53 protein-coding genes, 3 pseudogenes and 1 riboswitch (2 of these 57 only partly in view) are annotated in these 57,671 nt (G+C 43.8%); of the genes and pseudogenes, 21 read left to right on the top strand and 35 right to left on the bottom strand.

From position 1 onward, the window contains the following. The 21 genes from ung to NI389_RS13300 form a co-directional block, all read right to left on the bottom strand. Positions 1-527, bottom strand: the 5' portion of a protein-coding gene (gene ung, locus NI389_RS13400; RefSeq protein WP_308360368.1) for a uracil-DNA glycosylase. It extends 133 nt beyond the left edge of the window; 527 of the gene's 660 nt are visible here — the first part of the coding sequence; the start codon lies at positions 525-527; the stop codon falls past the left edge of the window. Position 528: 1 nt separating this feature from the next. Continuing rightward, complete coding sequence (locus tag NI389_RS13395) at positions 529-1,404, bottom strand: cobalamin-binding protein (protein WP_308360367.1); 876 nt, start codon at positions 1,402-1,404, stop codon at positions 529-531. Positions 1,405-1,419: 15 nt separating this feature from the next. Continuing rightward, positions 1,420-2,007, bottom strand: a complete 588-nt coding sequence (gene cobO / locus NI389_RS13390; RefSeq protein ID WP_308360366.1) for a cob(I)yrinic acid a,c-diamide adenosyltransferase — start codon at positions 2,005-2,007, stop codon at positions 1,420-1,422. Next, positions 2,000-3,490 carry a cobyric acid synthase gene (locus tag NI389_RS13385; RefSeq protein WP_308360365.1) on the bottom strand — a complete coding sequence of 497 codons (1,491 nt, stop codon included), beginning with the start codon at positions 3,488-3,490 and terminating at the stop codon, positions 2,000-2,002. The genes cobO and NI389_RS13385 overlap by 8 nt, the downstream gene beginning before the upstream one ends. A gap of 10 nt (positions 3,491-3,500) precedes the next feature. After that, positions 3,501-4,031: a bifunctional adenosylcobinamide kinase/adenosylcobinamide-phosphate guanylyltransferase gene (gene cobU / locus NI389_RS13380; RefSeq protein WP_308360364.1), complete on the bottom strand. Its 531-nt coding sequence runs from the start codon at positions 4,029-4,031 to the stop codon at positions 3,501-3,503. Beyond that, entirely contained in the window at positions 4,028-4,807 is a 780-nt protein-coding gene (gene cobS / locus NI389_RS13375; RefSeq protein WP_308360363.1) for an adenosylcobinamide-GDP ribazoletransferase, read from the bottom strand. Before cobS ends, cobU begins: the two co-directional genes overlap by 4 nt. Next, positions 4,804-5,865: a nicotinate-nucleotide--dimethylbenzimidazole phosphoribosyltransferase gene (gene cobT / locus NI389_RS13370; RefSeq protein WP_308360362.1), complete on the bottom strand. Its 1,062-nt coding sequence runs from the start codon at positions 5,863-5,865 to the stop codon at positions 4,804-4,806. The genes cobS and cobT overlap by 4 nt, the downstream gene beginning before the upstream one ends. Continuing rightward, on the bottom strand, positions 5,862-6,872 hold the full coding sequence (locus NI389_RS13365; protein ID WP_308360361.1) for a FecCD family ABC transporter permease: 1,011 nt from the start codon (positions 6,870-6,872) through the stop codon (positions 5,862-5,864). The genes cobT and NI389_RS13365 overlap by 4 nt, the downstream gene beginning before the upstream one ends. A 1-nt stretch (position 6,873) precedes the next feature. Then, on the bottom strand, positions 6,874-7,674 hold the full coding sequence (locus NI389_RS13360; RefSeq protein WP_308360360.1) for an ABC transporter ATP-binding protein: 801 nt from the start codon (positions 7,672-7,674) through the stop codon (positions 6,874-6,876). Positions 7,675-7,741: 67 nt separating this feature from the next. After that, a riboswitch (cobalamin riboswitch) is annotated at positions 7,742-7,938 on the bottom strand. 23 nt (positions 7,939-7,961) lie between these two features. After that, on the bottom strand, positions 7,962-8,546 hold the full coding sequence (locus tag NI389_RS13355; protein WP_308360359.1) for a histidine phosphatase family protein: 585 nt from the start codon (positions 8,544-8,546) through the stop codon (positions 7,962-7,964). A gap of 103 nt (positions 8,547-8,649) precedes the next feature. Continuing rightward, complete coding sequence (gene nqrM / locus NI389_RS13350; RefSeq protein ID WP_308360358.1) at positions 8,650-8,862, bottom strand: (Na+)-NQR maturation NqrM; 213 nt, start codon at positions 8,860-8,862, stop codon at positions 8,650-8,652. Between the two features lie 82 nt (positions 8,863-8,944). Next, on the bottom strand, positions 8,945-9,970 hold the full coding sequence (locus NI389_RS13345; RefSeq protein ID WP_308360357.1) for an FAD:protein FMN transferase: 1,026 nt from the start codon (positions 9,968-9,970) through the stop codon (positions 8,945-8,947). An 84-nt stretch (positions 9,971-10,054) separates the two neighbouring features. After that, on the bottom strand, positions 10,055-11,281 hold the full coding sequence (gene nqrF / locus NI389_RS13340; protein WP_308360356.1) for an NADH:ubiquinone reductase (Na(+)-transporting) subunit F: 1,227 nt from the start codon (positions 11,279-11,281) through the stop codon (positions 10,055-10,057). A gap of 17 nt (positions 11,282-11,298) precedes the next feature. After that, the gene (nqrE, locus tag NI389_RS13335) at positions 11,299-11,907 is read right to left on the bottom strand and encodes an NADH:ubiquinone reductase (Na(+)-transporting) subunit E (protein ID WP_208842449.1); all 609 of its coding nucleotides are present in this window, start codon (positions 11,905-11,907) and stop codon (positions 11,299-11,301) included. 10 nt (positions 11,908-11,917) lie between these two features. After that, positions 11,918-12,550, bottom strand: coding sequence for an NADH:ubiquinone reductase (Na(+)-transporting) subunit D (locus NI389_RS13330; RefSeq protein ID WP_308360355.1), 633 nt, complete (start codon positions 12,548-12,550; stop codon positions 11,918-11,920). Continuing rightward, complete coding sequence (locus NI389_RS13325; RefSeq protein WP_308360354.1) at positions 12,550-13,293, bottom strand: Na(+)-translocating NADH-quinone reductase subunit C; 744 nt, start codon at positions 13,291-13,293, stop codon at positions 12,550-12,552. The genes NI389_RS13330 and NI389_RS13325 overlap by 1 nt, the downstream gene beginning before the upstream one ends. Beyond that, entirely contained in the window at positions 13,286-14,485 is a 1,200-nt protein-coding gene (locus NI389_RS13320; protein WP_308360353.1) for an NADH:ubiquinone reductase (Na(+)-transporting) subunit B, read from the bottom strand. Before NI389_RS13320 ends, NI389_RS13325 begins: the two co-directional genes overlap by 8 nt. A 3-nt stretch (positions 14,486-14,488) precedes the next feature. After that, entirely contained in the window at positions 14,489-15,832 is a 1,344-nt protein-coding gene (locus NI389_RS13315) for a Na(+)-translocating NADH-quinone reductase subunit A (protein WP_308360352.1), read from the bottom strand. 349 nt (positions 15,833-16,181) lie between these two features. Continuing rightward, on the bottom strand, positions 16,182-17,372 hold the full coding sequence (fabV, locus tag NI389_RS13310; RefSeq protein WP_308360351.1) for an enoyl-ACP reductase FabV: 1,191 nt from the start codon (positions 17,370-17,372) through the stop codon (positions 16,182-16,184). A gap of 85 nt (positions 17,373-17,457) precedes the next feature. Then, positions 17,458-17,769 carry a BolA family protein gene (locus NI389_RS13305; RefSeq protein WP_308360350.1) on the bottom strand — a complete coding sequence of 104 codons (312 nt, stop codon included), beginning with the start codon at positions 17,767-17,769 and terminating at the stop codon, positions 17,458-17,460. A 55-nt stretch (positions 17,770-17,824) separates the two neighbouring features. Beyond that, the gene (locus NI389_RS13300) at positions 17,825-18,415 is read right to left on the bottom strand and encodes an alpha-ketoglutarate-dependent dioxygenase AlkB family protein (RefSeq protein ID WP_308360349.1); all 591 of its coding nucleotides are present in this window, start codon (positions 18,413-18,415) and stop codon (positions 17,825-17,827) included. Positions 18,416-18,454: 39 nt separating this feature from the next. On the opposite strand from NI389_RS13300, the gene NI389_RS13295 reads away from it, so the two are divergent. From NI389_RS13295 to NI389_RS13280, 4 genes and pseudogenes are all read left to right on the top strand, one after another. Continuing rightward, positions 18,455-19,603: a methyltransferase gene (locus NI389_RS13295; protein ID WP_308360348.1), complete on the top strand. Its 1,149-nt coding sequence runs from the start codon at positions 18,455-18,457 to the stop codon at positions 19,601-19,603. After that, positions 19,600-20,154, top strand: coding sequence for a YajG family lipoprotein (locus tag NI389_RS13290; RefSeq protein ID WP_308360347.1), 555 nt, complete (start codon positions 19,600-19,602; stop codon positions 20,152-20,154). Before NI389_RS13295 ends, NI389_RS13290 begins: the two co-directional genes overlap by 4 nt. Before the next feature lie 3 nt (positions 20,155-20,157). Next, on the top strand, positions 20,158-20,775 hold the full coding sequence (locus tag NI389_RS13285; RefSeq protein WP_308360346.1) for a peptidylprolyl isomerase: 618 nt from the start codon (positions 20,158-20,160) through the stop codon (positions 20,773-20,775). A 15-nt stretch (positions 20,776-20,790) separates the two neighbouring features. Beyond that, positions 20,791-22,175 (top strand): annotated as a pseudogene (locus tag NI389_RS13280) (AmpG family muropeptide MFS transporter). Between the two features lie 56 nt (positions 22,176-22,231). On the opposite strand, the gene NI389_RS13275 reads toward NI389_RS13280, so the two are convergent. Then, the gene (locus NI389_RS13275) at positions 22,232-22,474 is read right to left on the bottom strand and encodes a helix-turn-helix domain-containing protein (RefSeq protein WP_005490895.1); all 243 of its coding nucleotides are present in this window, start codon (positions 22,472-22,474) and stop codon (positions 22,232-22,234) included. A gap of 376 nt (positions 22,475-22,850) precedes the next feature. Between NI389_RS13275 and NI389_RS13270 the strand changes: the two genes are divergently transcribed. Beyond that, a complete protein-coding gene (locus tag NI389_RS13270; RefSeq protein ID WP_308360345.1) occupies positions 22,851-23,030 on the top strand; it encodes a hypothetical protein in 180 nt (59 codons plus the stop codon). Positions 23,031-23,104: 74 nt separating this feature from the next. Here NI389_RS13270 and NI389_RS13265 read toward each other — a convergent pair whose 3' ends face one another. The 3 genes from NI389_RS13265 to zntR form a co-directional block, all read right to left on the bottom strand. Continuing rightward, complete coding sequence (locus tag NI389_RS13265) at positions 23,105-24,205, bottom strand: lysophospholipid acyltransferase family protein (protein ID WP_308360344.1); 1,101 nt, start codon at positions 24,203-24,205, stop codon at positions 23,105-23,107. Between the two features lie 110 nt (positions 24,206-24,315). Then, complete coding sequence (locus NI389_RS13260) at positions 24,316-25,668, bottom strand: SO_0444 family Cu/Zn efflux transporter (RefSeq protein WP_308360343.1); 1,353 nt, start codon at positions 25,666-25,668, stop codon at positions 24,316-24,318. Then, the gene (gene zntR, locus NI389_RS13255; RefSeq protein WP_308360342.1) at positions 25,652-26,065 is read right to left on the bottom strand and encodes a Zn(2+)-responsive transcriptional regulator; all 414 of its coding nucleotides are present in this window, start codon (positions 26,063-26,065) and stop codon (positions 25,652-25,654) included. The genes NI389_RS13260 and zntR overlap by 17 nt, the downstream gene beginning before the upstream one ends. 91 nt (positions 26,066-26,156) lie before the next feature. On the opposite strand from zntR, the gene NI389_RS13250 reads away from it, so the two are divergent. After that, complete coding sequence (locus tag NI389_RS13250) at positions 26,157-27,104, top strand: D-2-hydroxyacid dehydrogenase (protein WP_308360341.1); 948 nt, start codon at positions 26,157-26,159, stop codon at positions 27,102-27,104. 158 nt (positions 27,105-27,262) lie between these two features. Continuing rightward, entirely contained in the window at positions 27,263-27,637 is a 375-nt protein-coding gene (locus tag NI389_RS13245) for a DUF3192 domain-containing protein (RefSeq protein ID WP_308360340.1), read from the top strand. A 96-nt stretch (positions 27,638-27,733) separates the two neighbouring features. On the opposite strand, the gene NI389_RS13240 is transcribed toward NI389_RS13245, so the two are convergent. The 4 genes from NI389_RS13240 to NI389_RS13225 form a co-directional block, all read right to left on the bottom strand. Then, the gene (locus NI389_RS13240) at positions 27,734-28,636 is read right to left on the bottom strand and encodes a diguanylate cyclase domain-containing protein (RefSeq protein ID WP_308360339.1); all 903 of its coding nucleotides are present in this window, start codon (positions 28,634-28,636) and stop codon (positions 27,734-27,736) included. Next, complete coding sequence (locus NI389_RS13235) at positions 28,629-29,693, bottom strand: response regulator (protein WP_308360338.1); 1,065 nt, start codon at positions 29,691-29,693, stop codon at positions 28,629-28,631. Before NI389_RS13235 ends, NI389_RS13240 begins: the two co-directional genes overlap by 8 nt. A 67-nt stretch (positions 29,694-29,760) precedes the next feature. Then, entirely contained in the window at positions 29,761-32,331 is a 2,571-nt protein-coding gene (locus NI389_RS13230) for a PAS domain-containing sensor histidine kinase (RefSeq protein WP_308360337.1), read from the bottom strand. Positions 32,332-32,397: 66 nt separating this feature from the next. Next, a complete protein-coding gene (locus tag NI389_RS13225) occupies positions 32,398-33,801 on the bottom strand; it encodes a PhoH family protein (RefSeq protein WP_308360336.1) in 1,404 nt (467 codons plus the stop codon). Positions 33,802-34,158: 357 nt separating this feature from the next. On the opposite strand from NI389_RS13225, the gene rapA reads away from it, so the two are divergent. Continuing rightward, a complete protein-coding gene (rapA, locus tag NI389_RS13220; RefSeq protein ID WP_308360335.1) occupies positions 34,159-37,056 on the top strand; it encodes an RNA polymerase-associated protein RapA in 2,898 nt (965 codons plus the stop codon). 46 nt (positions 37,057-37,102) lie between these two features. On the opposite strand, the gene NI389_RS13215 is transcribed toward rapA, so the two are convergent. Further along, a complete protein-coding gene (locus tag NI389_RS13215; RefSeq protein ID WP_308360334.1) occupies positions 37,103-37,570 on the bottom strand; it encodes a helix-turn-helix domain-containing protein in 468 nt (155 codons plus the stop codon). 387 nt (positions 37,571-37,957) lie between these two features. Here NI389_RS13215 and NI389_RS13210 point away from each other — a divergent pair, with 387 nt between their 5' ends. The 5 genes from NI389_RS13210 (at position 37,958) to NI389_RS13190 (ending at position 42,624) form a co-directional block, all read left to right on the top strand. Continuing rightward, positions 37,958-38,980 (top strand): hypothetical protein, encoded by a 1,023-nt coding sequence (locus NI389_RS13210; protein ID WP_308360333.1) that lies wholly within the window; start codon positions 37,958-37,960, stop codon positions 38,978-38,980. A gap of 190 nt (positions 38,981-39,170) precedes the next feature. Further along, on the top strand, positions 39,171-39,824 hold the full coding sequence (gene rluA / locus NI389_RS13205) for a bifunctional tRNA pseudouridine(32) synthase/23S rRNA pseudouridine(746) synthase RluA (protein WP_308360332.1): 654 nt from the start codon (positions 39,171-39,173) through the stop codon (positions 39,822-39,824). Between the two features lie 204 nt (positions 39,825-40,028). Next, positions 40,029-40,919: an ABC transporter ATP-binding protein gene (locus tag NI389_RS13200; protein WP_308360331.1), complete on the top strand. Its 891-nt coding sequence runs from the start codon at positions 40,029-40,031 to the stop codon at positions 40,917-40,919. Next, positions 40,916-41,659 carry an ABC transporter permease gene (locus NI389_RS13195; RefSeq protein ID WP_308360330.1) on the top strand — a complete coding sequence of 248 codons (744 nt, stop codon included), beginning with the start codon at positions 40,916-40,918 and terminating at the stop codon, positions 41,657-41,659. Before NI389_RS13200 ends, NI389_RS13195 begins: the two co-directional genes overlap by 4 nt. Before the next feature lie 59 nt (positions 41,660-41,718). Then, positions 41,719-42,624, top strand: a complete 906-nt coding sequence (locus tag NI389_RS13190) for a DUF3530 family protein (RefSeq protein ID WP_308360329.1) — start codon at positions 41,719-41,721, stop codon at positions 42,622-42,624. Here NI389_RS13190 and djlA read toward each other — a convergent pair. The 3 genes and pseudogenes from djlA to NI389_RS13175 all read right to left on the bottom strand — a co-directional run bounded on the left by djlA (position 42,621) and on the right by NI389_RS13175 (position 45,157). Beyond that, positions 42,621-43,492, bottom strand: a pseudogene (djlA, locus tag NI389_RS13185) (co-chaperone DjlA). The gene NI389_RS13190 and the pseudogene djlA sit on opposite strands and share 4 nt — an antisense overlap. 1 nt (position 43,493) lies before the next feature. Beyond that, positions 43,494-44,159, bottom strand: coding sequence for an N-acetylmuramate alpha-1-phosphate uridylyltransferase MurU (gene murU, locus NI389_RS13180; protein WP_308360328.1), 666 nt, complete (start codon positions 44,157-44,159; stop codon positions 43,494-43,496). Further along, on the bottom strand, positions 44,159-45,157 hold the full coding sequence (locus tag NI389_RS13175) for an aminoglycoside phosphotransferase family protein (protein ID WP_308360327.1): 999 nt from the start codon (positions 45,155-45,157) through the stop codon (positions 44,159-44,161). Before NI389_RS13175 ends, murU begins: the two co-directional genes overlap by 1 nt. Positions 45,158-45,257: 100 nt before the next feature. On the opposite strand from NI389_RS13175, the gene lptD reads away from it, so the two are divergent. The 7 genes and pseudogenes from lptD (at position 45,258) to NI389_RS13140 (ending at position 53,965) form a co-directional block, all read left to right on the top strand. Then, on the top strand, positions 45,258-47,552 hold the full coding sequence (gene lptD, locus NI389_RS13170; protein WP_308360326.1) for an LPS assembly protein LptD: 2,295 nt from the start codon (positions 45,258-45,260) through the stop codon (positions 47,550-47,552). A 12-nt stretch (positions 47,553-47,564) separates the two neighbouring features. Further along, positions 47,565-48,860 carry a peptidylprolyl isomerase SurA gene (gene surA / locus NI389_RS13165; RefSeq protein WP_308360325.1) on the top strand — a complete coding sequence of 432 codons (1,296 nt, stop codon included), beginning with the start codon at positions 47,565-47,567 and terminating at the stop codon, positions 48,858-48,860. Further along, positions 48,860-49,852, top strand: coding sequence for a 4-hydroxythreonine-4-phosphate dehydrogenase PdxA (gene pdxA, locus NI389_RS13160; RefSeq protein ID WP_308360324.1), 993 nt, complete (start codon positions 48,860-48,862; stop codon positions 49,850-49,852). The genes surA and pdxA overlap by 1 nt, the downstream gene beginning before the upstream one ends. Further along, positions 49,849-50,655, top strand: a complete 807-nt coding sequence (gene rsmA / locus NI389_RS13155; RefSeq protein WP_308360323.1) for a 16S rRNA (adenine(1518)-N(6)/adenine(1519)-N(6))-dimethyltransferase RsmA — start codon at positions 49,849-49,851, stop codon at positions 50,653-50,655. Before pdxA ends, rsmA begins: the two co-directional genes overlap by 4 nt. After that, the gene (apaG, locus tag NI389_RS13150) at positions 50,639-51,028 is read left to right on the top strand and encodes a Co2+/Mg2+ efflux protein ApaG (RefSeq protein ID WP_308360322.1); all 390 of its coding nucleotides are present in this window, start codon (positions 50,639-50,641) and stop codon (positions 51,026-51,028) included. The genes rsmA and apaG overlap by 17 nt, the downstream gene beginning before the upstream one ends. Before the next feature lie 3 nt (positions 51,029-51,031). Next, positions 51,032-51,840: pseudogene (locus tag NI389_RS13145) on the top strand (symmetrical bis(5'-nucleosyl)-tetraphosphatase). A gap of 103 nt (positions 51,841-51,943) precedes the next feature. After that, the gene (locus tag NI389_RS13140; protein ID WP_308360321.1) at positions 51,944-53,965 is read left to right on the top strand and encodes a methyl-accepting chemotaxis protein; all 2,022 of its coding nucleotides are present in this window, start codon (positions 51,944-51,946) and stop codon (positions 53,963-53,965) included. Between the two features lie 102 nt (positions 53,966-54,067). On the opposite strand, the gene tkt is transcribed toward NI389_RS13140, so the two are convergent. Beyond that, positions 54,068-56,059 carry a transketolase gene (gene tkt / locus NI389_RS13135; protein ID WP_308360320.1) on the bottom strand — a complete coding sequence of 664 codons (1,992 nt, stop codon included), beginning with the start codon at positions 56,057-56,059 and terminating at the stop codon, positions 54,068-54,070. A gap of 277 nt (positions 56,060-56,336) precedes the next feature. Between tkt and metK the strand changes: the two genes are divergently transcribed. Continuing rightward, a complete protein-coding gene (metK, locus tag NI389_RS13130) occupies positions 56,337-57,524 on the top strand; it encodes a methionine adenosyltransferase (RefSeq protein ID WP_308360319.1) in 1,188 nt (395 codons plus the stop codon). A 63-nt stretch (positions 57,525-57,587) separates the two neighbouring features. Here metK and NI389_RS13125 read toward each other — a convergent pair whose 3' ends face one another. Beyond that, positions 57,588-57,671, bottom strand: partial view of a hypothetical protein gene (locus NI389_RS13125; RefSeq protein WP_308360318.1) — the 3' end only. 438 nt of this gene lie beyond the right edge of the window; the window shows 84 of its 522 coding nt (coding positions 439-522); its start codon lies beyond the right edge, outside the window — the gene reads right to left on this strand; the stop codon is at positions 57,588-57,590.

Genomic DNA, 57,671 nt, shown 5'->3' with positions numbered 1-57,671 from the left:
CGATTTCTATCAATCGCTTTTCCTTTTTTCTGTGCATGAGAACCCCACAGCAAGAAAATAAGACCATCACGATGCGCATTGAGCTTTTCAATGACTACATCGGTAAATCGCTCCCAGCCTAAATGCTTATGTGAATGTGCTTGCCCTTGTTCAACCGTTAAAACGGTATTGAGAAGCAGCACGCCTTGCTCTGCCCACGGCAACAAATAGCCATGAGATGGCACTTGGAACCCAGCAATGCTTGCAGCGAGTTCCTTGTACATGTTTACCAATGATGGTGGTGGTTTGATACCAGGCAAAACGGAAAAACATAAACCATGGGCCTGATCTGGACCGTGATAAGGGTCTTGACCCAAGATCACTACTTTTACATCTTCAAAGGGTGTAACCTTGAATGCTTCAAATACGTTCTCTTGTGGCGGGTAAACAACCACGCCTTCAGCACGACGCTTTGTCACATAGTCTAACGTTTCTAGAAAGTAAGGCTGCTGCTTTTCATGCCCAAGTACATCGCTCCAAGTGGTCATGTTATTTCCTTTGTTGGTAAAACTCGCGAGAAGCGTTCAGTTTATCACACATCTCTTCAACACCATCAAGTACTCGAGTGGTATAGCGATGCAATAAATCCGCGTCGACATCGACCACTTGATCAAATTTACCTGCGGGTATTTCCGGCCAGACAGACCAATCAATGAAGTCGACCTGCTTTTTGGTTTTTTCATGCGGTACAATAATGACATCCGGTTTTGCATGTAACACGTTTTCAAGACTTATCTGGGGGTACTCGTTGCTCGCCTGCGCGAAGACGTTTTCGACATGGCACAAAGTCATAAGCTCATGGATCCAAGTTTTGCGATTAACGCTCATCATTGGATCTGGCCACAATTGATAAAACGCACGCAGGGATGAACTACTGCGGTAATGTGCTTTGAGTATCTTTAGTTTTTCGTCAAATTTCATGGCAACAAGGTTGGCGTTTTCAATGAGTCCGGTAAGTTGACCAAAGCGGCGTATTTCTTCTGATACTGCCTCGAGACTCGTTGCATTGCTATACATCACTGGAATGCCCAAAGATTCAATTTTTGCCAAATCGTCTTTTTTATTGCCCGTTTGCCACGCAATCACCAGATCCGGTTCCAACGCCAACAGTTTTTCAAGCTGAATACCGTGATACCCTCCAATTCTGGGAATGCCAAGCGCAGCCTCTGGGTAATCGGCATAGTCCACGGTTCCAACGATGCGATCGCCTGCGCCGATAACAAATAAGTTTTCAACAATGTGCGGGGCTAACGCCACTATTCGAGCCGCGGGTTTCATGGCGACTTCTTTTTCCAAGGCATTCGCGGTGGTAAACGCATTTATGCACCAAACCAACCCCAGCGTAACTATACATCGATTTTTCATTGCCGCTCCTAAGGTTTAAAAATCAAAACCTTTACGCGCTTTTACACCTGATTCAAAGGCATGTTTGATGTTTTGCACTTCACTTACAGTATCTGCTAAGTCTTTTAAACGACGATGCGCACCACGCCCGGTAATAATCACGGATTGCATTACAGGACGATGTTCAAGTGCTTCTATCACTTCATCTAAATCAAGATAATCGTACGACACCATGTAGGTAAGCTCGTCTAACAACACGAGGTCGATAGACTCATCTTTGAGCCATTCTTTAGCCACAGCCCAGGTTTCTTGTGCCGCCAACGTGTCGGTTTTACGGTTTTGCGTTTCCCACGTGAATCCCGTTTTCATCACCGCGAATGGCACCCCTGCCTTTTCGAGTAAATTCCGCTCACCACATTCCCACATACCTTTGATAAATTGCACGACCGCCGCATTCATTCCATGCCCAACACAACGCGCAACTGTACCAAACCCAGACGTTGATTTGCCTTTCCCATTACCCGTGATGACTTGTAAAATGCCTTTCTCGATTTGTGCTGCAGCAACTTTGGCATCGACTTGCTCTTTGACTTTTTGTTGACGCTCTTGATGCTTATCACTCATGTTTGTCCTCTTTGCTCGCCGCTTGCGAGAATAATGTCTCTAAATCCAAATACTGTTCACAAATGTCTGCTAAGCGATCCAATTGCGTTTCTCGATGCTCTGCTAAATTAAATGATTGACCTTGCCAATCTCCACCGCTCGCCCAACGAAGGATCTCATTACACGCTTCTTGACTATCGAACAGACCATGTAAGTAAGTCCCCGCCAACTGGTTATCATCAGAAATAAAACCGTCTGTTTGAAACCCCTCAGGATGATTTTCAAAACGTAAAAAGGGCTTTGTTAAAGCGCGCCCTTCGGTGCGCCCACAGTGAATTTCATACCCTTCAATCACCACTTCCTTATCGTTAAGTAAACAGCGACCTTTTGCCTGAGTCAGCACTTTTAGAGGTAAAAGTTGTGTGACAAAATCGACCAATTTCAAGCCTTCTGTACGTACAACCTGTGATTCTACGCCGTCTGGATCATTGATCTCATGCCCCAACATTTGTAGGCCACCGCAAATTCCCAACACTTTGCCACCGTAACGTAGGTGACGTCGAATCTCGGCTGGCCAGCGTTCATTTTGCATAAACACCAAATCGCTAGAGACATTCTTACTACCAGGCAAAATAATTAAGTCTACTTCACCAATGGATTCGGTGTGGCGTACATAACGTAAATCCACATCAGGGTTTAACCTTAAACTATCAAAGTCGGTATGGTTACTAATATGGGGGAACACAAGTACTGCTACGATGAGCTTTGCTGCATTTACGCGATTGTCGATATTGAGTGCGTCCTCAGCGTCCAAAGCTAAATCATGGAGATAAGGCAACACACCGAGTACAGGCTTGTTCGTATATGCCTCTAGCCAATCTAGCCCTCCCTGAAGTAATCCAATATCACCGCGAAAACGATTGATCACAAAACCTTTAACAAGCGCCTGCTCTTGTTCAGACAGCAGTGCCAATGTGCCGACTAAATGCGCAAAGACCCCTCCTTTGTCAATATCCGCAATGATGATCACCGGAGCATCCACTTCGCAAGCAAACCCCATGTTGGCAATGTCATTTTCACGTAAATTGATTTCCGCAGGGCTACCGGCCCCTTCAACAAGACACCACTGATATTGCTGCCCAAGCCTGTTATAGGAATCTAATACGGCTTGCATGGCGACTTTTTTATAGTCGTGATAACTCGCCGCTTCCATATTCGACAGCGCTTTGCCATGGACGATAACTTGCGCCCCTGTGTCACTATTCGGTTTCAGCAGAATGGGATTGAAATCCGTCGACAACGGCTGTTGTGCGGCGATGGCTTGTAATGCCTGTGCTCTACCAATTTCACCACCATCAGGCGTTACCGCGCTATTCAGGGCCATATTTTGTGGTTTAAAAGGGGCGACTTTAACGCCACGCCGAGCAAGCACTCGACAAAGACCTGCGACTAACGTGCTTTTACCTGCGTCAGAAGTCGTACCTTGTACCATTAACGTTTTCAATGCGTTATTCCTAACTCGGTTTCATCGTGAGCGGTAATCCCGCAATAATAAAATCAACACGTGACGCCACTTGGGCAAGCATCTGATGCAATCGACCTGATTCATCAACAAACTGACGACTTAATACCCCCATGGGCACAATGCCATGGCCTACTTCGTTGCTGACCATTAAAATGTGCGCGCGGCTTTGTGCCAATATGGCGAGTAATTTTGAACGTTCAACCAAATAAGCTTCTAGTCCTCTGTCGCATAGCCAATTTGTTAACCAAAGGGTGAGACAATCTACCAAAACCACATCCTTTTCAGTGAAGCGGCTCAGCGTTTGAGTTAACTCAAACGGTTCTTCCACAACCATCCAACGACCATCGCGTTGGGCTTGATGCTGCTTGATCCGCGCCTGCATCTCTTCATCGTTCGCCGTTGCGGTAGCAACATAGGTCAATCTGCACTCTAGATGTTTCGCAAATATTTGCAACGCACGCTCTTCGGCTAATCGGCTTTTGCCGGAGCGAGCGCCACCTAAAAAAAGTTCGATACTCATGCCAATATAGCCACCAAATAGAAGTATACGGTTAGCTCCAAGCATTGCTGAGCTGCGCCCAAACAATCTCCCGTATAGCCTTGAAGCTGTGCTTTGAACCACTGTTTACATAGGCTTTGCACCGCAAAAAGAACCACACACAAACCGCAAAGTCCATAAAAACTCAACGGGGTCAACATCCAAGTTAACAGCAACACGGCAGCACTTGTGAGCCACAATAACTGCGCGCTTTCAGGGTTTAAGTGTTTAGCAACCGGTTTTACTTTCGATTCGGCATCAGCCTGTACGTAGGGCAATTGCCCAATCACGGCTGTTGCAAATGCGCGACTCAACACATGCCCAAGCACGAGGGCTGTAACGACTTGCCAGGCACCAAATGCTAAGATATACAAGCTGATGTATTTTGATAGTAATAAAATCACTAACGCAGATGCGCCGTAGGTACCAAGCCTACTGTCTTTCATAATCTCTAGCTTCTGATTTTGCGTCCAGCCACCGCCAAATCCGTCCCAGACATCTGCAAAGCCATCTTCATGAAATGCCCCCGTAAGCAACAACGAGAAAGCCAAGAGAAGTAAAATAGCGAGTTCAGCGGGAAAAATAAGTCCAACAACAAGATATGCCACACTGAGCATCAGCGCGATAATCAGGCCAACCAACGCGAAGTAGCCCGACGCAAGATTAATGGATTCTTCTTCCACCTCCTGTTGAATCTTTATCGGTAAGCGCGTTAAAAACACTAAGGCTAATTTAAATTGCAACCCATTCAGGTTCATCCATTCACCTCTGTGACATTCGCATCGGAAAAACTCGCCATATCGTTGTAAAAGGCGGCAGCACTTTGTAGCAAAGGCAATGCAAGTGCGGCCCCAGTGCCTTCACCCAGCCGTAGCCCTATATTCAGCAACGGCGTTACCCCTAAATATTCCAGCATTTTTTTATGCCCTTGTTCGCCAGAGCAGTGGGCAAAAATCATGTAATCCTTTGCGTTCGGCGCTAGTTTAGTCGCTATTAATGCCGCTGCTGTGGCGATAAAGCCATCTACCACGACAACCTTTTGTGCTTTTGCAACAGTCAACATACTCGCCACCATTTGCACAATTTCATAGCCTCCGAGATGCTGTAGTACACCTATCGACGTATTTAGCTGCTCGTGATGAAGCGATAACGCTTCTGCAATGAGCTTTTGCTTTTTCGTTACAATCTCTTCGCTTACACCAGTCCCCTTACCGACCGTTTCTTTAGGTGAAAGCAACGATATCGCGGAAAATATTGCCGAAGCAGATGTCGTGTTGCCGATGCCCATTTCACCAAACGCAAAGACCTTCGTCCCTTTCTCAAGCATGTTATTGATAAGAGCGTTGGCCAAGTCAAAACCACGATCAAGCGTCTCGCGATCCATGGCAGGCGCACGATGAAAAGCATTTGTTGAAGTACCTAAACGTTGAGAAATTACATTTAGTTCAGACTCTGGCTTTACCAATATACCGCAATCCACAACGCTGAGTTGCCAGCCTAAGGTTTGGCACAATGCGTTGATTGCCGCACCACCGTTTGCAAAGTTAGCGACCATTTGACCCGTTACTTCACTTGGTGCAATCGACACTCCTTCGGCCGCGATACCATGATCCCCCGCAAAGATAAGCATTTGCGGTTTACCAAGTTCGATTTGATTGTACTCAGAACGCGTTAAAATAAGTGCTAACTGCAAAGCCAACGGTTCGAGCAGTCCAAGAGCGCCTAACGGTTTGGTTTTATTGTCGATCCGAGCCTGGCACACCCGTTTAAGCTTTGTGTTAAGTGGCGGGATATCAAAAAGTGTATTCAATGTCATAAAGCGCGAGTCCGGCTGCGGAGCAGCAAAAGGATAAGGAAGAATAAACTGCCAATGGAAGCGGTGATGACGCCAACAGGTAGCTCCTGATTGTCCAGAAGTGAACGCGCGACAATGTCGACCCAGAGCATAAACAAACCACCCGTTAAAAACGTCGCGAGTAGACCCGACACTTTGGCTTGCGAAATAAAAAATCGCACAATGTGTGGGATCATCAAACCGACAAAACCAACACCTCCGCAACTTGCTACAAGCACTGCGGTAATCAGTGAGCTGATTAATAACATCGCCACACGCAGTCGACCCGCATTTACACCAACCGTAGTAGCTGATTCATCACCGAGTAGCAATGCATTCAATGAACGACGATAAAGCAGCAAAATGGCACACGCACTCAGCACTACCGTAACTGGCAACCATAACCACTGCCAATCGGCTCGACCAAAGCTACCTAAGTTCCAAAAAAGAATCGCACTGATGGCTTCTGGATCAGTCCAATACAGCAATAGACTCGTGAGCGCACTGAATAAGAAGGACAATGCGACTCCCGCTAGTAGCAACACTTCAACTTGGGAACTTCTCACGCTTAATGCCAGTGCTATCAACAAACTGACCGCCAGCGTACTACCTAAAAAGGCCGCTCCCGCAATGACCAATCCAGCTTGAATGCCTGTAAGTGAAAAGAGCAAGACCACCCCAAACGAGGCGCCTGAAGAAATACCAAACAGATAGGGGTCAGCAAGTGGATTTCGAGTAACGGTTTGCAGTATGACTCCCGCCAGAGAAAGTCCAGCTCCCGCGGTAAACGCTAAAATGGCCCGAGGAAGTCTGAGCTCAATCACAATTTTTTGCATTAAATTACTTGGCTCAGCGTTAATCAACGCCTGTAATACATCAGCCAACGACACCGTTACCGCCCCTAACATCATCGATGTCATAAAACTGCCAAGCACCGCCAAGAACAAGATGCTCACGACCAAACTTTGTTTCATCGCATTATTCGGCATCTCAAATATACCCATAGTGATAACGAATATGAGGAATGGCTTTTGAACCGGAGTGAAGAATATCGACCTCTGCACAGACGCCAAAAACTGCGCTTAGAAGTTCATTTGTCAATACATCAATGGGACAACCGTTAGCAATTAACTCGCCTGATTTAAGCACCAAAATACGCTCACAAAGCGCACCGGCAAGGTTTAAGTCGTGGAATGAGGCTATCACGGTGACGTTCATTGCCTTTGCGAGCTCCATAATTTGAATCTGATATTTAACGTCCAAGTGACTTGTTGGCTCGTCCATTATCAGTAACTCAGGCTGCTGGACCATCGCTTTGGCTATCATCACTCGCTGTCGCTCTCCTCCTGATAAACTGGAATAGGACTGTGAGGCCTTGAGAGCCAAACCAACCGCATTCAGTGACTGCATGACCTTCGCTCTATCATCAGAGGTATAGTTTGAAAAAAGCGGTTTATGCGGTGTTAACCCCATTAAAATGACATCGACAACGGCGAGATTAAAGTCATTTCCGACTTCCTGTAGAACGACAGCAACTTGCTTCGCGTACTGCTTTAGAGACACCACTTCAATCGGTTTCCCTTGGAACAGCAAATTACCCGACGATGGTTGGAAATAACGATATAAGCAACGCAATAGCGTCGATTTACCAGCACCGTTAGGGCCAATCAATCCAACAAACTCTCCGCGAGAAATAGAAAAAGAGACGTCGTTGATAAGGGACTTATTCCCTTTTTCGACGCAAAGATGATCAATCTGAATGAGCGTGTCTGAACAAGCTAAATTTGCCATAGTGCCTCTGAATTTTGGGCACCGCAAAGCCACTCTATTGAGCGCTTTGACCTGAGTGCGCCCGCTCAAGTACTCGTATTAGCCTTGGTATCTGACTTATTCGCGGCAATGCTTAGCATCCTTTGCAACAACCTTGTGATATCGACAAGGTCATGTTGACTAGACGCAAAACTGATACCGCGTGAAGGCACGCCTTCAATTACAGTTGCGGGGACAGTGAAGGATTCGCACCTTCTTCCCAATATCTGCTAATACGCAATAATTCCGCTATTATGAAGTCTAGACGTCTAAAATACAACTTTTGGCCAACGTACACCTTGATCGTCAATAAACACGTCTAGACTAAATCCAGTTAAGTAATTAAATTCAATCGCTGCCAGCTGTGTCCCTGAGGGTTCTTCAATTCCAAGCACATGAAAATAAACGAACTTTAAAACGCCTGCATGACTAATTACCAGCACGTTTTCCTCGGCCTTGCTCGTATTCAAAAGTCGTTTTAAAAATCCATGACAGCGTGTCGCAAAGTCTGTCATCGTTTCGCCGTCAGGCGGCGTTACAGACCAAGGATCAGACCAAAATTGTCCAATCTGGGCGGCGTGCCTCCAAAGCCATTCGTATGTTTTCCCATCCCAATGACCAAAATCACATTCAACAATCGCACTGTCGAGCACCACATCACCAGATACATTGAGCGCATCCAACGTTTGCTGAGTACGCTCCAAAGGCGAAACATAAATTGTGTCGAACCGGCTTCCTATCAGGGATTTGGCATAGCGGCTCAATGCCACAGGGTACTGCAGGTGAGCGTCAGTTCGCCCTAATAGCACACCTTTTGTTGTAGGTTGCGCATGGCGAATAAAATGCAATTTCATACTCGGTTCCTTTTGCCTGCACAGTCACAACGGTGCTTTTGTTAAGAAGATAACGAGCATAAAAAATGCGAGCCTTGCCCGCATTTTTTAATCAATATTCGTATCACAGAATTTGGTTGTCTTTCCAAACTTGCTCTCTCGCTAAGCGCTTTTTGCGTTTATCACATGGGTCATCGCAATCGCACACTTTATCAATACCCATTGAACCTAAACCACCACAGCTGCTTGCCATCGACTTTTTCTGAACCAGAACACCGACTGCCATAGCGAGTACAATTAGAATTAATAAACCAAAAGTAAGAAGAATCAACGACATTGCTTTAACCCTTAAAATCGAAGCCTGACCGCAAAGTCAGGCTGGCAACGGACCGCGCTATTATAGCGCGCTTAAACCTTGCTCACAAATATGGTTTAAAGGCTGTACTAGACCAAGTTTGAATACCACTTGGTGTTTTACTCATAAGATAAACCGGTAAATGATGCTCTTCTGCGTAAGCTTGTGCTTTATCCATCCCCATTACCGTCAACGCTGTTGCGAGACCATCAGCGGTCATTGCCGAAGGATGTAGAACTGTGACAGAAACGAGATCATGCTTGATAGGCATACCTGTTACGGGGTCGATTAAATGCGTATAAATCTCGCCATCCATTTCGTAGAAAATACGGTAATCACCCGAAGTTGCGATACCGTTGGTACCCGGTTCTAACACACGATGTACTTGACGCTGCCCCATAGGTGCATCAGGTTGCTCAATCGCAATTCGCCATGGTTCACCATCTGCCTTTGTCCCAGCGACACGAAGTTCACCGCCGATCTCAATCATGTAATTATGAATATTATGCTTTTCAATTAGCTCAGCCACTTTGTCGATACCATAACCCTTAGCTGTTGCAGAGAACGATAAACGTAATCCATTCGTTGTCTTTTCCAAACCTTCTTCAGTCAGAACCAACTTATCAACACCAATACGCGAGACCATCTCCTCCAATTGAGTTTGGCTTGGACGAATAGTTGGGCGTTTATCTGGTCCAAATCCCCACAAATCGATTAATGGGCCCATAGTCACATCGAGTGTTTGTGTCGATTTGCCCAAACGGATCGATTCGGCCACAACACGGCGAAAATCCTCGCTAATTGGCATTACAACGCCAGCTTCAAGGGCATTAAAGGTGTTTATCTCTGAATCGGGGATGTAGGTCGACATTGATTGATTCACGGCAACAAGTTCAGCATCAATCTCAGCCTGCAAAGCATTTTGTTCGATGTTCACATTTCCGGGAAACACTTTAATGCTGTACGTAGTGCCCATTGTTTTGCCATGCATTTCCAGCATCCGTTCTTCATTTGCTGGGCTACAAGCCGACAAAAAACCAGATACGAATAGGCCTAATGCGAGGTTTTTTACCAAGCGGTATTCAGTCATTCCAATTCCTCTAAAAAAAGAACCCCTGTGTGTTTCACACAGGGGTTCAGATTATGCAAATTAACTTATATGCATCACGATGGTTTAGCCACCGAAGTCATCCAATAGGATGTTTTCGTCTTCAACACCTAATTCTTTCAACATGTTGATTACCGCAGCATTCATCATCGGAGGTCCACACATGTAGAACTCACAATCTTCTGGCGCTTCATGATCTCTCAAGTAGTTCTCAAACAGAACGTTGTGAATGAAGCCTGTGTAACCTTCCCAGTTGTCCTCTGGTTGAGGATCTGAAAGGGCTACGTGCCATACGAAGTTATCGTTCTCAGCCGCTAAGCCATCGAAATCTTCCACGTAGAACATTTCACGTTTAGAACGAGCACCGTACCAGAATGACATCTTACGTTTAGAGTTAAGACGCTTCAATTGGTCGAAAATGTGTGAACGCATTGGCGCCATACCAGCACCGCCACCAACGAATACCATTTCTGCATCCGTGTCTTTCGCGAAGAATTCACCGAATGGACCTGAAATTGTTACCTTATCTCCTGGCTTAAGTGACCAGATGTAAGATGACATTTTACCACATGGTAAAGTTAAGTTGTTCGGTGGCGGAGTCGCGATACGAACGTTAAGCATGATAATGCCAAACTCTTCTGGGTAGTTAGCCATTGAGTAAGCACGGATCGTTGGCTCATCAACTTTTGATTCAAGCTTGAAGAAACCAAAACGTTCCCAGTCACCACGGTATTGTTCTGGAATATCGTAATCCGCGTATTTAACATGGTGTGCTGGCGCTTCAATCTGGATGTAGCCACCTGCACGGAACGGAACGATTTCACCATCCGGAATACCAAGCTTAAGTTCTTTGATGAACGTCGCTTTGTTATCATTAGAGATAACAGTACATTCCCACTTTTTAACACCGAAGATTGACTCTTCAAGTTCGATTTCCATGTCAGATTTAACGTTTACCTGACACGCTAGACGACAGCCTTCACGAGCTTCACCCTTAGAAATGTGGTCAAGCTCAGTTGGAAGAATGTCACCACCACCTGAATGAACGTGTACACGACATTGACCACATGAGCCACCGCCACCACACGCCGATGATACGAAGATACCTGAGTTAGCAAGTGCACCAAGCAACTTGCCACCAGCTGGGATCTTGATTGCTTTTTCAGCATCACCATTGATACCGATAGTCACATCACCTTCAGCAACAAGTTTAGACTTCGCTGCAATGATGATAAGCACTAGCATTACTACGATAGCAATGAAAATACCTACGCCTAAATAAACCTCTAGCATGATTTCTCCTAGCTACCTTACAGTGAAATACCAGAGAAAGACATGAAGCCAAGACCCATTAGACCTACAGTGATAAAGGTAATACCTAAACCACGAAGACCATCTGGCACGTCTGCGTACTTCATCTTCTCACGGATACCTGCTAGCAATACAATAGCAAGCGCCCAACCAACACCAGCACCAATACCGTAAACAACCGACTCACCGAAGTTATAGTTACGTTCAACCATGAACGAAACCGCACCGAAAATCGCACAGTTTACTGTGATTAGCGGAAGGAAAATACCTAACGCGTTATAAAGCGCTGGGAAGTATTTGTCTAAAGCCATCTCTAGAATTTGTACTAGAGCGGCGATAACACCGATAAAGGTTAGGAATTTCAAGAAGCTCAGGTCAGCTTCTGGGAAACCTAGCCACTCAAGTGAGCCTGGCGCTAAGATAGCGTGGTAAACCAAGTTGTTTACAGGTACTGAAATACCGAGTACCGCAACTACCGCAATACCAAGACCAAGAGCAGTAGTTACTTTCTTAGACACAGCTAAGAATGTACACATACCTAGGAAGAATGATAATGCTAAGTTTTCAATGAAAACCGCTTTTACGAATAAGCTAATGTAATGTTCCATCTCGCTCCCCTTACGCCTTCGCTTCTACTTGATCTTTCTTATAAGTGCGTAGCGCCCAAATAATAAGACCAATAATGAAGAACGAGCTCGGAGGAAGGATCAATAGACCCATTGGTTGATACCAACCACCCTCAGAGATAAGTGGCATAATTTGCACACCAAACAATGAACCTGAGCCGCCTAATTCACGAACGAAAGCAACGGTCATTAGCATCGCTGAGTAGCCTAAACCATTACCGATACCATCAAGGAATGACATCATTGGAGGCGACTTCATTGCATAAGCTTCTGCACGACCCATTACGATACAGTTGGTAATGATTAGACCAACGAATACCGAGAGTTCTTTTGCTGTTGAATAAACAAACGCTTGAAGCGCTTGGTCAACAACGATTACCAACGAAGCGATAATCGTCATCTGAACGATGATACGAACGCTCGATGGGATGTGATTGCGTAGCATTGAGATAAACAAGCTTGAAAATGCCGTAACCAATGTCAATGCGATTGACATGATTAACGCCTTTTCCATTTTTGATGTTACCGCTAGCGCAGAACAAATACCCAGTACTTGAAGTGCAATCGGGTTATTTGCTAGTACAGGGCCAAATAGAACCTGTTTTACGTCTTTTGCATTAGCCATTAGTTCAGCTCTCCTTTACGTACTTTCGCAAGGAACGGACCAAATGCTTTGTCGCTAGTCCAGAAATCAACTGTGTTATCAACACCGTGTGATGTCAATGTCGCACCTGATAGACCGTCAACTTTATGCTGGTTACCTTCAGCACCACTCTTAACAACGTCAAGTGGTAGAGCTTTTCCAGCCCAAAGCGCTGTCCATTTCGGGTTTTGGATCTCACCACCAAGACCTGGTGTTTCAGAGTGTTTGAAGAAGTTGATTGACTTAACAGTCACACCATCTGCTTCAAGCGCTAAGAAACCGTACATGATACCCCAAAGGCCGTAACCTTGGATGGGTAGTACGATAGTCTCGATTTTACCTGCTTCGTTACGAGCAAAGTAAACCGGTGAATTCGTCGTCATACGTTGAATGCCCGCTTTGTCATCCGCTTTTGCAAGCTTAACGCTACGCTTAGCATCGTACTTAGTCGCTTCAAAATCAAACGTCGACGGGTCTTCGTCAACAAACGCACCTGAATCCATGTTGATTACGCGTGACTCGATGTTGTTCGCAAATGTGTTCGCAACATCAGTAACGTCTTTATAACCAGATACAAGTAGGATGTTGCGCTGAATATCAGCAGATTTACTTGCTTTCTGTAGTGGACGTAGCTGCACAGATGCTGTTGCTACAACAATCGCACACACTAAACATAGGCCAACAACAACGCCTAACGTTCTGCCAACTGTTTCTTTCTTAGCCACGAGCTAATCTCCTCTTCACGTTAGCCTGCACTACGAAGTGGTCAAATAGCGGCGCAAATAGGTTAGCGAATAGAATTGCTAACATCATGCCTTCTGGGTATGCCGGGTTTACAACGCGGATCATCACAACCATGAAGCCAATAAGTGCACCGTATGCCCATTTACCTTTATCCGTAAATGAAGCTGATACAGGATCAGTAGCCATGAAGAACATACCGAATGCAAAACCACCTAATACTAGGTGCCAATGCCAAGGCATTGCGAATGCAGCGTTTGTTTCTGAACCTACCATGTTAAGAATCGTTGCAGTCACAACCATACCTAGGAAAGTACCTAGTACGATGCGCCATGAAGCGATACGTGTGTAGATCAAGAACAAGCCACCGATTAGGATAGCTAGTGTTGATGTTTCACCCACAGAACCTTGGATAAAGCCGTAGAATGAATTCCACCAAAGCGCCATATTGCTGTAGTCTAGGCTACCAGCAACAGCTTGGCTTAAGTATGTTGCACCCGAGAATGAATCAACGGCTGTCCAAACTGTGTCACCAGAAATTTGCGCTGGGTATGCGAAGAATAGGAATGCACGGCCAGCAAGTGCTGGGTTCAAGAAGTTACGGCCTGTACCACCAAATACTTCTTTCGCAATAACCACACCGAATGTGATACCGAGTGCTACTTGCCACAATGGAATTGTTGCTGGCAGGATTAGGGCGAATAGTACTGATGTTACGAAGAAGCCTTCGTTCACTTCGTGCTTACGGATAGACGCGAATAATACTTCCCAAAAACCACCAACGATAAAGGTCGTTGCGTAGATAGGTAGGAAGAAACAGGCGCCGTAGAACATCTTAGCGCCCCAACCGGAAGTCGCTGAGAGGTCGCCACCAAACATATGGAAAAGGGCTACTTGCCAGCTATTTGCCAGCTCGAAACCATTGCCAAGAGCGATAGTCGCTTGATGACCGATGTTAAACATACCAAAGAACATAGCTGGGAATGTCGCCAACCATACAAAAATCATGATACGTTTTAGGTCGATGTTGTCACGAACGTGTGTTGTGCCTTTGTTTACATAACCTGGCGTGTACAGAATCGTTGCAACTGCTTCATACAATGCATACCACTTTTCGTGCTTACCGCCTGGTTCAAAGTGGTGTTCAATGTCTTCTAAATATTTCTTTAAGGCCATTTCTTAACCTTCCTTCTCGATAGTCGTCAAGCAATCACGAAGGATTGAACCGTACTCGTATTTGCCTGGGCATACGAAAGTACAAAGTGCCAAATCTTCTTCATCTAGCTCCAATGCACCTAACGCAATTGCGCCATCTAAGTCACGTGAAATAAGGTCACGCAATAAGAGTGTTGGCAGAATATCAAGAGGCATTACACGCTCGTAGCTACCGATTGGAACCATCGCACGGTCAGAACCACCTGTTGACGTAGTCATCTTGAATAGACGACTTGGCGCTAGGTGAGACAGGAACGAACGAGTAACAGAGAACTTGTCGCTGCCTGGTACAATCCAACCAAATAGTTCTTTTTCACGACCTTCAAGCAGTACAGACACTTGAACGTGGTAACGACCTAAGTAAGCATGAGGACCTGTTGCTGTTTTACCAGCCAACACCGAACCAGAAATGATACGGTTGTCACCTTCTTCTAGCTCACCTGATACTAAATCAGTTAACGACGCACCGAGTGTAGTACGAACTAAACGAGGATTCTTAACTCGAGGACCCGCGAGTGAAATCACACGCTCTGCTGAAACTTCGCCAGTTAGGAAAAGCTTACCAAACGCAACTACATCTTGGTAACCTAAGTGCCAAACTTGCTTGCTTGCAGAAACTGCATCGAGGAAATGGATGTGAGTGCCAACGTTACCAGCTGGGTGAACGCCCGCAAATTCATGTACTTCAACTTGTGAAATAGCAGAACTTGGGATTTTCGCGCCCGCTTTTTTACAAACAAACACTTTACCATCAGTTAAGCGAGACACGACAGCAAGACCCGCTTCAAACGCTTCCACGTTTTCAGCGATGATCACAGCAGGATCTGCAGCTAATGGGTTAGTGTCGATTGCCGTAACGAAGATTGAGCTTGGCGTTGCATCTAACGCTGCAACACGGCTAAACGGACGAGCACGTAATGCTGGCCACTGACCTGCATCAACTAGTACACGTTTAACAACTTCGCGATCTAAACCAGCTAGTTCAGAAGCAGCAAATTTATCAAACGCGATATGCTCATTGCCGCTCACTTCAATCACAACAGACTGAAGTACGCGCTTCGCACCACGGTTAATTTCTTTAACTACACCAGAAGCTGGCGCAGTGAACTTGACGCCTGGGTTCTTTTTATCTTCAAAAAGAACTTGGCCTTTTTTGACTTGGTCATCCACGCGGACATGCATGGTAGGACGCATACCAATAAACTCTTCACCTAACACAGCTACTCGTTTGACAGCAGGGCCGTCATGAATAACTTGTTGAGGTGCGCCCTCTATCGGTAAATCCAGACCTTTTTTTATGTTGATCATACGCACTTGCATTACATTAATGGAAAGAAACTGAATAATCTTTGTTCACCGCAGCGCTTTATTCAAGTTATTGGTTAGGATTTAAAGAGCAACCCCATCTCAACACTCTTTGAGCGATGCGATAATGTTATTACATATTTCCCAGATTTTAACATCAATCATACCGACTATGCGAGTGGAAATATGAAATTAATACGCGAAACAAAGCCTTTTATGTGGCTCTGTTTAAGCGACAATTTTTCAACCTAGACTATTGTGGTATTGCATTCGGGTATTCGAGAAAATCAAAAAAGCCCTCTCGATTCGTCCCTAAAAACGCAAAAAAGCCGCTTTGAAGCGGCTTTCCGATTTAAACCATGTGGTTTATCTCTACGACAGGGTCAACCTCTGCGTCATAGTCTACAGACTCAAACCCAAACCCGAACAGACGAAGGAATTCATTATGGTAACCAACATAATCTGTTAATTCGTCGATTGTTTCTGTCGTCGTCGCGTCCCAGATTGCCTGAATACGCGCCTGAATATCATCCTGAAGCTCTTTGTAGTTTTGGAATAAGTGCCCACCATCGTCAAAACGCGGTGCCTCACCAAACAGGTTTTCCGTGAACAAACCATAGATCTGTTCAATTGTACCTTCGTAAATACCTTCTTCTTTGGTCACTTTGAAAAGTGCAGAAATATACAGTGGCATGATTGGAATCGCTGAGCTCGCTTGAGTCACTACCGCATTTAACGAGGCTACGTAAGCTTCCCCTTTCAGCGCTGCTGTTTTCTCATTAAGCGCTTTCGCCGCTCTATCTAGATCTTCTTTCGCTTTACCTATCGTCGCGTGTCCGTAGATTGGCCACGTTAACTCTTTTCCAATGTAGGTGTACGCTGCAGTTTTAAATCCTTCAGCTAAAACGCCTGCTTCATGCAGCGCGTCAATCCAAAGTTCCCAGTCTTCGCCACCCATTACTTTAATGGTATTTGCAATTTCATCTTCATTTGCTGCTTCAACAGTCACTTCATCGATAGCACGCTTAGAGGTGTTTAGATTTTTAGTCGTAACTGTTTTACCAATTGGCTTTAATACGGAAGAATACGTTTCACCCGTTTTTGGATCAGTACGGCGTGGTGAAGCCAACGAGTAAACCACTAAATCGATTTGGCCCATCTCAGCTTTAATTGTGTCGATTGCTTTAGCTTTTATCTCGTCAGAAAACGCATCACCATTGATGTTTTTTGACCATAGGCCTTCTGCTTCTGCCGCGCGTTGAAATGCAGCAGTGTTATACCAACCCGCAGTTCCCGTTTTTTTCTCAACGCCTTCTTTTTCAAAGAACACGCCAAGTGTCTTAGCACCGCAACCAAATGCAGCGGTAATACGAGATGCTAGACCGTAACCAGTAGAGGCACCGATTACGAGTACATTTTTAGGGCCATTAGTTAATTTGCCTTGCGACTTCACGTATGCAATTTGTTCATTTACGTGCGCAGCACAGCCGACTGGATGTGCATTAGTACAAATAAAACCACGAATTTTCGGCTGAATAACCATGTTGAGTCCTATTTTCGTCTTTTTGCTTTTAGAAAAACTGTCCTAGTTTACTGGTAGTTCGAGCAAGATCAGGTCTGATCAGCTACTAATCGAACTTTGAACCACCTAAACAAGACGGAGAAGCAGGTGCTTCATTCTGACGCTCCGCAAATTCCTCAGGCGTATACGCGTGTATAGCAAGCGCATGGATGTGATTTGCTAGCTCTTCGGCAAGAATAGCATTAATTGTACGATGACGTTGCAATAAACGTTGGCCTGAAAAGCTTTCACTGACTGCAATGACTTTAAAATGAGAATCTTCACCGCGACTGTGCATATGGCTTTCATTTACGACGTCTAAAACAGAGCAAGAAATCGCTGCATTGATCTTGTCGAATAAAATTTGTTGCATAGACATGTGAATACTCCTCTAGTTCTGTGGGCGTTACTATACGTGGGCAACTCGAGAATTGCTATTTATTCACTATGTTTCTAAACGTGAGATTAATCCTACCTTCACCCACTTTGCGCTGCTTTGGCAAACTGTGCACGTACAGCTGTTGACTCACTCCAGTCATTACTAACGCGCTACCATGCTCTAGATATAATTGCCATTGTGACGCCGTTTCGCGGTCTTTAATGGCGAATTTGCGCGCCGCACCAAGTGATACTGACACTATCGTCGGATTGTCGCCTAATTCCGGCTCATCATCACTGTGCCATCCCATGCAATCTAAACCATTACGATAATAATTTAGTAATACCGCGTTGAAGGGTTGTTTAAACGCGGTTTCTAAACGCTGCCGCATTGCGAATAAAGGTTCATTCCAAGCCTCTGGACGTAAATTCAGAGCCGAGTATTGATAATTCAGCCCTGAGTCAGCGACATAACACTGTAATCGAGGAATAGGATGAAATTTCCCGTACACTCGAATCGAGGGTTGTTGCCAATTTATGTTCGACTGTAAAAAGTCAAAGAGTGACCACGCCTTCTGAGTGCTAATGACGGGCATTAAGTATTGAAAACCATTTGGTAAGTCTGGTTTTTGCGACAACTCAAACATGGTATGATTCAGCTTCTCTTTAACGCGACAACGAACACTATGCTAACAGACGCTTTATTAGGTGGAGTAACTTATACTCTACACCGCTTTCCTCTGGACCAAAAGAACCGTAGCCTTCAAGCTTGGGATTCTGCCGATGAACTATTGGTTGAGCATGTCGAGACGTTAGCGGACACGCCAAAGCATCTGTTAATAATTAATGATAGCTTTGGTGCGCTAGCCTGTGCGTTGAACGCACCTAAAATTACGTCTCTATCTGATTCCTTCGTAAGCCATGAAGCAGCGAAATACAATCTAGCTGCAAATAACTTAGTAGACAAAACGGTTGAGTTCGTTGATAGCCTCGCTAATTTTGCCGATACAATCGATCTCGTCGTTATTAAGCTGCCGAAAAATAATGGATTTCTGGCCGCATTACTTTCCCAACTCAGTACCCACCTAAAACCGGGTATCCCTGTTGTGCTGGCTGGTAAAGCGAAGGACATTCACACGTCAACATTGAAACTGATTGGCAAATCACTGAGTGAACCAACCACAAGCCTCGCGAGTAAAAAATCTCGACTTATCTTTGCTACAACAAAAACACTCAGTGAGGGTAAAGCCCTATGCGAACATGTCGTCTCGTGGCCATTGGAAAATACTGAGTTCACGGTATTTAACCATGCGAACGTATTTTCACGAGATTCCCTGGACATTGGAGCTCGGTTTTTTATGAACTATTTACCGCAAGGCAAGAAATCACTTCGTATCGTGGATTTGGGGTGTGGAAACGGCGTAATTGGTTTAACTGTGCTATCAAAAATGCCCAACGTACAGGTTTCCTTCGTCGATGAGTCCGCCATGGCTGTAGCCTCTGCCAAACTGAACGTTCAGGAAAATTTGCCAGAACAAATGGCGCAATGCGAGTTTATTCAAACTGACTGCTTGTCTGGCTTTTTGCCAGCAACTGCGGATTTAATTCTATGCAATCCTCCTTTCCATCAAGCTCAAGCTATCACGGATCACATAGCATGGCAGATGTTTTTAGAAGCGAAACGAACGCTTCGTGTCGGTGGAGAACTGCGTATTATAGGTAATCGTCATTTAGGTTACGAAGAAAAACTTAATCGCCTATTTGATAACTGCAAGTTACTCGGAAGTAACAAGAAATTTGTCGTATTAAGCGCTCAAAAACGAGGTCAATCATGAAGACAGTTGCCAGTTTATTTATCCTAGTTTTTTGCTTGAGTGGATGCTCTTCTGCATTGCGTCCAGTTGTCCTATCACCTCAATATCAAGGTGGATTTTACCATGCAATTCCAAAAACTCTTCAACTGAGTGTAATTGACCACCGAGTGAGTAAATTTTCGATTAAAGTGGTTGATCAAGAACCTCAAATCTATTTGCCGCACGCTGAATTACCGACGTTGGTGGAACGAGCATTAATTGACGCTCTCGAAGCACAACAGGCGCGAGTTGTTACAAGTGCTAATACCCGAATGACACTACTGATAAAATCACTCAACGCCAGAGTAAGTGAATCCTTAGCGCAGCACACCAGTAATGCCTTTGCAGAATTTGAGTTGCAAATTAGCGATGGCCGCCGCCAATTCAATAAGACCTTCTCAGGGAAAGCGGAACAAACGGGACCACTGTTACATGAACAATCAAAAGTCGAAAATCAACTCAATAACTTAATTATTCAAATCATTACCCGTATGATTAGTGACAAAGAAGTGATTGCATTCCTAGAGGAGTAGAAAATGAAAGCGTGGTTCGCCGCTTTGCTGATTGGCTTATTCAGCCTCAATTCTTTTGCTGCTATTGACGGCAAATTCGTCCAAAAAGATAACTTGTTCCCCCGTGTAAAAATCAACACAAGCAAAGGGGCCATCGTTGTCGAACTTGACCGAATGCGCGCACCTATTACGGTAAACAATTTTCTTACCTACGTTGCAAATGGCGATTACAAAGGTTCCGTTTTCCATCGCGTCGAACGCGATGACGCGAACGAGAAAGACTTCGTCATTCAAGGTGGCGGTTATGATAAAGATTACGACGGAATGTTTGAACGCGCGCCTATTTTTAACGAAAGTGGTAACGGCTTGCGAAATGATATGTACACTATCGCAATGGCTTACCAAGACAACAAACCTCATTCTGCCACGCGTCAGTTCTTTTTTAACATGAATGACAATGACCATTTGAATCCGGGTAAAGGCTGGGGATTTGCGGTTTTTGGTTATGCTGTGGAAGGTACAGATACCTTAGATGCCATTATGCAAGTTGAAACTGATTACAACAAAAAGTTGGGTTACTCATTTATTCCCAAAGAACCTGTGATTATTTTCAACATGGAAGTGTTGGAAGAACAACAATAACAACGAGAGCCCACTATGACACCGTCATTAATGCTAAATTATTTTAAAATGCTTTTTTCAGACAAACGGTTAGCGACGGTGTTTGGGTTCGGTATCGCGAGTGGATTTCCTTGGGTGTTGATTGGTTCAGTCATGTCCGCTTGGCTTAAAGACGAAGGATTAAGCCGCAGTACCATTGGTCTATTTGGCCTCGTGTTTGGCGCTTACACAGTAAATTTTTTATGGTCTCCACTCCTCGATCGCATTAAGCTCCCCTGCTTACATGCCGCGCTTGGTCAACGAAGAAGCTGGATATTGGTGTGTCAGTTAATCGCTGTGTGCGCAACCTTAAAAATGGCGACATTGGATATTCAAAACGAGCTGTTTTTAGCTGCGTTGTGTTGTTTCATCATTGCCCTTTCTTGCGCGACGCAAGACATTGCGATTGATGGCTTCCGTATTGATTGTTTTGAAGAGCATGAAGGAGAGAAAATCACCGCAGCCGCTGCTATGGCAACCTCTGGTTGGTGGACAGGTTATGCGTTACTTGGTGCTATCCCTTTCTTCTTAGCCGATTTACCTAGCATAGAATGGCCTCAAGTCTATTTCGTGTTGGCTGGTATTTTTGTCGTCTTAATCGTCATTACGCTTTTCGCCGATGAACCCAAAACGTATCGCGAACAAACACAAGCCGACCTTGAAGCTCGCTATCAAGCCCGTATTGGTCATACTAGTGGCCTTTCTTCGAAGGTAGGAGCTTGGCTGGCAGTAACGGTTATTGAACCCTTTGCGAGCTTTTTAAACGAAATGGATTTAAAACCGCGTTATCACTCATCTTGTTCATCTTCTTGTTCAAGATTGGCGAATCTTTCTTAGCTCGTATGTCGATTGTTTTTTACAAAGAAATCGGCTTTAGCAACTCACAAATTGCGCAGTACTCCAAATTAGGTAGCGGCCTTATTACCATCATCTTTGCGTTACTAGGAAGTTTATTCAATCAACGATATGGAATTGTAAAAGGACTCTTTATCAGTGGTATTGCTATGGCAGCCTCGAATCTCATGTTTTCGTGGATAGCGATAAGTGGTCCGAAGGAATCCCTGTACTTAGCTGCAATTATCATTGATGGCTTTACTCAAGCTTGGTCATTAGTGGCGCTTGTTGCCTTTATTAGCATGCTTTGTGATAGGGCGTTTAGTGCCACACACTATGCGTTATTGGCCTCAATTGGCAGCTTAGGCAGAACCGTGTTATCAAGCTACAGCGGTGTGGTGATTGATGACTGGTTACATGGAAATTGGGCGCTGTTCTTTGTGATAACAGCCTTGATGGTGTTGCCTTCGTTGTTATTCTTGTACTTAATCAGAGACAAACTTTACGCTGTTGAAGCTAAATCTAAAGCGGCTTCAGCGTCTTCTTAAACGTGGGTATCAGTGCCTCCTTGCACCTACGTCACTACCCTGAAACGAAAAGACGATTAAGCTTCGTCTTTTAATAGGTTTAGACCTTCATATGGATCTACTTCTAGTGCTTCACAGTAACGTAGAAACTCAATGACGTCTAAACGACGTTCTTGGTTTTCGATTTTACCAATGAATGAGTGTGGTGTACCAAGTACTTGAGCAAGGCTACGCATTGTATGGCCTTTCTCTTGACGTTTAGTCTTCAACCACTTGGTCAATTTACCGTTTTCTTCTGAAGAAACCGTTTTACCCATCATAAAATACATCTCCTACTAGATGATTGGTTAGTAAAGTCTGAATGAAATATGCCCGTTTCATTCATTCCGTAATGTATACCAGAGCCAGATTGACATCAAATGAATACTTCAATGCTTAGACCCAATTTAGGTATAGACTATTATGTGGATGTTGCACAAAGATTTTTTATTTCTCTTTTTTATCCGCACTATTTCTGATCAAAATGTAAATCGTTCGATAACTAAATTAGCTTTCGCCCTGAATTACATTGAATCGACTCAATACTTTAACAAATATTCTATGTAATGTACCAGTATTTGAAATAATTTATTTTCTCTTTAAAAATCACAAGATTATGCCATAGTAAGGACTAGCTTTAGTGAGGTAGGATAAAAAATGTTCAGACTTTTATTCTTGATGCCAATCATACTTTGTGTAATTTGGTATCTATTTTTAAGACGTTACGGAGTGCCAATCCAAAAAGGAAGAAAGGGCTTTGTTTACATCCTTATCTTTTCTACTTTCGTACTCGGGTTCTTGGTTTTGATGATGCATGTAACCAATGCGTCTTTATAACAACTGAGGCACATTATCTTGCGTAACATTAAAAAGGCTCATCGAGAGCCTTTTTAATAGAACAACGAATTTATCTACTCTTTGTGTACTTTGCGTTTAACTGGTTCTGCGTACATCGCCAAAACCTGCTCTTTAAGCTCTTCAGGCACTTTAGCTAAACGCGCCAGAAAGTCAGCTTTCTCATCAGAGTTCACACGCTGTTCATCGCCTGCAGCCAAATAATTCGTTGAATGCAAGTGATATTGAGACAAAATTTGCGCGTCGATTTCGTCCGCAAGCGCATCAGGGTTATCCACTGTAGTTTCGATTGGTTTCCCAAAAGCAACGTGTACATTTCCTTTGTCAGCGCTAAACCCTTCGAAAATACTCGCTATATCTTCCCCTTTCGCTTTGACATAGCTGCCAAATTGCTTCTTATGAACAAGCTCTCTAGCTTTGGCAATTGCGCAAGGTTCATATTGGTAAGAAATGGATACCGGCACGATATGTAACTGGTTGATGTATTCAGAAAAGGAAAGCTTGAGCTTGCGACCTTGCAATTGCAGCATTTTGATAAGTGCAGGATCGGTAAAATCCACTCCATCTTTCGCTCGGCCTTCTTTTTGCGCAATCCAAATTGAGTGACCACTTTGCAGCGAATCAAAAATGTATTCTGAAAGCTGACTCAATGCACGGAGCATTTCTTTCGGTGCTTTTGCTGAACGTTTAACGATAAAGCTTTTATTTAAACGCATTAACTCCGTGATGTAAGGCACTTGCAGTAAGTTGTCACCAATCGCGATACGTACTGTGTCCATTCCATGACGATGTAGCCCCCAATTAAGCAATGCAGGGTCAAGAACAATGTCCCGATGATTTGAAATGAACAAATAGTGTTTGTTTGAGTCTAGATTTTCAAAACCAGAAAAAGAAACTTTCTGGGTCGTTCTATCAATCAGTAAACTCAAATACTTGGCTACTTCAGCTTGCACTTGCGCAACGGTCGTATAATTTCCCCATTTATTTTTTAGTTTCCACCTTACTAAAAAACGAGAAACTGGACGCCAAGCCACTAAAAACGCGGGTAAAGTATATTTCGCAATGACATCTAAAAAATCATTGTCTGCCAACAAGCGCGCAAGCGCTGGAGCAACTTCTTCATCATTGTACGGTCTGATGTCTGCGTATTTATCCACTAAATTACTCTTTTTTATTCTATTAAATGAAAAGCGGCGCTTATTTTATCGCGCCGCTTTCAATCTGGCTAAGATTATCTAGTCTGACCACTTTAGTTCAAAATCAAAAACTAAGCCGTCTTTTTTTGCCACCGTACCATTAATCTGACCATCAAACCAGCCAATAGCATTGCAGAACCAACACTTAACCACATCGGTAGCACCTCATGTTCCATCGCATTCACAGGGACAACGGAGAATCCAAACTCTGCAATGAGGTAATCGGTTAGAAAACCAAAACCAATGGCAACGCCAATTACGCCAATTAAATACGCAAACACCGCTCGTTTACCCAGTTCATTGGCGACAACACCGATGGTTGCCACGTTGGTAGCCGGTCCGGCGAGCATAAATACAAGGACAGCTCCAGGCGATACGCCTGCTAACAACAAACCTGCAGCTATTGGCGTAGAAGCCGTTGCACAGATGTACATCGGAATACTGATTAAAATAACCACGACCATGGCTAAGATGCCATTGCCCCACTGCCCGAGAAATTCAGGTGGAATAAAAGTCTGAATTAAGGCCGCGAAAAATAGACCAACAAGCAACCAAGTCATCGTGTCGCTTAAGAGCTTACCGGAGCTATATTGAATTGCTTGCTTAAGCTTATCGCTGAGCGAAGTGTCTGGTTCGGCTTGGTCGTTCGTTCCACAGCAGCTGCTTTCACTGCTCTTTGCTGGACTCACTTTGTCTTTATCACTTGCGCAACAACTGTTTTGGGGCACAGCCTCCATTTCCATGCTGGCACTGCAACAACTCGAAGTTGACTTCGCCATGACGTGCGGTTGTAACCCCATAGGCGAACAACACACCTTTTGGTCTTCACTCACAGCTGCCTGTGTCATCTCACCGCAAGATGTATGTGCAGGGGCCTTAACAGACGAACTACCACATCCGCTCTCGCTTGCTTTATCAACATCTGATGTAGCACAGGTATTTTTCTTAGTGCTACAGCACGACGTATTTTTATCGCTTGCATCTGCAGTGCTACTCATCGAAGCGTTATCTGTAGTAGGCGCTAATTCCGACTCTTTTCCAACTAAGATCCCTGCCACAATTGCACTTGTGATTGCTGATATTGGACGAATTACAGCCATAAATGGACCTAACAGCGCATATGAAACAGAAATTGAGTCAACACCCGTTTCTGGTGTCGATACTAGAAATGCCGTCGTCGCACTTTTTGATCCACCAGCGCGACGAAGCCCAATCGCCGCGGGGATCACTCCGCATGAACACAGTGGCATGGGCGCACCAATGAAAGCAGCTTTCACGGTTGTCCAAAACCCCTCTTTACCGAGATGCTTTGCCAAAAAATCTTTTGGAATAAAAACATGAATAACACCCGCAATAAAAAGGCCGAGCAACAACCAAGGTGCCGACAGGACAAATAAATGCCAAAAATTAAGAATGATGTCCATCTAACTCCTCCAACGTCGTTAAAATTGAGCAATGCTCAGCAGGCACAGCACCACCACAGCACCGCTCGGCAAGCACCGTTAAGCTACGTTCAAAACATTGCAGCTCGCGAATGCGTTCCTGTACCAGCGTTAGCTTAGCTAACGTAATACTTTTCACTTCATCACATTGATATTGCTGTTTATCAATTCGAATTTTTAGTAATTCTTTTATTTCAGACAAGCTAAATCCAACCGCTTTGGCCCTGAGCACAAAACGTAATTGATGTTCTTGTACATCTGAGTAATCACGGTATCCAGCACCCGTTCTTGCGCTTGCTGAAATCAACCCATTGTTTTCATAATAACGTAAGGTGTCCGTTGAAATATTCAAACGTTTTGCCAGTTCGCCTATTTTCATGTCCACTCCAGATTGTTTACCATATTGCTTAGTATAAACCTTGGAGTACACCCCAAGGTCAAGCCTCTAAGTTAACTTTATTGGAAAACAGATGAACATTGCAATTTTGGATACTCAAACGCTCGGGAATACGTCGCTTGAGGTGTTAACTCAATTTGGAGAACTCATGTGTTATCCAATGACGTTACCAGAGCAAACCCTTGAGCGTACTCGGGACGTCGATGTCGTAATAACAAATAAGGTTGTGCTCGATAAGACAATCCTTGAGGCTTCGAACAATCTTAAACTGGTTTGTATTGCCGCAACAGGAACTAACAATGTCGACTTAGCTGCGGCGAAATCGCTTGGCATAACAGTGTGTAACGTCGCTGGCTATTCAACACCATCCGTCGTTCAACACACATTTACCTTACTTGGCAATTTAATGACAAACATGCATCGCTACATCGCTGATTGCCATCTTGGTCGTTGGCAACAAAGCGATATGTTTTGTCGATTGGACTATCCAATTTCAGAACTGCAAGATAAAACCTTTGTGGTTGTCGGTTATGGTACGCTAGGGCAAGCCGTTGCAAGCGTTGCTCGAGCATTTGGTGCAAACGTGATAATTGCAGAGCAAAAATCAGCAACCTCAGTCCGCGAAGGTCGTGTCGCGTTTAACGACGCACTTGCAATGGCTGATGTCGTTTCGATTCATTGCCCACTCAATAATCAAACCCAGAATTTGGTGTCAACGCCCGAATTCAACTTGATGAAACACTCTTCATTTATTATAAACACTGCCCGTGGAGGAATTATTGATGAAGCCGCATTGGTGTCAGCGTTAGAAGCGGGACAAATCGCAGGTGCTGCACTGGACGTCTTGAGTAAGGAACCCGCTCAGCTGGACAACCCACTGTGTCGCTATCAAGGTTCTAATTTATTGCTGACTCCTCACACAGCTTGGGCAAGCCAAGAGTCGATAACTCGGTTAGTAAATGAAATAGCCAAAAACATCGTTTCGTATAATCAGAATGAACCTCGTAATAGAGTGGTTTAATTTCCAAAAAAATAAGATATTTCGCTAACTTTTCTGTTAGTTTGGCTAAGCGAAAAAAGATAAAAACCATATCTCATTGATAAATAAACATATAAAATATTGGCAAACAATTTGCCTTAGAACAACAAAGCAAAACGAATTCTAAAAAGGGATAAAAAATGAAAAAAGTACTTTTGAGCGCATTGATCGCATTACCATTATTGTCTGGTTGTGTTGTCGCCGTTTCTGATGGTGAAGTAGAACACAGTTGGGGCAATCAAAAATCAGATTGGCAAGATACACAACGCAGCAATCGCGATAAAATCGCAAAGTTAGCGCTCGGAACAGAATATAACTCGGTCATTTCACAATTTAGTACACCTGATTTTACTGAGTCGCTCGAAAAAAATGAGGTTGTCTATCAAATTCTTTACTTTGCAACGCAAAGTAAACATTCGGATGGAAAAGTAACCAAAGATGAGTGTACTCCATTACTGTTCAAAAATGGAAAGTTAGCCGGTTTTGGTGAAACAGCACTTAAACAATTGTTGTAGAAACATTTAAAGCGAGAGCCTCAAAGCGTAGAGCCTCTCGCTTTATACATGTAATACTTAAATCGGCTCGATATCCCATCCTCAAATAATCCTCTTTTACTGTACGACCAACTCAAATTTGCTTTGCACTTGCCCTGCCTTTAACAAAGCCGAATCTGCAAGTTCATAAACATCACTTGGTTTTTCACCAAAATGTTCTTTCAAAAGCACACCACCGATACTCAAACTAATAAATGCACTGATCGGCGATGCTTGATGCGGGATTTCAAGCTGTTCTACGGCAAAATGAAGAGCCGTAGTACATTGCATTAACTGAGATTCACTTTGTTTAGTTAGCACAACGGCAAATCGTACACCGTCAAATCGGGCAACAAAGCCTCCAAACTCATTGACCGTATGCTCTAGTTGATTCGCGACTTTGACTAAACATCCATCACCTTGAGCGTAGCCATGTTTGTCGTTGTACGATTTAAAATAATCAATACTAATTAACAAAAATGCCAGCGTTTGCTGCGATTGAACTGCTTGCTGCCAAAGCACACTTAGATTTTCTTCAAGCGCACGGCGATTTGGAATTTCGGTCAATCCATCAATATTGGCTAAACGACCGAGCAAATCGTTTTTCTTTTTAATTGTAAGGTGGATTTTTACCCGTGCTTTGATAATTGCAGGACTGTATGGCTTTGTAACGTAATCCACTGCGCCAAGTTCAAGCGCTTTTGCCTCGTCTTGGAAACTATGACTTTGAGATACAATGATGATTGGGATGTTGTAGGAGTGTATGCATGTTTTGCATTTTTCTAAAAGTTCAAACCCACTGCCATTGCCCATTAAGATGTCAAGTAGAATCAAATCCACGTTTTTTTTGCTTAGTACCGACTGTGCCTCTTCACAACTTCCACACACAACGACATCGTAGTCTTCATTTAGGGTGTTTTCCAACACCAAGCGATTGAGAGGATCATCATCAACGACTAATATCTGGGCGCTCTTATTCATCACTTTCCTCGCGATGTTTTGAGATAAATTCACGGACTTGAACGAGTGCATTAACCAAATGCGTTATGTTTTCGTGTTCAAGAGTCTCTGACTTTCCCTGTTGCTCCACAATTCTAGCGGTCGCCGCCAAGCGTTTGAAACCAAGCCCTGCAGCCGTCCCTTTAATGCTATGAGCAATCTGCCCTAACTGATTTATGTCTTGTGTTTCACATAAACTTTGTTTCTGTTCTTCTACAAGCTTAGCAAACTTTTTAAGCATTACACCGAGTAAATTACGATTCCCCATCATTTGAGATAAGGCAAAAGTTTCATCGTAAAACGGCTCATGAGTTAACAACAATTTATCGATGGCTCTGAGTAGGCCTACTTTATCAATCGGCTTAGTCACTACACCATTCATCCCAGCTTGATCTGCTTGATTCGTCTGCTGAATTTCAATATCTGCGGTCAACGCGAGAATCGGCATTTGATTTTTTGGAATAACCTCACGTATTTGTTTTGTCAACGTGAAGCCATCAACATGTGGCATATGTATATCCATTAAAACAGCATCTGGCTTGAGTCTTGTTATCAGTTCAAATGCATGCAGGGGCTCTTGGCATGTCACAACAGAGGCACCAAGGATCGAGAGCATATTTTCTGCAATTTTAAGGTTTAATGGGTTGTCATCAACCACGACAAGTAATGCACCAACGAGTGAGGAATTAACACTCAACTCATTTTCCCGAGTTTCACCTTTACAAATTCGCTCACAGGCCGTTTGCCAGAATCCTTGTTCTGGTAATTCAATAATGTGCATATCCATTCCCATCGCCTTGACTTCATTTGCAATCAGAGCCGTTGTGTACATATGATTAAGCCCTTGATGTTGCAGCGCTCTAATTCTCTCCAAATCGGTCGTTGAGGGCGAATGCTCCAGTAAAAGCCAAAGACGCTCTAGCGTATGGTGTTCAGATAACAACACGTGTATTGAGGATGTATCCATTAACCAAGGTGCTATGTAGCTAGGCCCTTTTTGTCCAAGTGCACTTAACAGTGGGATCTCTTGTTGTGGCACTTTAAGTGGTGCTTCTAAGTTCAATGAAAAGAAGAAACGACTCCCCTTCTTATAACTGCTCTCGAGTTCAATTTCCCCCCATCAACATGACTTCATGCTTCACAATCGCGAGCCCGAGCCCAATACCATCATACTGCCTAGCACTCGAGTCATCGCCTTGAGTAAATGCGTCAAAAAGCTTTTCTTGCTCTTCCGCTTTTATGCCAATTCCGGTGTCTTCAACCGAAAATTCAATACGTTGACGTTCTTGTGATTGCTCAACGAGCTTAAGTTTAAGGGCTACTTTTCCAGATTCAGTGAACTTTACTGCGTTACTTAACAAATTCAGAAGTACTTGTTTTAACTTGCTCGGGTCACCTTTCAAGGTCGGGTTGATTTCTCTATCCACAACATAGTCAAACTGCAATTCCTTTCGTTGACATTGAACCTCCGTCAACGTTTTGCAGGTATCAACCAAATCCATCAACAAAAAAGGTTCTTCGATAAGCCGCCCTTTCTGACTCTCTACTTTTGCAAAATCGAGAATGCTATTTAACATACCTAGGAGTTGTTTAGCCGCATGGTCAATTTTGCTTGCACTGTCACTCGTTTGAGCATCCTGTGTGCGTGCACGAATCAGTTCAGAAAGCCCTATAATTGCATTAAGTGGAGTACGGATTTCATGGCTAATGTTGGCAATAAAACGACTTTTTGCCAGTGTCGCTCGTTCGGCGGCCAAGCGAGCATTGGTCAACGCTGTAATATTTTGGACGTTAAGAACGAAATATTGTGGCTGATGTGCCGCATCCCAAACGAGTGATCCACTCAATTGCAAATGGCTATAAGGCGCTGACTGCTCGACCGTGACATGCAACACTTTTTTGTGCTCTTGCAGCAGTTCACTAAACATATCCGCAATTCGGGGATAATCCTTTTCCATAAATAATTGCGATAGCGGTTTACCAAGTTCGGGATTTTCATTGGAGAAAAATCGTTTTGCGGCTTTGTTCAGCTCGATAATCGTGCCATCAATCGCAATCAGTAAAACGGCGTTGGCAGCAAATTCAATTGCAGCCCGGAACTTAGACTCTGATTGCTTAAGCGCGTTCATCATCGTGTCTATTTCAGTGATGTCGCGTAACACCGTCATTGAACCCAGAATTTTTTGTTCATGGTAAAATGGTGATAAGCGCACTTCGAAGACTTTTTCGGCGAACGTTAATTTGAGCTCTTTTACATCATTATGTATTAAGAAATCTTTCTCTAAATCCAGTAACTCGAGATATTTATCCGTGACTTCGTCATGCGTTCGCCCGACCAACTCATTACGACTAAATCCAATAAACGATTCAAAAGCACGGTTGCAACCAAGAAAAGAACTGTCGATGTTCTTGAAATAGATCAAATCGGGCACGCTATCGAGCATGGTATTCAACAGCGATGTCTGTCTGTCTTTTGCCTCTAAGCTGCGTTCTAATGCCCGTGTCTGCATACGAAGCATTTGATCAAGTTCAACGTTACTTTCGGAGATCCGCGTCAGTAACGTTTGCTTTTGCGCAACAACGCGTTTAATTCGCCTGAACCAAGGCAACCAAGCGCGTGGGATACGGTAATTTGGATTAGTTGCAGACGCATCTTGGCTTACCAAGTAGCTCACAAACTGTTCAACCGGTTTAATAAATAATCGTAAACTCAACCAAAAAAGCCCAAGCGCAGTTAACAACAAAAAGAGACTTAGAAAACCAAACTCGAGGAGTTGTTCATAACGAATGACTGACTTAAACATTGATTCCGGCTCGAAGTAAGCCACATTGATAGGACGAGCCTTTGTGCGTGACAAGAATATGCCACCAAACCAAGAGCCCGAGTTAGCCTCGGTACTTGGCCAAACCAGTGGAGGTTCATTTAAAGGCCAAGAACTCGCTAGTTGCTCGTTATATTGATTATATAAACGAAGTTCACCTTCAACGACAGAGCGCTGCTGCAACCAATGACTTAGTTGGGATAAATCATAAATCAGCAACAAATAACCTGATTCATCGCTCAATCGCAACTTGCCCAAAGCAAAATATGAATGTTTATTGATATTAACGACGTGGCTTCCTGCAATAAGCTCCTGTGAAAAATCAGGGCGTAACTCGTGATTAATGAGACGAGTTAACAATTCACTACTGCTTTTATCGCGCCGTTTCACAAACGCCATGCCGTGTTCATTTACATAGGCAATCGCTTCTAAATTTGGACTTAAGGACAATGCATTGGTGAACACCGGTCCAAGCGTGTAAAGCGAAAACCAATATTGGCGAGACATAGGCGCAGCATTAAATGCCCCTGTGCCAACAACTTCACCAAGATCATTATTTAATGATTGATAGTAATAATTTTCAAATTGCGATACGGCTTCAAAATGGCTGTCTTTAAATGCATAACTCAGCGGTTTTGAAACGGTCGATTCGATACTGTCGAAAACATTCTTCGCGCGGTCTAGCTGAGCCTCGATAAGATTATCGACCACTAACATCGCATCAACCCGAGATTGATAAGCCCGTTCAAGTTTAAGCTGATAAAGGTGTAAACAAAGGATGGCCGCCACAACGACAGGTAACAGCACCGCCACGATGATTGCCCGCTTGTAATGTTTAAGAGGCGTGAAGTGCATCAACAGTCCTTAGTTGGCCAGAAGTTATTGATAAATAGACTATCTGGCCAACTAAATGAACGCAAGTTATAAGTTTTCTTCGGCAAACGATGCCAAACGACTTCGTACTACACCATTGAGATTGATGGTTGCACTGCCTTCAAAGTCTTTAAATCGTTCGACGATATAGGTTAAACCGGAAGTCAGTGGTGTTAAGTAGTTGCTGTCAATCTGTGCCAAATTTCCGGTACAAATCAGTTTCGTGCCTTCACCACAACGCGTGATGATGGTTTTCAGCTGTGATGCGGTTAGATTTTGACTTTCATCCAAAATGACAACCGCATTTTGGATGCTGCGACCACGCATAAAATTCACGGATTTAAATTGAATGTTTGCCTTTTCCATAATGTAGTTTCGACTGGTTGCCGGACTTTCATCGTTTTTATGAAGTACTTCTAGCGTATCGGTTATTGCAGCAAGCCATGGTGCCATTTTTTCTTCTTCAGTACCAGGAAGAAAACCGATACTTTCGGCAATTTCAGGCGTATTACGCGTCACAATCACTTTGTCGTAAATCCGTTTTTCAATGATCATTTCCAGTGCGCTTGCTAGTGCTAATAAAGTTTTACCACACCCTGCAGGACCCGTTAAAACCACCAACTCAATGTTGGGGTCAAGTAACGCATCCAACGCCATTCCTTGATAGACATTTTTGGGTTTCACTCCCCACGCCATTTGGTGCAATAAGCGCTCAACGCCCAGATCTTTTATGGTGATATGTTCTTCATCGTAACCTGTAACACGTGCCGCAAAATGTTCCGTGTCATCCACAAGATATTCATTGCAAAATACATCCGGTAACAGTGACTTAGGAACGTGGTGATAGGTATCTCGGCCATTTTGTTCAGTTTGACAATCACCCACACTTGCCCAAAAATCCCCTTGAAAACGTTTAAAGCCCGTGCTCAATAATTTGATGTCATCAATAAGTTGATCGGTACGGTAATCTTCTACATAGCTAAGACCGGCACCTTTCGCCTTCAGGCGCATATTAATGTCTTTCGTTACTAAGACTACTTTGGTTGAGGTGTGTTGTTTTTGCATTCTCACCGCACAATTAATGATGCGATGGTCATTTTCATTGCCCGGTAGACCGGAGATGCTGTCAGGATATAAATGGTCATTTACTACTATAAGCTGCCCTACTTTCGACGGTTTCCCATCGACCCGTTTATGAGACGGCAGCTTTACCCCTTCTAACATTTGCTCGGGTGAAGCATCTTTTAACACTTCATCAAGCGCCCGTATTGCCACTCTCGCATCGCGACTTACATCTCGCTTTCCATCTTTAATATGATCAAGCTCCTCAAGGACGGTCATTGGTATCACAACATCGTGTTCTTGGAAGGAGAGAAAGGCAAGAGGGTCGTGGAGTAGTACGTTGGTGTCGAGCACGTACATTTTATTGTCGTTATCGTTGGCTTTTCCCATAGCGCGCTCCTGTCGTTTATGAAAAAGTATGCTATACCCATTCACACTGCGTACGTCGTTAGTGAATAACCTTACACCAACCTCACAACGTAAGTGGCTATAGTTCAAGTTTAGTCTATTTGTCATAAAAGTCTGTTTGATGACAAAAAAATTTACGCACTTGAGTTTCAAACTTAGTCAAAATATCACTTAAGATTTAAATAGTTACAGAGGCCCTATTTTAGAAACCATTAAGAAGTTAGGATTAGTTGGTCGAACGCACATTTCAAGTTATTTAGCAATATTGAACATGTAGAGCCTAATGGGTAACATAGCCGCCTTTTTTCTGCGAAGACATCTGCATAAGACGAGATAACGATGAATTTTTCTTTAGGTCAGCGCTGGATCAGCGATACAGAATCGGATTTAGGTCTAGGAACCGTAGTTGCCATTGAAGGCCGCCAAGTCACTCTATTGTTCCCTGCGTGCGGTGAAAACCGCGTATATTCGATGCAAGAAGCGCCTGTTACGCGCGTTATTTTTAATCCGGGCGATGTGATCCGAAGTGCAGATGAATGGGAATTAGTGGTTGAAAAAGTAGAACTTGAAGGTGCGTTATTGTGCTATCACGGTAAACGCGTCGACAACGAAGAAAACGCCACACTCAAAGAAGTCTTTTTAGACCACTTTATTAAATTCAATAAACCTCAAGACCGTTTGTTTGCCGGTCAGGTTGATCGATTCGAACACTACACATTGCGCTACCAAAGTTGGCAACATCGATACAATGCCGAACGTTCAACATTAAAAGGCTTGGTTGGTCAACGCGCAAGTTTGATCCCACACCAACTTTATATTGCTGAAGAAGTCGGTAAACGTTTCGCACCACGCGTTCTTTTGTCAGATGAAGTCGGTCTTGGTAAAACAATTGAAGCAGGTATGATCCTGCACCAACAAATTTTGTCAGGTCGTGCAAACCGAGTCCTGATTGTTGTACCTGAAAACTTACAACATCAATGGTTAGTTGAAATGCTACGTCGCTTTAACCTTCGCTTCTCTATTTTCGATGAAGAGCGGTGTGATGAGGCGTTTGCGGATTCATCAAACGTGTTCGATACCGAACAACTTGTCTTAGTCAGCCTAGAATTTATAACTAAAAAGCGTCGTTGGTTTGAACAAGCAACACTGGCTGATTGGGATTTACTTATCGTCGATGAAGCACATCATCTTACGGTTGAAAAAGACAAGCCATCTGTTGAATACCAGCGCATTGCGGAACTTAGCCAAGACATCGAAGGTTTGATCTTGTTGACGGCAACGCCAGACCAACTTGGCCATCAAAGCCACTTTGCTCGTCTACAACTTCTCGATCCCGATCGTTTTTACGATTACGAGCAGTTTGTTGAAGAAGAAAAGCATTACAAAGACGTCGCAGATGCGGCAAATCAATTGCTCCAAGGCGGACAACTTGATGCCGCAGGTGAAGCGACGTTGACGACTTTGCTTAAAGAAAGCGACATTAAACCGCTCCTAAGTGCAGTAAACCAAGGCGACGAAGAAGCAAAACAAGAATTACTGAATATGTTGCTCGACCGTCATGGTACGGGCCGTATATTGTTTAGAAACAGCCGCAGCGCTATCACGGGTTACCCAAGCCGTGCGCTCAATAGCTACCCATTGGCGATGCCAAAACAATACCTAACTGCAATCAACGTATTGGGTAACATGGGTGGTTTACAAAATGTACAAGGCCGCGCTCGTCGCGCTCTATTCCCTGAGAAAATTTTTCAGGAGTTTGAAGGTGAAAGCAGCAGTTGGGCCCTGTTTGATCCTCGTGTCGAATGGTTGATAGACACCCTAAAATCGCTTAAGCATGAAAAAGTGCTCTTAATTTGTGCAGAAGCACAAACCGCGATAAGCCTAGAGCAAGTCCTTCGAGAGAAAGCTGGCATTAAAGCTGCGGTATTCCATGAAGGTATGTCTATTATCGAACGTGACCGTGCCGCCGCATACTTTGCGGACGAATATGATAGCGCGCAGGTTCTACTGTGTTCTGAGATCGGTTCTGAAGGTCGAAACTTCCAGTTTTCACATCATTTGGTGTTGTTTGATTTGCCACTCAATCCAGATTTACTTGAACAACGCATTGGACGCTTGGACCGTATAGGGCAAAAGCACGATGTACAAATTCACGTTCCTTACTTCGAAAGTACGGCACAGGAAGTGTTGCTTCGTTGGTACAACGAAGGCCTAGATGCGTTTGAAAAGACATCGACCACAGGACAACTGCTCTATGGTGAGTTCTCTGAGGAACTACTCGAGCTAATCGCTACACATAGCTGTGATGAAGACACGCTCGATCCATTACTTGAACAAGCGGCAAAGAAAAACGCGACGCTACGCAAACAAATGGAGCAAGGCCGAGATCGCCTGTTAGAACTACATTCATCAGGCCAAGGTCGTTCAGAGCAACTGGCTGAAGAGATTGCTGAGCTGGATGACCAAACCATCTTACCTGTTTACATGATCAAGGTTTTTGATTTATTTGGGGTCGCACAAGAAGACAAAGGCGAAAATACCATTATTTTAAAACCGACTGAGCACATGATTAATCCGTCTTTCCCTTGCTTAAAGGACGACGGCATTACCGTAACATTTGATAGATCCACGGCGCTGTCTCAAGAAGATGCTCACTTCATTAGCTGGGATCACCCAATGGTGAGCGGCACATTTGAGATGATCTGCAACGATGATTTTGGTACTGCCTCGGTTGCGCTATTACGAAATAAAAAGCTACCTGCAGGCACATTCTTTGTTGAGTTGATTTATATTGCTGAAGCTTCAGCACCTAAGTCACTGCAGATTGGTCGCTTTTTACCGCCAACCCCCGTCAGACTCTTGATGGATAAGTCAGGCAATGACCTAGCGCAAAATGTGCCTTTTGATGGTTTTAACCAGCAATTGTCCGCCGTTGGTCGTCAAACGGCCAGTAAACTTGTCAACGCATTGCAAACGGTTATCCATCCATTATTGGTTAAGGGCAATGAAGTTGCACACGCACAGATGGCAGACATTCAAGCGAATGCACGTGAACACATGGAAACCGAATTAAGCGAAGAACAAGCTCGTTTAATCGCGTTAAAAGCCATTAATCCGAACATACGTGATGAAGAGATACAATTCTATGATAGACAAAGAACGCAATTACTTGCGCACATTGAAAAAGCGCAAATGAAACTCGATGCTATCCGTGTCATTGTGGTGACTCACGAATAATTTTATAGATTGAAAGGGAACTTAGGTTCCCTTTTTGTTTTCGCAGCTAAGCCTCGACGTCTGTAACTTCGTCGTACCAAATGCCATACTTGTCTCCTTGCCATTTTAACAACGAATATAAATATCCCGACGCCAATAGTAATAGCCCGCCAACAAGCGCGGCTTCACTAAAAAGGCCAAGAATGCAAAAAACAAAGCCAAATAGATGACAATTCATCTCTGCTCTTACCGCGGTAACACGATGTGGCCGCAACTGAAGAAAATTCCATGCAAACCAGAGCTTAAGTAGCAGCGGTAATGCTTTCCAAGTATCTGATTTTCTGTCCAGTAAAAGCGTGTCTTGAGTCAGGATTTCAACACTTACATCCAACGCCGCAGCGAGGCATTTTAATGATTCAACACTGGCATTTGCGCCATTTTCGATACGTTGGATGGTTCTTACGTTCAACCCTGATATTTCGGCCAACTGTTCTTGTGACAAATGACGACTGATCCTCAATTGTTTTAAGATCATATCCATAACTCCTTGCTAGTTATCAAATCGCGCATAGCTAACACGTTACCCGATGTTAATCTAAATAGCCCCGACATTTACCCGACATCAATCGAAAAGGGATAAACATCTTCTGCAATTTGAGTAAATTGCAATCAATGATCGCCAAAGCCCTCTTAACGGTAATCTTTTAAATTTAACAACGTAAATTCCTTATCCGTATTCAGCTCACCAACACGTTTCACCATAAGATACCATTTCTATTGCATTGAATATTACTACCAATCATAGAGTTACAAAAATTGACATTGAGTTCATATTCGGTACTAATACGCACCTAGAAGTGCTCTAGACTTCTCAACTAAGGAATTATTGTTTTTTCCACTTCATTTTTTAAAAGGATATAAAATGAAACTACGTTCATGGTTAGCTGCTACAGCTTTTTCGATAACCTCATTTACCATTTCAGCATATGATCACTCAACAATTGATCCCGTCGCCGCTGAAAGGGTTGGATTCAATCTACAAGGTCTACAGTGGCTAACAGGCTCTAGTGCTCAAGAGGAGTCCTCTTTTCTTTGGTCGGAAAAATGGGCTGGAGTACGCTGGGCCACGGCAACTGAAGTTAAAGCACTTTTAGCAAACGCCAATTTAGATGATTTAGATCTCATATTTTTCGATACTGGCAATGATGAAGTCGTTGAGATACATTACGGTGGATTAGGTAGGGTGAAAGCAAGTGGGTATAATTGCCTTTCAAATGAAGTACTCGCAACGTTTGAGACAGTATGTAAGACAACTAAAGAATTCAACTTTTCACTCACGCATGCAACCGAATACCGTTTTGGCAACCCCGATTGGACTAGAAAAACATTAAATCTATTAGTAAAAATTCCAAACTATACGCCGCCAAAATCAGCGAATGAGTGGGATGGATTATTAAGCGTATCAGCCTCTGATGGACCTCAACTCGATTTAAGTGGTTTAACATGGATGCGTTTCCCGATGCACCAAGGCATGTCATCCCTTGATATTCGTCAAGCACTGCAACCCGGTGGAAGTCTAAGTGACTGGCGCTTTGCGACAAAAGAAGAAATGATAGCATTATTTCGCTCGGACAAAACTGGTGAAGTCAATCGAGTTTTCTTAGGTAGTATAGGCAATAACATTTCTCAAATGAAAATGGCCTACCATGGATTCAACGTCAGTAAATCAGATTGCTCTCCGCTATCTATGGAAAAGACTCCTTTAGGAGAAGATCAGGTATGTACTGTATCTGTTCCTTCTTTTTCTGCAACTTCTACTTACGATGAAGACCGCAGTTATAGTATGTACAGTATCCCACAAACTCAATCTTTTATCTTTTTACCTGAAGACGCTATGAAGAGTTATAGTTCTGTTTACCTAATGCCAATGCTAGTAAAAGAATAAAATATAAGAGTAAAGAAAGACCTGTCTTTCTTTACTCCTCCTTCTCTCGAAATGTCAGACGCTCTTACTCTTTTATAACAATCAAGATAAATCATTCGCCCCTTTCCCTGTTATTTGCGTCTTGGTCCGTGCTTTTATTCTAATCAACTTGCCATTACAATAACGCTCGCTGAATTTCAGGAGAAGCACTGTGTTACTGCACTATCACCCACCATTGGATCCTTACTTATCTTTCTTATACCAAGATGACGACATCTTGATCATTGATAAGCCCAATGGACTTCTGACGGTGCCGGGGAAAGATCCTGCACACTCGGATAGTGCGATTACGCGCGTAAACCGCGTTTTTCCATCCGCAAGAATTGTTCACCGCTTAGATATGGCAACCTCTGGGATTTTATGTATTGCAATGAACAAGGCCGCACATCGTGATTTAAGCATACAATTCCAAGACCGGAAAACAGCCAAACGATACGTTGCTCGAGTGCTTGGCCACATTAAAGATGAACAAGGTTCTGTCGAAGAACCGTTGATTTGCGATTGGCCAAATCGACCGAAGCAAAAGATTTGTTATGAAACCGGTAAGCCTTCGCTGACTCATTGGCAAGTCATTAAGCGCGAAGAAAGCGCCACCCGAGTCGCTCTGACTCCGATTACAGGTCGGTCACACCAACTTCGCGTGCACATGCAATCGATTGGGCACCCTATTTTGGGCGATAAATTTTATGCAACGCCCGAAGGATTAGCGATGGCTCCAAGGCTTCAACTTCATGCTGAAATGTTGCAAATCACCCACCCTGTTACCAAGGAACTTTTGACCTTTACGTGTTGTGCTCCATTTTAATCCTTGGTGACCGTGCCTTGATGTTGCGTGTGTTGTGCTCTATTTGTCGTAAAGTACTTCAGCTAAGCACTTTCACCCCAACCTAATAAATTTTAGACATATGACAGTTGTCATCTTCAATTGGTGACAACTGACACTCATTTTTTCTCCTCTTTTCGACGACACTTTGCTCACTTACTCTTTTGGTACATAAGGAAGCATGTAATGAGCAACCCCATAATTCAGGTTCAAGACCTTTGTTTTAGTCGAGGAAATAAGCCAATACTAAGCCATTTACATCTATCTGTGACACGTGGTGAATGTATCGCCATACTCGGCCCTAATGGCGCGGGGAAATCAACATTTATCGACTTGTTACTCGGACGTCTCACTGCAAGTTCTGGCAACATTCAGATACTTGATGAAGCTCCCTCTCATCGAAAAAACAAAGACAAGCTGGGTGTCATGCTACAAACCGCGACCTTACCAGGTAACACTCTGGTGAAGGAATTTATCCAACTTTTCCGTTCTTATTACCAGAATCCAATTAGTCACGCTCAAGCATTGCAATACAGCGGATTACAAGACGCCCAAAACCAACGTTTTAGTGAGCTTTCTGGAGGCCAAAAACAGCGCTTACTCTTTACCTTAGCTGTACTTGGTAATCCTGAACTCATTTTTCTCGACGAACCCAGCCTCGCTATGGATGCGTTAATGCGACGAGAAATGTGGTCACTGATACATGCGCTGAAACAAGCAGGTAAAACCATTATTCTCACTACGCATTATTTGGAAGAAGCCGATGCTCTCGCTGATAAACTCGTGATTTTAAAACAAGGACAATTTATCGCAACAGGCAGCCCCAAAGAACTTAAACACCAAAACCATAGCGTAGCGGTACAATTCACAACCTCTACGCCAGCCAACATTGTTGCCAGTATTCTCGACAAGGCCAATTTCACGATTCACGAACATCAGGTTCAATTCCAACACAAATCTCCTGAGCTCATTCTGAAAAAACTGTTTTTAGCGGGTATCGATATCCAGTCTTTGCAAGTCACCCAAAAATCACTCGAAGAAACCTTTTTGCAATTAACTGAGGAGCACGCAGCATGAACATTACTCATTCCAACTCATTGATGCCTTTTTGGCTCGAAGCAAAATTTGACTTCTTAAGCGTGTTACGTGCACCAGGGTTTGTGCTTCCCTCGTTGTTGTTTCCCTGCGTCTTTTATATTTTCTTCGGGATTTTGTTCAATCATGGTAACGCGAGCAGTTACCTAATGGTAAACTACTGTGTATTTGGCATTATGGGCCCTGCACTGTTTAACTTTGGTGTCAACGTAGCTCAAGATAAAGAGAACGGCTGTCTTGCACTCAAAAAATTGTCGCCCATGCCATCGATAGCTTATGTATTGGCAAAAAGCTCAACGGCACTTTGTTTTTCAGCCGTCATAACGCTACTGCTATTTACCTTAGGCTTGGCATTTGCAGAGGTATCTTTGTCGCTTTCGCAGTGGTTTCAGTTATTCTTCGTCGCGCTTTTAGGCACTTTCCCCTTCTGTTTGCTTGGATTGTTTCTCGGTCTATCCGTCCCCTCTAAAGGTGCTCCGGCAACAGTAAATCTTGTCTACTTGCCAATGAGTTTGTGCTCAGGACTATGGATGCCAATCAATTTGTTTCCAGAGCTTCTTCAACAATTTGCGTGGATATTGCCGAGTTATCATTTATCTCAATTAGGACTTGACGTAATCGACGCAAGTCAGGGTTATCCACCCAGTTGGCACATTGGCTATCTCATTGTTTTTAGCGTGCTCTTTATTTTTATGACATCTAAACAAATGCAAAAACAATAGTAAACTTTTACTCAGTTCGGCCGATACCAAATCAAGTTTGAATATCGGCCGAGGTAAACATGCACCGAAAAGTCTCCAAAATAGTTGCTCCCAAATATCAACCCAGTTTTGGCGTGATTTTAGGATTGATGATGACTTTATTACTCGCGGCAAGTTTACCTAGTTGGGCCGAGGCCCCAGCACACATTATGCCGGTGCCTTGGACTGAACAGCTCGAGCAGGATATTTCGTCAAAAATGCCTGCGGAAGAACGAAAATCATATACCACCGAGGAAGATGAAACCTTTTCTGTTCTTTACCTCCCGTACATGGCAGCCGTTAAAAGGGGGATTGTCATTTTACTTCCAGATTGGCGACAAAGTCCGACATCAATGAGTGGTTTTAGTTACTTGCGTAATGCGTTAACTGACGACGGATTTGATACCTACGCGGTTGTGGTACCAGAAATAAATTGGCAAGCTGATTTAGCAAAGCTCGATGACGCCGACGCTGACACCTCTGAGCAGGATAAACCTGTCGATTTGATTTCAGAAGCGGTCATTGATGACTACAAAAAACGTCTCTTTGCACGCTTTAGTAAAGTATATGAAAACTTAGCAATGCGCTCAGATGAACAACTCATTGTTATTGCACAAGGCACAAGTGCAGGGGTGTTGGCGGAATATTTTGCTAAAATGCCCTCTCTACGTGTCAACGCGTTCGTTTCTGTCAGTGCAATGATCCCAAATTCGGGTCGGAATAAGCATCTTCCAGCAACATTATCTTTGGTAGGCCCTGCGTTGCTTGATGTGTTTTATTCTACGGACACGCCGCTTGTGACACAAACAGTTCAAGACCGAAATCGCTGGGCTCGTCGCAATGCAAAATACGACTATCGTCAAAGAGAGCTATTTGGTCTGTCGTATGAGCCAAGCCAACATGAGCGACTAAGAAAAGAGCTTGATGGCTTTTTAAGGCAGCTCTAACCGCCTTTTTTTAGGTATTCGTAAGCTGCTTGGATTTCTTGACTCTTCTTCTTCGCCAATTCCATCATGTGTGGCGGTAAACCTTGTGAGACCAGTTTGTCCGGATGGTGTTGAGACATCAATTTACGGTACGCCTTTTTGATTTCTTTTTCGTTTGCCGTGCTTTCAAGACCTAAAACCGCTAGTGCACTGGTTCGAGAAACGGCTTGGGTATGTTCAGACGAATATGAGCGCGAATGTGACTGCTGATGACGTTGCTGGTTCGATTGTTGTTGTCTTCTCGCCTGTTCCGATTGACGCTGTTGACGAAACTGAAACTCGGCCTGATAGCGCTTGATGATAAACAAATAATGAGTTTGTGAGATACCTAAGTGCTTACTTACTTGTTGTAGTAACACTTGCTCTTGCTCTGCCAAATGCCCATCGCTATAAGCCATCTGAATTTGAATTTCGAGAAACAACTGCAATAAATCGAATCGACGACCAAACGCTTCGCGAACATCTCGAACCGACTCTTTTAATGAGAAATCAGCATCTTTCCCAGCAGTGAAGGCGCGCTGCGCTTCTTTACGGTCTTCTCCAAATAACTTCATTTCGTCCATAAACGCTGTTGCAGCTTGGATATGCACTTCACTGACGCGGCCGTTAGATTTCGCGATGTGTCCCATCACGGCAAAACAACTTGAGAAAAAAGTGCCTGACGTTCATGTAAATCTTCGCCTTTTGAAAACCCCTGAAAACCACCAACTTTATCAAAGTCTTGTTTGAGGCTTTTGTCGAACATATGGCCAAGATAAAATCCAAGTGCGGCGCCAATAAAGCGACCAAACATAAAACCAAAACACGTGCCTAATAGTTTTCCCCACATGCTACTGCCCCATTTCTTCATTAATTTTTGCCAAGCGCTCCGGCGTACCGACATCTTCCCATCGCCCTAAATACAATTCGGTTGAAATTACCCCCTGTGTAAATTGCGCTCTTAAAATAGGACCTAGAGGAACAAACCCAGGTTCAACGTTTTTAAAAAAATCAACGTGGTAACGGGCTATCCCTGAAAAAGTGTATTTACTTTGATTGAATGGCTGATTGGCAAGCGGAAAATCACCTTCAGGGTGATGCGATGGATTCTCAACCAGAACAAGGTGCGCCTCTCCTACCATCAGCTCCAATTGAGTCATTGCGTGTAGGTCATAATCAGTAAAAATGTCACCATTCAACACAATGAAGCTGTTAGAGGCATTCGCGAGTAACGGCAAGGCATGCAAAATACCGCCAGCGGTTTCGAGTCCTTCCGCCGGCTCTTGACTGTAAGTGATGGAAACGCCGAATGCGGAACCATCTCCAAAATGCGTCTGGATTTTATCGCCTTGCCAAGCAAGATTAATCACGATGTCTGTCAAACCCGCATTTTTACATCGCTCAATGTGATACTGTAAAAGTGGGAACCCCGCTACCTGCAACATCGGTTTTGGCATGGTTTCAGTGAGCGGCATCATCCGCTTCCCGCGCCCTGCGGCCAGGATCATTGCCTTCATCAAATTTCATCCAAGGTGTTTACCATTGCCGGAATTATGTCATGCTCAAGCCAAGATTCAAGCCACTGGCTGTGCTGGAATTTTTTAGAAATATCGAGAATGTATTGGAGTGTAGGAATGACATTTGCCAGATAACCTGCTTTGCCGTCGCGTAAATAAAGACGGCAGAAAATTCCTGCTGCTTTCAGATGCCGTTGCATTCCTGTGATGTCGAATGCGCGTGAAAATGCATCAAAGGTTAAGGTACCAGCCACGTTTGCTTTGTGCAGTGTTTCAAACCCGTAATTGAGTAAGGTGTCGAGTTCATCTTCAGATAGCTTCACATAACAATCTCTAAGGAGCGAGACTAGGTCATAGCAAAGAGGGCCTTGCACAGCATCTTGGTAGTCGATAATAGCCCATTCATTATCAATGCTCATGACATTACGACTGTGATAATCGCGATGCATTGTCACTTTAGGTTGCGTTTTAAACTCTTGTACTATCCAATTAACAAGTTCATTCCAAACGGTTTGTTGATCTACTGACATTTCAATACCCAGCATTTTTTCCACTAACCACTCCTTAAAAATGCCCATTTCCATTGCAACAAAATCATCGTTGTATGGTCTCATAGCGGGATGGTTTGGGATTGATGCAATCAATGGCAATAAATCAATCAGTGCTTTGTAGTGTGTAATACGATTCGGCTCGTTCAATCTGTTTGCCAAATGGACATTGCCTAAATCTTCTAAAAGTACGTACCCGAGTGATTGGTCTTTCGCTACAATGTTTGGAACACGTAATCCGGACAACTGAAATGCCTGATTCAATTCAATAAAGGGGGTTGGATCAACAAGCAAGGGGTTACTAACCATTAAAACGTATTGGCTTGATGGCGTTGAAACTCGCCAATATTGTCGAAAACTGGCGTCACCAGTAATAGGCTCACAATCAAAATCGTCAAGCGCAGCATGATGTAATAAAAAATGGTGTATTGTGAAATCTAAGTCTGTCATGGTTATTCACGTTTTTGATTGTGGTTGTTACTGTATTTAACCCCAAATTCATTTATCATGTGGGGCTTTAGTTAATACGCATGGATATAGAAGGTTCGCGATGCAAAAAGTTTGGAGTATGTTGATTTTAAGTTCTGCCTCGGTTGTGGCAAGCACAGCCGCTTATGCCCAAACGCAGAATCAAACAACAACACCAATCACATCTTCCCTTCCTGAAATAAAACTCTGCCAAGCCAAAACGCACTCTGTGTGGCAACCTCTACCTAATCTATTGCCTAATGCCATCGACATTCAAGCGGACGACGTTGAATTACAAGGCACCCAAAGCGCTGAGTTTAATGGTAATGTTGACATAAACACCAGTAAAATGACATTGCAAGCCTATTCTGCATTGATTGATAAGCAGCAAGGTTTACTGCATGCGTCTGGTCCATTGGAATATCAAGATAAATTTACCCAAGTGTACAGTGCTGGACTTTTCGCTAACCTGAACGAAAACGCCATCCAGCTGCTTGGCGCAGATTATCAATTAAGCAACCAAATGGGTCACGGTGGTGCTGAAAAGCTGTCAATCAATGAAAATGGCCTATCTCTAGAAAATTCAACGTTTACGACATGTCCAGGCGAAACCCCCTTTTGGCAAATCGAAGCGGACAGCATCGAACTTTCAGCGGACAATGGCTGGGGTGAAACGAAAAACACCGTGTTGAAAATCATGGATGTACCAGTGGTGTACATTCCATACTTCACGTTTCCTATTGATGACCGAAGAAAATCAGGGCTATTACCGCCAACAATTTCCCCCTCAAGCAAGTACGGTCTTGAGCTTGTTGCCCCGTTTTACTGGAACATTGCCCCAAATTACGATGCAACCATCACGCCGCGATATATGTCTAACAAAGGTCTGCAGTTAATTAGCGAATTTCGCTACCTTACAGAACAGCACCAGGGCCTTCTCGCTTTTGAATATTTGGGCAACGATAAGTCTGAAGATAATTTAGACGAGCGCTACTTGGTGCACTTCCGTCAATCAAGCGACCTAGACCCGAAATGGCGTGCCAGTTTCGATATGACGAACATCAGTGATGACAACTATCTCACGGATCTGGAAAGTAATTACGCCAACACAACCGACACACAATTACAACGTACCGCGCTGTTGAGCTATTTAGGTGATGATTGGCGGGTCAACCTTAAGCTACAAAATTTTGAAGTGCTTGGTGATCATAAAGAAGCCTATGCGGCTATTCCTCAGCTGAGCTTTACGCGAAAGGTCAATGTAGCACAAGGATTACAGTGGGATTTGAGCGGTGAATTTGCGCATTTCCAAAACGATTCCCTAGTGATTGATTCGGCTTCTCGTGTTCATCTTGAACCGAAACTAGCCTATCGAATAGACGATTATGCTTGGACCTTCCTCGCTGAGACGAGCTTATTGCATACCTACTATGAACAAAATGGCGACCTAGCTGGTACACAATACGAAGAAGAGGTTACGCGCACCGTGCCAAAAGTGCGTCTTTATTCAAAGCTCAATTTCGAACGTGATACCAATCTGTTTGTCGAAAATGGCACTCAAACGTTGGAGCCGCAACTGCAGTACCTTTACACGCCAAAGCGTGACCAATCAAACATTGGGCTTTACGATACCACGCGTCTGCAAGATGACTTTTTTGGTTTATTTCGCGATAAACGCTTCTCAAGCGTTGACCGTATTGCCGAAGCAAATCAGTTTACGCTCGGTGCGACAACTCGCGTATTCAACACGAAAAATGATGAAGTGTTTAACTTCAGCTTTGGTCAGATTTTCTACCTCAACGAATCAGTGAAACCAAGTCAGTTAAGCTACTCTGATACACTCGATGAAACAAACTATAACGCCTTGCTCGCTGCAGAAACCATGTGGCACTGGCATCGCCGATGGTATTTAGGTGCTGGGGTACAATACGATACCGATGGACAAAGTGTGGTGCAATCACACGTTACGCTGGATTATAAAGGTGACAGTAATCAGCTTGTTCAATTGAACCATCGCTATGTAAATGATGTCTCAGGCTATACCATCGACCAAGTTGGCGTCTTTGCGAGTATGCCCATTAGTGATTCTTGGCAAGTCGTCGCAAGTTATCATCGTGATTTAGAAGCGCGACGTAGCATTGAAAGTTTCTTTGGATTGCAATACGAATCGTGTTGTTTTGCGATACAAATTACTGGTCGACGTCAAATTGAGACTGACTTAAACAGTTCAATTGGCCAAGAGGATGCCATATTTAATTCAAGCATCGGCTTTAATTTTGTCTTGAAAGGACTTGGCAGCAACACGCGAAGTGATGTACAAAACCTCTTAAAACGCGGTATCTTTGCTTATAGAAGACCCTATTTCTTAAATAATTAGAATCAGAAGTTTATGAATTTAAAAAAGATAATTTTAGGTGTTTGCCTAAGTTTAAGCGTAAGCCAAGCGGCAATCGCACAACGAGTTGAACTCGATAGAGTAGTGGCAACCGTAAACAACGGCGTAATATTGAAAAGCGAAGTAGATGTTCTTGTTGCTCGAGTTAAGAAAAACGCAGAAGAACAAGGCACAGAGCTGCCTTCAGAAGAAACATTACGCGTTCAGGCTATCGACCGTTTAGTTGATAAAGAAATAATGATGCAGTTGGCAGGTCGCATGGGGCTTGAAATTTCTGATGCTCAGCTTGATCAAACGCTCACCAATATTGCTCAAGAGCAAGGTGGTACGCTTGCTGATCTGCGTAAGACCATTGAATCAACTGGTGAAAGCTATGCGTCTTACCGCGAAGACATCCGACGCGAAATTACGACAGGCCAAGTTATGCGTGCAAACGTAGACCGTCGCATTTACGTGAGCCCACAAGAAATTGATAACCTTATCAAAATCATGGAAACGCAAGGTGGTAACAACGAAGAATATGACATCGGCCACATTTTGATTAAAGTACCAGCAAAAGCAACTGCCGACGAAATTCAAGCTGAGCGAGACCGTGCGGATAACGTGTTAAAATTACTAAACAAAGGCGAAGATTTCCGCCGTATAGCTATCGCCTCATCGAGCGGTGCTAAAGCGCTTGACGGTGGTCAATTAGGTTGGATGGGCATCAATGATATGCCAACGCTGTTTGCAGAAGCAGTGAAAGGCAAAAAGAAAGGTGAAGTAATTGGCCCGCTTCGCTCCGGTGCAGGCTTCCACATCATTAAAATTCAAGACATTCGTGGTCAACAACTAGTCGAAACCACTGAAGTACGTTCACGTCATATCTTGATCAAGCCGTCGATTATCTTGAGCGAAGAAAAAGCCAAGACGATGTTAGAAGGTTTTTTAAAAGATTTACGTGAAGGTAAGGCTGATTTTGCAGAGCTTGCGAAGAAACATTCTGAAGACCCGGGTTCTGCGCTTAAAGGCGGCGAATACGATTGGACTGACCCGAATACCTATGTTCCAGCTTTCCGCGATACATTGGCGTCACTTGAAAAAGGGCAAATTTCAGAGCCGTTCAGAACAACTTATGGCTGGCACATTGTTCAACTTCTAGATAGGCGTACTGCAGACAAAACAGAAATCGCTAAACGCAACCGCGCACACGGCATTCTGTTTAACCGTAAGTTTAAAGAAGAGAGCTTTAAGTGGCAAAATGAAATGCGCGAACAAGCGCACGTTGAAGTTTTACCGGCAGATAAATAATGACGTTACGGATTGCGATTACACCAGGGGAACCTGCGGGTATCGGACCTGATTTAGTAGTTAAATTAGCGCAAAAAGCGTGGCCAGCTCAGCTGGTCACGGTAGCTGACAGTCAACTACTCATCGACCGTGCTAAGATGCTTGGACTTGCGCTTAACGTCATCCCCTTTGACCCAACAAAACCTGCAGAACCGACACCTGCGGGATCAATATATTGCCTTCAAGTTGATTTAGGCGCAGAGGTAGAAGCTGGAAAACTCAATGAAAGTAATGGTCAGTATGTTTTAGACACACTTCGCATTGCCTCTGAGAAAAACATGGATGATACCTTTGCCGCAGTCGTTACCGGTCCTGTACACAAAGGCATAATCAATCGATCTGGTATCTCGTTCAGCGGGCACACTGAATACTTTGCTCAACAATCGAATACGTCTCATGTCGTGATGATGTTGGCAACTGAAGGTCTACGTGTGGCTTTAGTCACCACGCACATTCCTCTCGAATATGTTTCGCGCGCGATTACCGCAGAACGCCTAAGCAAAGTCGCTCGTATTCTTCATAACGATTTGAGAACAAAGTTTGGCATTGAAAACCCACGGATTCTTGTTTGCGGACTCAACCCACACGCGGGTGAAGATGGTCATTTAGGCCGCGAAGAAATTGACACAATCCGTCCAGCACTTGAGTTGCTCAATCAAGAAGGGATGAATTTCATCGGTCCACTGCCTGCGGACACGCTTTTCCAAGCGAAATATTTAGATAATGCGGACGCGGTACTCGCAATGTATCACGATCAGGGATTACCTGTGTTAAAATATAAGGGATTTGGAAATTCCGTAAATATTACGCTCGGGCTACCTTTTATCCGTACCTCTGTTGATCACGGCACTGCATTGGATTTAGCAGGAACAGGTGACGTTGAAGTAGGTAGTTTTGATTTAGCTATCCGTGAAGCAATTAAACTTGCTACAGAGAAAACACAAAATTCATGAACGATAATGTACACTTAGGTCACCGCGCTCGTAAGCGTTTTGGCCAAAACTTTCTAAACGATGACATGATCATCGACAAAATTGTGACTGCCATAGACCCAAAACCTGGCGATAATCTCGTTGAAATCGGTCCAGGTCTTGGTGCCATCACAGAGCCGGTTGCAGAGTTATCGGGTCATCTTACTGTTGTTGAATTGGATAAGGATCTAGCTGAGCGTTTGATCCATCATCCTTTTTTAGGTCCTAAATTGACCGTCAATCAAGGCGACGCGATGAAGTTTGATTTTTCATCGCTTATTAAAGACGACAAAAAACTAAAAATATTTGGTAACCTACCCTACAACGTTTCAACTCCTCTGCTATTTCATTTGTTTGAATTCGTGGATAATGTCGAACATATGCACTTCATGCTACAAAAAGAAGTGGTTAACCGTATGGTGGCAAGTCCTGGTAGCAAAGCGTTTGGTCGTTTAAGCGTTATGACGCAATACTATTGCCACGCAATGCCTGTTATTGAAGTCCCACCAACGTGCTTTAAACCAGCACCTAAAGTGGACTCTGCTGTAGTACGTTTGATCCCGAAAGATCCAAGTGCAAGAACGGCGAAAAGTACAAAATTGCTCAACACGGTGTGTTTGGAAGCGTTCAATCAACGCCGTAAAACACTACGAAACAGCTTATCTAACCTACTCACTGAAGCAGAACTGGCAGAACTAGGTGTCGATGCAACACTCCGTGCAGAAAACATATCTTTAACTCAGTTCATCGCAATTGCTAACTATCTCCATGACAGACAACCGTAATTTAAATTCACCGATAAAGGTTTCTGTCGAAACCTTTTACGTTGAAGCTCAATCTGAGCCTGAACAAGACAAATATGTCTTTGCGTACACGATTACCATCAAAAACCATAGTTTGTGTAATGCAACACTAGAAAGCCGTTATTGGCTAATCACCGATGCAAATGGCAAAGAATCGGAAGTTGAAGGCGAAGGTGTGGTTGGTGAAACCCCAACTATTCGCCCGGGTGAAAGCTACAAATATACAAGTGGCGCCGTACTCGACACACCAGTAGGTACAATGCAAGGCTACTATGTGATGCGCAACGAATTTGGTCATCAATTCCAAGCGCCTATCACGGTCTTTCGTTTAAGCACGCCGAACATTTTGCACTAATCAATGGCAAATTACGTTGTCGGTGACTTACAGGGTTGTTTTGAACCTTTACAGACGTTGTTGGACATCGTCGACTTCAATCCAAGCCAAGACCACTTATATTGTGTCGGCGACATTGTTGCAAGAGGCCCAGACTCGCTGGCGTGTCTTACTTTTTAGAAAAACACGCAGCCAGTGTCTCTATCACACTTGGCAATCATGATTTGCATTTACTTGCTTGCCAAGCACTCGGAAAAGCACCAAACCCGAAAGATAAGTTAGCAACACTGTTTGCATATCCCGAGAAAGAAAATCTGCTGTGTTTTTTATCCTCACAGCCGCTTGCTCTTTATCATCATGCATCAGACACGTTGATAAGCCATGCTGGCATTTACCCAACTTGGACAAAAGAACAAGCACTCGCCTTTTCGCGAGAAGCGTCAAGGTGTTACCAAGGCAACGACGCTAAAAATTTTTTTAAAGCGATGTATGGTGAAGCATCTGTAAAGGACGTCGTTTCAAGTGACGAGTTTATTCGATTTAGAGCAATCGTTAACGTCTTCACTCGAATGCGTTTTTTAGAACCAAATGGCGAACTCAACCTGTCAAACAAAGAAGGTGTAGACAGTGATGGGTCCTTGATCCCTTGGTTTAAGCACCCCGCGCTCAAAACGCCACCTTGCAACCTCGTCTTTGGACATTGGGCTGCTTTAGAAGGAAAAACGGAACGTTCTAATATTATAGCATTAGATACCGGTTACGTTTGGGGAGGTGCCATGACATTACTGAATTTAGACACACAAGAATTTATAAAAGTAGATGCAAACATTTAACCTATTTAACTGAAATTATTGCTGACATCTGCTATAAAAGACTTAACTTATCCTACATAATTCCGATAAGTATTCAATTCGATTAGTAAATTTGGAATATTCTATGAATCTAACCGTCAGCCAGCGTATTTGGGGTGGGTTTATCTTCATCACGTTGCTATTACTTATGATTGGGGGTAACTCCTTGATGAGAATAGCAAATATTGACAGCTCCACTCAGTTAGTTAATACCCTGTCTCTACCAGCTTTGGATAAAAGTTCAGAGTTGCAGGTAGAATTCTCATTGATGAGTAAAGTGGCGCAAGGTAGCTTTTACGCCAAATCAGAAGATAAACTTTCAACGTTAAAGGGTGCTTTTGCAAAACGTAAAGAAACGTTTGATAGCACTTATCAAGAGTTAAAGACGGTTGTAAGCCATAACAATAATGCGAAGTTAACAAAAAGCGCGAATGAAGTTGGTGAAACCTATCAGGCATTTTTAAAGTCTGTTGATAATCTAATGAAAGATAAAGCGCTTGAATTGTCGCTTAAAAAGTCTACTCGTACACAACTTGAGGCGCTTGAAACGGCGGCTGAAGATGCAAACACGGTCGTACTCGATATTATCGATTTAGATGGCTTTGCTGACATGGATAAACGTGCGGCTCAAGCGGCTAATAACATGGAAACTAATTTCACTTCATTGGTTTCTAAAAGCACAGATATATTGACGGTTGATAATTTAAATACGCTTGAAATCGTAAAACGCGAGCAAGCTTATTTCATCACTGAGCTTGAAAAAAGCATGGCGTTACTCACACCTATCGTCCAAAAACTGGATGCTGATATGTTGAATGACCTCAACAACTATTTTGCTGCTGTACAGAAGAACGTTTCAGGATCAAATGGTTTAGTTGAGAATCAACGTCGCCTAATCAATGCGATTGAGATGACGCAAAAAGAGTTAGAAGACGCAGAAAAAGCAACAAACGCAGCGTTAACCCAGCTAGATGAGCTGTTGCTTGAAGCCAGTGAAGTCGCTTTCAAATTACAAAAAGGCGTTCGAGAAGACGTCGATTCGGCAAATTTATGGACGTGGATGGGCATGATCATCGCGACACTGATCGCTATCGGTGTAGCCTATGCAACGATCAGCAAAATTACCACTCCACTTGCTGAAGTTAACCGCATTCTGGACATTGTTGCTCGTGGCGACATGACACAACGACTCGATGATAAAGCAAAGGACGAATTTGGTGAGCTTGCTCGCTCATGTAATAGCTTAATCGATAATCTGCGTGAGCTAATCACGGGTATTGTATCTCGCTCGACGCAGCTTGCTGCCGCTTCAGAAGAAACATCTGCGATTACGACAGAGTCAAGTCAAGCGATTCGCAACCAGCAAGCACAAGTTGAGCAAGCTGCGACTGCAACAACTGAAATGAGTAGCACCTCGCATGGTGTAAGCAACAGTGCACACCAAGCGCTCTTAGAAATTAAAAACGCAGATAAAGAAGCTGAGCGTGTAAAAGGTATCTCTAACGAGAATAAACACACGATTGAGCAACTTGCTCGCGAAGTCGATGAAGCCTCTCGCGTTATCAATAAACTCCACCAAGACAGCGCATCCATTGGTAGCATTTTGGATGTAATTCGTGGTATTGCGGAGCAAACTAACCTTCTTGCACTTAATGCTGCGATTGAAGCGGCTCGTGCAGGTGAACAAGGTAGAGGCTTTGCGGTTGTAGCGGATGAAGTACGTTCGCTTGCAAGTAAAACGCAAGAGTCAACGCAAGAAATTCAAACGATGATTGAGTCACTGCAAAGTGGTGCTCAGGAAGCGGTACATGCAATGTCGAAAGGCAAACATCAAGCAGAGTCGTGTGTTGAGCAAAGTGATTTAGCTGCACAAGCACTTAATTCAATTACTCAAGCCGTTTCTCAAGCTCACGATGTGAGTGAAGAAATTGCAACTGCGGCGCAAGAGCAACAACAAGTGGCACAAGAAATCAGTGAACGCTTAGAGTCAATTGTTGCTATTGCGGAACAGACGGCGGAAGGTGCTAACCAAACGTCCATATCGAGTTCTGAAGTAGCAAAACTCGCTGAAGAACTTCGTTTATCGGTTTCACAATTTAAAGTATAAGTGGCTTAGTCCACTTCACTTTCGTCACGAATGGTGATGTTATTGTACTAATCGAAAAAAACCCGCTCATTGAGCGGGTTTTTTATACCTGGGTTAATGAGATTAGAATAACGCTTCTGCTTTTTCTACCACATTTTCAACCGTAAATCCGAACAGCTTGAATAGCTCACCTGCAGGTGCAGACTCACCAAAGGTCGTCATGCCTACAATCGCGCCATTTAAGCCGACGTATTTGTACCAGAAGTCACTAATACCCGCTTCAATAGCTACACGACGGGTAATTGAACGCGGCAATACGCTTTCTTGGTATTCAGCCGACTGTGCGTCAAATGCATCCGTAGAAGGCATTGAAACCACACGAACGTTCTTACCTTTGCCACGTAACACTTCAGCTGCATCAACCGCAAGCTGGACTTCAGAACCAGTTGCAATAAGGATGATTTCAGGTGAGCCATCACAGCTTAGTACGTAACCTCCGCGCTTAATCGCTGCAACTTGTTCATCCGTGCGAGCCTGTTGCTCAAGATTTTGGCGAGAGAAAATAAGTGATGTAGGACCATCTTTACGCTCAATCGCCTGTTGCCACGCAACCGCTGACTCAACTTGGTCACATGGACGCCAATTAATAAGATTTGGCGTCATACGCATACTTGCGATTTGCTCTACAGGTTGGTGCGTTGGACCATCTTCACCTAATCCGATTGAATCGTGCGTGTAAACGAAAATGCTCGGTTGTTTCATTAAAGCAGCCATACGAACTGCATTACGCGCATACTCCATGAACATTAGGAATGTAGCACCGTATGGGATAAAACCTTTATGAAGTGCAATACCATTCATGATCGCCGACATACCAAATTCACGTACACCGTAGAACACGTAGTTGCCTGACGCATCACCAGCAGTAAGGCCTTTAGAGCCATCCCATAAGGTAAGGTTTGAGCCCGCCAAGTCTGCAGAACCGCCCATAAACTCTGGCAGTAATGGACCAAACGCATTTAGCGCATTTTGTGACGCTTTACGCGTTGCAGGGTTTGCAGGGTTTGCTTGCAATGACGCAATGTATGCATCCGACTTTTCTTTCCAGTCTACTGGAAGTTCATTCTTCATACGGCGTTCAAATTCAGCAGCAAGCTCTGGATACTCAAGTTGATATTGAGTAAATTTAATTAACCAATGACTTTGCGCTTGCTGTCCGCGTGACGTTGCATCCCATTTTGCATACACGTCTTCTGGAATTTCAAATGCCGGGTGTTTCCAACCTAAGAACTCACGTGCTGCTGCAATTTCTTCATCGCCAAGCGGTGCACCGTGACAATCGTGACTGCCTGACTTATTTGGCGAGCCGTAGCCAATCACTGTTTTACAACAGATTAGTGTAGGTCTCTCCGTTTCTGCACGAGCCGCTTCGATAGCTGCTTTAATAGCATCACTGTCATGCCCATCAACACCACCGATAACATGCCAACCGTAAGACTCAAAACGCTTTACTGTGTCATCGGTAAACCAACCTTCCACGTGACCATCGATTGAAATGCCATTGTCATCCCAAAATGCGATAAGCTTACCAAGACCTAGTGTTCCCGCGAGTGAACACGCTTCGTGAGAGATACCTTCCATCAAACAGCCATCACCTAAAAATGCATAAGTGTGGTGATCAACAATGTTATATTCGCCGCGGTTAAATTGGGCTGCAAGCGCTTTTTCAGCGATAGCCATACCAACAGCATTAGTGATGCCTTGACCTAGAGGACCTGTCGTAGTTTCAATCCCTGGCGCATAACCATACTCTGGGTGACCTGGTGTTTTTGAGTGAAGTTGACGAAAATTCTTCAAGTCATCAATCGACAAATCGTAACCTGCAAGGTGTAGCAAAGAATAAATCAGCATTGATCCATGGCCATTTGACAGCACAAAGCGGTCACGGTCATACCAATCAGGGTTATTTGGATTGTGCTTTAGATAATCGCGCCAAAGGACTTCGGCGATATCCGCCATGCCCATAGGGGCGCCTGGGTGACCTGATTTAGCTTTTTGTACTGCGTCCATCGACAAAACGCGGATCGCATTCGCGAGTTCTTTGCGAGATGGCATGAATTCTCCTAGATTAATAGTTCTGCGCGGGTAAATTGAACCCCATTTTTACTTATTGGAGCCAGTCCTGCAACGCTTAATAATAAGAAAAAATAGGAACAAGCTTGAATTTTGTAACCAGTTTTAGTTACTTGAAAAAAATTAATGCAACACGGACGTCTAGGCGTAAAAAAACTAGGCAACCGCAATGCTTTTCGATAAAATGACGCCCTTAATTTTCGTTGGTGCGCTGTTAACGTAGTTTGTGAGCGCAAAAATAATTGTGAGCTTAAATACAATGGCAAGACATTTATTCACTTCTGAATCAGTTTCTGAGGGACATCCGGATAAAATCGCAGATCAAATTTCTGATGCGGTTTTGGATGCGATTATTGCACAAGACAAACACGCGCGCGTAGCCTGTGAAACAATGGTTAAAACTGGTGTTGCTATCATCTCAGGTGAAGTAACAACAAACGCATGGGTCGATCTTGAGTCAATTACACGTAAAGTAATCACCGACATCGGCTACACATCTTCATTCGTTGGTTTTGATGGCGATACATGCGGCATCATGAACCTAATCGGTCAACAATCACCTGAAATCGCGCAAGGCGTTGACCGTTCAAAGCCTGAAGAACAAGGTGCTGGTGACCAAGGTCTTATGTTCGGTTATGCGACAAACGAAACACCGACTCTTATGCCTGCGCCAATCTACTATTCACACCGTCTCGTAGAGCGTCAAGCTGAAGCGCGTAAGTCTGGTATTCTTCCTTGGTTACGTCCAGATGCGAAATCTCAAGTAACGTTTATCTATGAAGATGGTAAACCAGTCGCAATTGACGCCGTGGTACTTTCAACTCAACACAACCCAGACATCAAGCAAGAAGACTTAGTCAACGCAGTAATGGAAAACATTATCAAGCACACGCTTCCTGCAGAGTTGTTAACTGAAAATACGAAATATTTCATTAACCCAACTGGCCGTTTTGTTATTGGTGGTCCAGTAGGCGACTGTGGTTTGACCGGTCGTAAAATTATTGTAGATACATACGGCGGTATGGCTCGTCACGGTGGTGGTGCGTTCTCAGGTAAAGATCCATCTAAAGTTGACCGTTCTGCAGCATATGCAGGCCGTTACGTTGCTAAAAACATCGTAGCTGCAGGCCTTGCAGACAAATGTGAAATTCAAGTTTCTTACGCTATCGGTGTGGCAGAGCCAACATCAATCTCTATTGAAACATTCGGAACAGGTAAAGTGTCTGAAGATAAATTAGTAGAACTGGTACGTGAGCACTTTGATTTACGCCCATATGGTATTACGAAGATGCTTGACCTTCTTCACCCAATGTACCAAATGACTGCTGCGTACGGCCACTTTGGTCGCGAACCGTTTGAAATGACGGTGGGCAATGATACGTTCACTGCATTCAGCTGGGAAAAAACAGACAAAGCGGATGCGTTACGCGCAGCTGCTGGCCTGTAATAACCAAATGAATAAAAAAAGGCTGGTCATGAACCGGCCTTTTTTATTGAACAGTACAGTTGCTTATTGAACTAATCTATAGGCGACCCAATCCCAGCCAGTGTCATCATCAGTCCCTTTCATCATATTTGGTAGAATATCGGTTAC

Source organism: Pseudoalteromonas xiamenensis, from assembly GCF_030994125.1.
GTDB classification, from domain to species: domain Bacteria; phylum Pseudomonadota; class Gammaproteobacteria; order Enterobacterales; family Alteromonadaceae; genus Pseudoalteromonas; species Pseudoalteromonas xiamenensis_B.
This window is presented reverse-complemented; position numbering and strand designations above follow the sequence as displayed.

Excerpts from the sequence above, each read along its gene's own strand:
- NI389_RS13140 (WP_308360321.1), top strand. The coding sequence starts at position 51,944 with ATGAATCTAACCGTCAGCCAGCGTATTTGGGGTGGGTTTATCTTCATC.
- NI389_RS13195 (WP_308360330.1), top strand. The coding sequence starts at position 40,916 with ATGAACATTACTCATTCCAACTCATTGATGCCTTTTTGGCTCGAAGCA.
- NI389_RS13200 (WP_308360331.1), top strand. The coding sequence starts at position 40,029 with ATGAGCAACCCCATAATTCAGGTTCAAGACCTTTGTTTTAGTCGAGGA.
- surA (WP_308360325.1), top strand. The coding sequence starts at position 47,565 with ATGAATTTAAAAAAGATAATTTTAGGTGTTTGCCTAAGTTTAAGCGTA.
- NI389_RS13190 (WP_308360329.1), top strand. The coding sequence starts at position 41,719 with ATGCACCGAAAAGTCTCCAAAATAGTTGCTCCCAAATATCAACCCAGT.
- NI389_RS13230 (WP_308360337.1), bottom strand. The coding sequence starts at position 32,331 with ATGCACTTCACGCCTCTTAAACATTACAAGCGGGCAATCATCGTGGCG.
- NI389_RS13315 (WP_308360352.1), bottom strand. The coding sequence starts at position 15,832 with ATGATCAACATAAAAAAAGGTCTGGATTTACCGATAGAGGGCGCACCT.
- NI389_RS13175 (WP_308360327.1), bottom strand. The coding sequence starts at position 45,157 with ATGACAGACTTAGATTTCACAATACACCATTTTTTATTACATCATGCT.
- nqrE (WP_208842449.1), bottom strand. The coding sequence starts at position 11,907 with ATGGAACATTACATTAGCTTATTCGTAAAAGCGGTTTTCATTGAAAAC.
- cobS (WP_308360363.1), bottom strand. The coding sequence starts at position 4,807 with ATGAACCTGAATGGGTTGCAATTTAAATTAGCCTTAGTGTTTTTAACG.
- NI389_RS13355 (WP_308360359.1), bottom strand. The coding sequence starts at position 8,546 with ATGAAATTGCATTTTATTCGCCATGCGCAACCTACAACAAAAGGTGTG.
- murU (WP_308360328.1), bottom strand. The coding sequence starts at position 44,159 with ATGAAGGCAATGATCCTGGCCGCAGGGCGCGGGAAGCGGATGATGCCG.
- NI389_RS13250 (WP_308360341.1), top strand. The coding sequence starts at position 26,157 with ATGAACATTGCAATTTTGGATACTCAAACGCTCGGGAATACGTCGCTT.
- cobU (WP_308360364.1), bottom strand. The coding sequence starts at position 4,031 with ATGAGTATCGAACTTTTTTTAGGTGGCGCTCGCTCCGGCAAAAGCCGA.
- NI389_RS13305 (WP_308360350.1), bottom strand. The coding sequence starts at position 17,769 with ATGTCTATGCAACAAATTTTATTCGACAAGATCAATGCAGCGATTTCT.
- NI389_RS13330 (WP_308360355.1), bottom strand. The coding sequence starts at position 12,550 with ATGGCTAATGCAAAAGACGTAAAACAGGTTCTATTTGGCCCTGTACTA.
- cobT (WP_308360362.1), bottom strand. The coding sequence starts at position 5,865 with ATGACATTGAATACACTTTTTGATATCCCGCCACTTAACACAAAGCTT.
- NI389_RS13245 (WP_308360340.1), top strand. The coding sequence starts at position 27,263 with ATGAAAAAAGTACTTTTGAGCGCATTGATCGCATTACCATTATTGTCT.
- NI389_RS13225 (WP_308360336.1), bottom strand. The coding sequence starts at position 33,801 with ATGGGAAAAGCCAACGATAACGACAATAAAATGTACGTGCTCGACACC.
- NI389_RS13290 (WP_308360347.1), top strand. The coding sequence starts at position 19,600 with ATGAAGACAGTTGCCAGTTTATTTATCCTAGTTTTTTGCTTGAGTGGA.
- rapA (WP_308360335.1), top strand. The coding sequence starts at position 34,159 with ATGAATTTTTCTTTAGGTCAGCGCTGGATCAGCGATACAGAATCGGAT.
- lptD (WP_308360326.1), top strand. The coding sequence starts at position 45,258 with ATGCAAAAAGTTTGGAGTATGTTGATTTTAAGTTCTGCCTCGGTTGTG.
- nqrM (WP_308360358.1), bottom strand. The coding sequence starts at position 8,862 with ATGTCGTTGATTCTTCTTACTTTTGGTTTATTAATTCTAATTGTACTC.
- zntR (WP_308360342.1), bottom strand. The coding sequence starts at position 26,065 with ATGAAAATAGGCGAACTGGCAAAACGTTTGAATATTTCAACGGACACC.
- NI389_RS13275 (WP_005490895.1), bottom strand. The coding sequence starts at position 22,474 with ATGATGGGTAAAACGGTTTCTTCAGAAGAAAACGGTAAATTGACCAAG.
- cobO (WP_308360366.1), bottom strand. The coding sequence starts at position 2,007 with ATGAGTGATAAGCATCAAGAGCGTCAACAAAAAGTCAAAGAGCAAGTC.
- fabV (WP_308360351.1), bottom strand. The coding sequence starts at position 17,372 with ATGGTTATTCAGCCGAAAATTCGTGGTTTTATTTGTACTAATGCACAT.
- nqrF (WP_308360356.1), bottom strand. The coding sequence starts at position 11,281 with ATGCTAGAGGTTTATTTAGGCGTAGGTATTTTCATTGCTATCGTAGTA.
- NI389_RS13320 (WP_308360353.1), bottom strand. The coding sequence starts at position 14,485 with ATGGCCTTAAAGAAATATTTAGAAGACATTGAACACCACTTTGAACCA.
- pdxA (WP_308360324.1), top strand. The coding sequence starts at position 48,860 with ATGACGTTACGGATTGCGATTACACCAGGGGAACCTGCGGGTATCGGA.
- NI389_RS13295 (WP_308360348.1), top strand. The coding sequence starts at position 18,455 with ATGCTAACAGACGCTTTATTAGGTGGAGTAACTTATACTCTACACCGC.
- NI389_RS13345 (WP_308360357.1), bottom strand. The coding sequence starts at position 9,970 with ATGACTGAATACCGCTTGGTAAAAAACCTCGCATTAGGCCTATTCGTA.
- apaG (WP_308360322.1), top strand. The coding sequence starts at position 50,639 with ATGACAGACAACCGTAATTTAAATTCACCGATAAAGGTTTCTGTCGAA.
- metK (WP_308360319.1), top strand. The coding sequence starts at position 56,337 with ATGGCAAGACATTTATTCACTTCTGAATCAGTTTCTGAGGGACATCCG.
- NI389_RS13285 (WP_308360346.1), top strand. The coding sequence starts at position 20,158 with ATGAAAGCGTGGTTCGCCGCTTTGCTGATTGGCTTATTCAGCCTCAAT.
- NI389_RS13395 (WP_308360367.1), bottom strand. The coding sequence starts at position 1,404 with ATGAAAAATCGATGTATAGTTACGCTGGGGTTGGTTTGGTGCATAAAT.
- NI389_RS13300 (WP_308360349.1), bottom strand. The coding sequence starts at position 18,415 with ATGTTTGAGTTGTCGCAAAAACCAGACTTACCAAATGGTTTTCAATAC.
- tkt (WP_308360320.1), bottom strand. The coding sequence starts at position 56,059 with ATGCCATCTCGCAAAGAACTCGCGAATGCGATCCGCGTTTTGTCGATG.
- rsmA (WP_308360323.1), top strand. The coding sequence starts at position 49,849 with ATGAACGATAATGTACACTTAGGTCACCGCGCTCGTAAGCGTTTTGGC.
- NI389_RS13365 (WP_308360361.1), bottom strand. The coding sequence starts at position 6,872 with ATGCCGAATAATGCGATGAAACAAAGTTTGGTCGTGAGCATCTTGTTC.
- NI389_RS13210 (WP_308360333.1), top strand. The coding sequence starts at position 37,958 with ATGAAACTACGTTCATGGTTAGCTGCTACAGCTTTTTCGATAACCTCA.
- NI389_RS13240 (WP_308360339.1), bottom strand. The coding sequence starts at position 28,636 with ATGAATAAGAGCGCCCAGATATTAGTCGTTGATGATGATCCTCTCAAT.
- NI389_RS13360 (WP_308360360.1), bottom strand. The coding sequence starts at position 7,674 with ATGGCAAATTTAGCTTGTTCAGACACGCTCATTCAGATTGATCATCTT.
- NI389_RS13270 (WP_308360345.1), top strand. The coding sequence starts at position 22,851 with ATGTTCAGACTTTTATTCTTGATGCCAATCATACTTTGTGTAATTTGG.
- NI389_RS13260 (WP_308360343.1), bottom strand. The coding sequence starts at position 25,668 with ATGGACATCATTCTTAATTTTTGGCATTTATTTGTCCTGTCGGCACCT.
- NI389_RS13215 (WP_308360334.1), bottom strand. The coding sequence starts at position 37,570 with ATGATCTTAAAACAATTGAGGATCAGTCGTCATTTGTCACAAGAACAG.